The sequence below is a fragment of the Dysosmobacter sp. genome (assembly GCF_034093755.1).
GTDB lineage: Bacteria > Bacillota > Clostridia > Oscillospirales > Oscillospiraceae > Oscillibacter.
The window spans coordinates 1-56,667 of record NZ_JAXEBZ010000048.1 but is presented as its reverse complement, the minus strand read 5'-3'; the positions used below and the strand labels follow the sequence as shown (position 1 = coordinate 56,667).

Genomic DNA, 56,667 nt, shown 5'->3' with positions numbered 1-56,667 from the left:
CGTCATCACCAACACCTACGCGGCCCCTGCCAGGTACCTGTACGTTGTGGAGTGCCACTACACCCACACCGCCTATGACGGCACCCTGGTTTCCAGCTACGTGGTTACCAGCGACCTGAAGAGCGAGACGGAGAGCAGGACCGTCACTGCCAATCCCGGCGACTACAAAGTCTGCGGGAAGGACGGCCTGACCTACAGCTTCGACCCGAACGCCGCCAACCCGGAGAACGTCACCTCCGTGGCGCTGGCGGAGGAGAACCATCTCTACAAGCTGGTGCTGAGCTACGTCCTGGTGGACGATGAGCCTGCGCAGCCCGGAAATCCCGGCTCTGACGGCGACAAGACCACCGACGTCATCGTGAAGAAGGTCTGGAAGGGCGACACCGCCGAGGACCGTCCCGACAGCATCACCGTCCGCCTGCTGAAGGACGGCAAGGCCTACGCCGACCAGGAGCTGTCCGCGGACAACAACTGGAAGTGCATGTGGGTGGATCTCAGCGATTCCGCCAAGTGGACCGTGGAAGAGATCGACGTTCCCGACGGCTACACCTCCTCGGTGAGCGTCCGGAACAGCACCTGGACCATCACCAACACCTATGACGGCAGCCTGCCGGTGATCCCCGATGAGCCTGTTCCCGGCGGCGATCAGCCCGGCGGCGGCAGCTCCGGCGGCACCAATCCCGGTGACGGCGACGATGAGTTCATCATTCCCGATACCGAGGTTCCCACCGGCGACAAGACCGTCGATCCGCCCAAGACCGGCGACGCCATGGCCCTGTGGGCCGCGGCGGCTGCCCTGTCCGGCCTGGGCCTGGGCTGGATGACCATCAACGGCAGAAAGCGGAAGGAAGAGGAGACCTGATTTCCCCGGCCTGAAGCCATCCCGACAGCGCAAAAGCCCCCGGCCAACCGGCCGGGGGCTTTTGGCAGACGTTTCTTGTGTTCCGGGGCGAAGCGGAGTATAATGAATCCCGGAGAGCGATGCCGTATCACGGAAAGGAGCGGGCGGAAATGGGAAAAAACGTGCGCCGCGGAGTGCTGCTGGCGCTGGCCGTAGTGTTTCTGGGCAGCGGGGCCATGGTGGCCCGGTCCGCGCTGGATTACCAGGCAGGCGAGGCGGCCTACGCCGAAGCGGAGACCCTGGCGGAGCTGCCGGAGCTTCCGGAACTGCCGGAGAAGGCCGTTGAAGAGCCGGCGGCTCCGGAGGAGCCTGCGGCGCCGGAAACCCCCGCCCCGGCGGCGCCGGAGCCGGTGTACGTGGACCCCTACGCGGACGCCCTGCGGAATATGGACTTCACCGCCCTGCGGGAGGTGAACCGTGAGGTGCTGGGCTGGCTTCTGATTCCCAACACCCGGGTGTCCTATCCGCTGCTGCAGCACGGGGACAACGACTATTACCTGGAGCGTACCTGGAAGGGACAGCGGAGCGCCGTGGGCGCCATCTTCATGGAGTGCCGCAGCAGCGGCGACCTGTCGGACTTCCACACGGTGATCTACGGCCACAACATGAACAACGGCTCCATGTTCGGCACCCTGAAAAACTACAAATCCCAGTCCTACTGGGCGGCCCACCCCGGCATCTATGTGACCACCGACAGCGGCAGCCGCTGCTACGAGATTTTTGCCGCCTACGAAGCCGATACGGAGGGGCTGACCTACCAGATCGGCTTTGACAGCCAGGGGGAAAAGCAGGCGTTTCTGGATGACTGCCTCAGCCGGTCGGTGATCGACACCGGCGTGGTCCCCACCACAGCGGACTCCATTCTGACGCTGTCCACCTGCACGGGCCGGGGCCATGCCACCCGCTGGGTGGTGCAGGGGGTGCTGAAAAGCAGCCTGCCTCCGGCGGTGGAAGCGACTGCCCCGGCGGAGGTGCCGGACGCCCCTGCTCCGGAGCGGCAGACGCCGGAGGCTGTCACGCCCTCCGGAGAAGAACCGCCGGAAGTCCCGGAAGCGTCCCCTGACGCCGGCTGAGCCCAATCCCCCCGGCACGGATGCCGGGGGGATTTGAGCGGTTGGCCGGACAGCCCCGCCGAACTGTCACAGAAATTTCCCGGGGAGGTTTACAAGCGGGGGCAAAACGTGATAGACTACATTCTGCCATTGGAAAACAGCGGAAATGAGGTGCGATGATGAGTAAACAGACCATGCTGGCCATGCTGCGGGCCAGACCCGGCGCCTTTGTCTCCGGCGAGCAGGTCAGTGAACAGCTGGGCCTGTCCCGGACCGCCATCTGGAAGGCGGTGGACGCCCTGCGGAAGGAGGGCTATGTCATTGAGGCCCGCACCGGCCAGGGCTACCGGCTGGTGTCGGTGCCGGACCTGCTGACGGAGGAGGAGGTCCGCAGCCATCTGCCCGCCACGGAGACGGTGGGCCGGGAGCTGCGCTGCTTCGACGAGCTGGACTCCACCAACACCTATGCCAAGAAGCTGGCCCTCACCGGCGCGGCGGACGGCACGGTGGTCATTGCGGACAGCCAGACCGCCGGGCGGGGGCGGATGGAGCGGCGGTTCCAGTCCCCCAAGGGAAAGGGCATTTACCTGACGGCGCTGCTGCGGCCCGGCATGGCGCCGGAGCGGTTCCTGCCCATCACGGCGCTGGCCGGCGTGGCAGTGTGCGAGGCTGCGGAGCAGGTCTGCGGCATCCGGCCGCAGCTGAAGTGGCCCAATGACCCGGTGGTCAACGGAAAGAAAATCTGCGGCATCCTGACGGAGATGAGCATGGAGGGCGAGACCGGCCGCCTGCAGTATCTGGTGGTGGGCATCGGCATCAACGTGCTCCAGCAGCCGGAGGACTTCACGGAGGACGTGGCGGCCATGGCCACCTCGCTGCTGCAGGTGACGGGGAAGCCCGTCTCCCGGGCGGCGCTGTCGGCGGCCCTCATCGCCGCGCTGGACCGGCTGTACGCCGCATTGAAGCGGGGCGACCTGTCGGAGTATCTGGCGGTGTACCGGCGGGACTGCGTGAACGTGGGAAAGCAGGTGCAGCTGGTGCGGCCCGACGGCTCCCGGCAGGCGGTGACCGCCGTGGACGTGGACGATCAGTTCAGCCTGGTGGTCCGGGACGAAGAGGGCAAGACCTTTACCGTCCGCTCCGGCGAGGTATCCGTCCGGGGCATGTACGGCTATGTGGAGTAATCATCCGAGAGAAAAGAGGAGATTTCAATGAAAGAACTATGGATCCTGTTCTGGAGCTTTGCGAAAATGGGCGCCATCACCTTCGGCGGCGGCATGGCCATGCTGCCCATTCTCCAGCGTGAGGTGGTGGATCACCAGCACTGGGCCACGGAGGAGGAGCTGGTGGACTACTACGCCATCAGCCAGTGCACCCCCGGCATCATCGCCGTGAATGTGTCCACCTTCATCGGCCAGAAGCAAAAGGGCATCGTGGGCGGCATCGTGGCCACCCTGGGCGTGGTGTTCCCGTCCCTGGTGATCATTTCCATCCTGGCGGGCCTGATCACCAACTTTTCCCACCTCACCTGGGTGCAGAACGCCTTTGCCGGCATTCAGGTGTGCGTCTGCGTATTGATTTTCAACAGCGTGCGCAAGCTGCTGAAAAAGTCGGTGGTGGATAAGCGGACCGCCGTGATTTTCATCGTGGTGCTGCTGGGCAGCACGCTGCTGGACGTGTCGCCGGTGTGGTTTGTGGTGATTTCCGCCCTGGCGGGTATCGTGCTGAAAGAATTGGAGGCGAAGAAGAAATGACGCTGCTGCGGCTTTATTGGGAATTTTTCAAAACCGGCCTGTTCGCCATCGGCGGAGGCATGGCCACGCTGCCTTTCCTGAAGGACATCGGCGAGACCACCGGCTGGTACACCTACGGCGAACTGATGAACATGCTGGCGGTGTCTGAGTCCACCCCCGGCCCCATCGGCATCAACATGGCCACCTATGTGGGCTTTACGGTCAGCGGCATCCCCGGCGCGGTGATTGCCACCGTAGGCGAGATTACGCCCTCCATCATCGTCATTCTGCTGGTGGCCATGCTGCTCAAGAGCTTCAAGGACAACCGCTATGTGAGCATGGCGTTCTACGGCCTGCGCCCCGCCTCCACGGGCCTGATCGGCGCGGCCTGCATCAGCGTGATTTTCGAGGTGCTGCTGCACATTGCGACTTCCGGCGGCCAGCTGCTGAACAGCTTTTCCTTCGGCGGCAGCATCAACGGAAAGGGCTTTGTGCTGGCGGCGGTGCTGCTGGTGCTGACCAACAACGTGAAAAAAGTGAAGGACCTGCACCCCATCGTGTTCATTCTCGGCTCTGCCGTGGTGGGTGTGGTGTTCGGCTTCGCCGGCGTCTGAGCCGGCATTTCCGACGGAGAAGTGTGCATGGAGAGACTGGAACAGAACAGGACCTATACCGGCACGGTGGAGGGCTACTCCAGCGAGGGCCTGGGCATCGTGAAGCTCAGCGGCGCGGTGGTGTTCGTCCCCCGGGTTCTGCGGGGCGAGGTCATTGACCTGAAAATCACCAAGGTGATGAAAAACGCGGCGGTGGGGGAGGCCGTGAAGGTGCGGCAGGCGTCGCCGGAGCGGGCGAAGCCAGAGTGCCCCCATTTCGGCGTCTGCGGCGGCTGCGACCTCCAGCACATGAGCTATCAGGAGGAGCTGTGGGCCAAGCGCCGCCGGGTGCAGGACGCCCTGACCCGGCTGGGCGGCGCGGACGTGGAGGTGGAGGAGATTCTGGGCGCGAAAGACCCCCTCCACTACCGCAACAAGAGCCAGTACCCGGTGGGAGCCGACGGAACCGTGGGCTTTTACCGGGAGCGGAGCCACCAGGTGGTGGGCGTGGATCGCTGCCTCATCCAGACGGAGCAGAGTGACGCCACCGCCGGCGCGGTGCGGGACTGGATGCGCCGCTACAAGGTTCCTGCCTACGACGAGCGGACGGGCAAGGGCCTGGTGCGCCATGTCTACGTCCGCACCAACCGGAAGGGCGAGACGCTGTGCTGCCTGCTGGTAAACGGCAGGCAGGTACCCCGGGAGCCGGAGCTGGTGGCCTACGTCCGGGCGGCGGCGCCCAGAACCGTAGGCGTGGTGCTGGGCACCAACACTGCCCGGGGCAACGTGATCCTGGGGGACCGGTACCGCACGCTGTGGGGGGAGGACCACCTGATGGACACCCTCTGCGGCCTGAGCTTCAAGCTGTCGGTGCCGTCGTTTTACCAGGTGAACCGGGACCAGGCGGAGGTGCTGTACCGCAAGGCCCTGGAGTTTGCCGGCCTCACCGGGGAGGAGACGGTGCTGGATCTGTACTGCGGCGCCGGCACCATCACGCTGTGCATGGCCGGCCAGGCGAAGCGGGTCATCGGCGCGGAGATCGTGCCGGCGGCCATCCGGGACGCGGAGGAAAACGCCGCCCGGAACCGCATTGAAAACGCGGAGTTCTTCTGCGGCGACGCGGCGGACGTGGCGGCGAAGCTGGAGCGGGAGGGCCTGCGGCCCGATGTCATCACCGTGGACCCGCCCCGGAAGGGCCTGGCCCCGGAGGTCATCGCCTCCGTGGCAGGCATGGCGCCGGACCGGGTGGTGTACGTCTCCTGCGACCCGGCCACCCTGGGCCGGGACGTGAAGCGCTTCGCCCAGCTGGGGTATCAGGCGGTCCGGGCCGCGGCGGTGGACCTGTTCCCCGCCACCAAGCACGTGGAGACGGTGGTGCTTTTGTCCAGACTGAATTGTAACTCCGCGACATAGCGCATACGCAAGGCGGAGCGGACGGGAGGAACAACATGGGATTCAACGAAAAGGTTCACGCATACATCGCGGCGCGCTATTATATCCGCCTGACGGAGACCTTCGGGCGGCGGGGAAAGCTGGCCTTTATCCACGCCACGGAGTACTACGCCGAGCAGCGGGGACGGCGGATGGCCCAGCGAGCCATCCGGGACGGCCAGGAGCTGACGCTGGACACCTATCTCCGGTACGGAGAGTGGAAAAACACGGAGGAGTGTACCGCCCTGGGCTGCGCCAACAACGGCAGGGTGCTGGCCCATCATCCGGATTACATGAAGCAGGTGACCGTCTGCCCCTGGCACACCCAGTTTGCCGAGATGGGGGCGGAGGAAGCGGGGGAGACCTACTGCCTGCATCTGGACAACTCCATCTGCCGCGGATTCAACCCGGCGCTGGAATACCGGGTGCCCCAGAACCTGAACCAGGGGGTCTGCTGCATCCACCTGGTGCGGGACGCCGGGCTGGGCGAGGGCCCGTGGGAAAAGAAGCCGGAGTACATCCGGGACTTCTCCTTCCACTGCGCCCACTCCTACTGGGCTTACCGGGAGGTGTGCGGGGCCGTGTTCGGCGAGGCGGGAACCGCGCTGAGCGAGGCGGTCCTGGCGGATTTTGAAGCGGAGTACGGCCGGGAAGCGGCGGATGTGCTGCGCTCCTACGAGGGATATAACTTCAATGTCTGCGGGGATTGAGCAGGCGGAGGGCCGCAGGCCCGTAAGTTTTCAAGGAAAGAAGCTTTTGACATGACCCTGAAACGGCTGATCCGGCAGGAGACCGTGCTGACGGCGGCCGCCGCGCTGGCGGTGCTCTCCGCCTTCGCGGTGCGCCCGGACCCGCAATACATCGGCTATATTGACTTCCGCACCCTGGCCATCCTGTTCTCCCTGATGACCGTCATGGCGGGACTGGGGCGGCAGGGGGTGTTCGACCGGCTAGGCCGGGCGCTGCTGGCCCGGGCGGGGGGAATGCTCCGGCTGGTTTTCGTGCTGGTGGGGCTGTGCTTTTTCGGCAGCATGTTCATCACCAACGATGTGTCGCTGATGACCTTTGTCCCCTTCACCTTCGCGGTGCTCAGCGGCCTGGGGGAGGAGAGCCGCCGCACCCTTGCGCCGCCGGTGGTGTGCATGCAGACCGTGGCGGCCAACCTGGGCAGCATGCTGACGCCCATCGGCAACCCCCAGAACCTGTATCTGTACGGCAAAAGCGGCATGGGTATCGGGGCGTTTGTGGGGCTGATGCTGCCCTACACCCTGGTTTCCCTGGGGCTGCTGGCGCTCTGGGCGCTGCTGCTGTGCCGGGGCCGGAGGAAGTGCCTGCCGCCTCCTGCCGCCGCTGAAGAGACAGCCGCACCGGACCGCTGGATCGTGGCGCTCTACGGGGTGCTTTTCGCGGTCTGCCTGCTGGCGGTGGTGCGGGCGGTGCCGTATGGACTGGCGTTTGCGGCGGTGCTGGTGTGCACACTCTGTGCCGACCGGGTGACGCTGGGGCGGGTGGACTACTCCCTGCTGCTGACTTTTACGGCCTTCTTCATTTTTATCGGCAACCTGGGCCGCATCCCCGCCTTTTCCGCCTGGCTGCAGGCGGTGATCGCCGGCCGGGAGGTGCCGGTGGCGGTGCTGGCGTCCCAGATCACCAGCAACGTCCCGGCGGCGCTGCTGCTGTCCGGGTTTACGGACGACACACCGGCGCTGATCATCGGCACCAATCTGGGGGGCCTGGGCACGCTGATCGCCTCCATGGCCAGCCTCATCTCCTACCGGCAGATCGCCCGGGAGATGCCGGGGGACAAGGGCCGGTATTTCCGGCTGTTCACCGTGTCCAACGTGCTGTTCCTGGCGGTGCTGACGGCGGTGTGGGCCGTTCTGGCCGGATGAGCGCCCCGGGAAAAGATTCTCGGAAAACAGTTGTAAAATCCGGCAAAACGGTGTATGATAACGATTATCTGATAGACGGAAAACGTTCAGACCGAACAGGAGGTTACAGCATCATGAGTAAGACGGCACGTATGGTCATGAAGATCATTGGCGCCAGCCTGGGCTTTGCCGCGGTGGTTTGTCTGCTGATCGGCGGGTGGCACGACCTGTCCGTGGCGGGCAGCGGCATGAAGAAGTGCCTGGCCCGGAAATTCGGCTCCGAATATGACGACTATAACGACGAGGAGCTGTACAGCTGAAACAGATTTCCAGAAAGAGGACGGCAGAGGATTCTGCCGTCCTCTTTTGCTGTCCCCGGGGCAATAACTGGCCCGCCGGCGCATATCCTTTACCAAAGAAAGGAGGAATGCCCATGAGTCGGAGCAGACAGAAGCCGCCGGTCCGCTGCGTTTTCGCGGAAGAGGGGGAGCCGCTGCAGACGCTGATTCTGCAGTCGCTGCGGCTGTTTGTGCGGCGGGCGCTGCTGGCGGAGGGCCGGTGACGGGCGCGGGAATCGGGAACCCGGCGGATTACCGGGCGGCGCTGTACATCCGGCTGTCCCGGGAGGATGAGAACGAGGGGCCGTCGGAAAGCGTTACTAACCAGAAATCCCTCTTGGACGAATTTGTAAAGAGCCATCGCTTGTCTGTCTACGATGTCTATATCGATGACGGTTACAGCGGCACCAACTTTGACCGTCCGGCATTCCAACGGATGATCGCGGATATCGAGGCCAGGAAGGTCAACATGGTCATCACCAAGGACCTGTCCCGTCTGGGCCGCGACTACATCATGACCGGCCACTACATGGAGCGGTACTTCCCGGAAAAGCGGGTGCGGTACATTTCCCTGCTGGACGGCATCGACACCGGCGTGGAGTCCAGCGCTAACGATATCACGCCCTTCCGGGCCATCATGAACGACATGTATGCCAAGGATATCTCCAAGAAGATCAAGAGCGTCAAGCGGGATAAGCAGCGCAAGGGGCAGTTCATCGGCGGCAAGCCGGTTTACGGCTACAAAATGCACCCCACCGAGAAAAACAAAATCGTCATCGACGAGGAAGCGGCTCCCATGGTGCGGCGGATCTTCGGCATGGCGCTGGAGGGTATGAGCTGCCGTCAGATCGCAGCCCAACTGAACACAGAAGGCATCCCGACCCCTGCCACCTATGCGGGGCTGCCGGTGCCCAATCCCGGCCCTTACACCGGACTGTGGTCCAGCGAACGCATTTCCGATATGCTGCAAAACGAGACTTACATTGGCAACATGGTCCAGGGCCGCAGCGTGAAAATCAGCTACAAGTCCAAGAAGTGCCTGAAGCAGGATCGGGAGAATTGGGTCGTGGTGGAAGGAACGCACGAGCCTCTGATTGATCGGGAGACGTTCCAAAAGGTACGCATGTTGGTCAACAGCCGCAGGCACACCCGGAGCCGCACTTATGACTTTCTGCTCAAAGGGATGATCTTCTGCCATGAGTGCGGGTATCCACTGGCAGTGCTCAACCGCAAAAACGCCGCCGGGGAGGATGTGCTGTACTTCGTCTGCCGCACCTATCAGCGGTTTACCAGGGCCGGCGTCTGTACCTGCCATACCATCAAGGAAAAGACCGTCACAGACGCGGTCATTGCCAAGGTGCGGGAAGTCTGCGAAGCCTGGCTGCATCCCGATGAACTGCTTCCCATTGCGCGGCGGGCGGCGGAGCAGGCCCGGAAGGAAAACGCTCCGGAGGCGGAATCGCAGGCAATTCAGAGCAGGATCGACAGCCTGACGGCCAATCTGGATAAGATGTACATGGACCGGCTGTCGGGCCTGCTGGCCGAGCCGGACTTTGAGCGCATCTATCAGCGCATCAAAGCGGAGCGCGGCTCACTGGAGGAACGGCTGAAGGACCTGAAAGCGCAGAAAGAAAGCCCCGTCCCCGCAGAGGACAGGGCAAAAGAACTGGTGCGGCGCTTCATGGACTCGGCCTTTTCCAGCCGGGGGCTGCTGGTGAGCCTCATTGACCGGATCGAGCTGACAGAGGACAAACAGATCATCATCCACTTCCGCTTCCGGGAACCGGAGGCGGTTTCTCAGAGCCTGCCGCTTACAACAGCCGCGGCGGAATGTATCCCGCATTGAGAAAAAAGCCCTGGAAAAGCTGCGGGCCGCCATGGAGGCGCCGGAGTGAAAAAGGTCCTGACCGTGGTCAGGACCTCAGCTTGTCGAAAAACCTCTGTTCGGAAGTAAATAGGTTCGTTTTGCAGGGGAAGTACGAGGGGGCGGTAGTCTCCTCGTGTGGAATCAAATGCCTGCAAAAAGCTTGCGCGGCAAGTGTTTGCGCCGCATAGCGGCAGCTTTTTGGCCTGCGCAGCAGACAAAAAAGCGAGGCATTGTGCAGGCTATTGAAAAAGTCCAAAGGACTTTTTCAATAGCCTGAGGTCCTGACCGCGGTCAGGACCTGTTTTTTCACTCAATGCGGGCGGGAATGCCGTCCTCGTAAAGCCCCTTTTCCGTCACCACCCAGGGGATGGGCAGGTCGTGGGGCTCCACCGGCAGCTCCTCCCGGGTCAGCCGCTCCCGGCACACCAGCACGGCGGCGGAGCGGTATTTGCTGAGGAAGCGGTCATAGAAGCCGCCGCCCTGGCCCAGGCGCTTGCCGCCGTGGCTGCAGCTGAGACAGGGGATGACGGCGAAGTCCACGGCGTCGGCGTCCACCACCGGGGTGTCCGGCGACGGCTCCCGGATGCCGTAGGCGCCGGTGCGCAGCTGGTCCAGGGAGGTGATGTGGTGCAGGTCCATGAGACCGTCCCCCACGCACAGGGGCACGCACAGCCGCTTGCCCCGGCGGAGGACGTTCTCCAGAAAGGCGGTGGTGTCGATCTCCCTGCTGGTGCCCACAAAAGCGAACACCGTGTCCGCCGCCAGATACTCCGGCATGGCGGCCAGATGGGCGCAGATGGCGGCGCTGGCCTGGTCCTTGTAGCTCTGGGGCAGCTCCTGCTCCATGGCGCGGATGAGCTTGCGCAGCTGCTGTTTCTCTTCTTTTCTGGTCATGGGGGACTTCCTTTCTGTTGTCACAGCTCCGGCACGTCGTCGGTGGGGGCCGCGTCCGCGGCGGAGCCGAATTGAATGGCGCCTGCGCCGAATTTGCTCCGGATGGCGTCCATGGCGGTTTCGATGCGCTCCTGCTTCTGCTGATTCTGAATGGCCTGGGGCCGGAACAGGTCCACCTGCTCAAAGGCGGTGTCGCTGTCGGAGAGGTAGAGGGCGGTGACGGTCAGCATCCGGATGGGGGTGGGAGGCTGCCAGAAGGATTCCAGCAGCTCCATGGCCCCCTGGGTCAGATCCCGTATCAGGTGGGTGGGGGCGGCGAACTGCTTCTGGCGGCTGGAGGTTTTGAAATCCGGGGTCCGCATGGTCACCTGCACCCCGCCGGCATACAGCCCCGCCGCCCGCAGGCGGCTGGCCACACTGTCCGCCAGCAGGGCTACGCCGGTGCGGGCCTGGTCCCGGGTGGTCAGGTTCTTCCGGAAGGTGGTGCCGTTGCCCACGGACTTCACCGGCTCCCGGTCCTCTTTGGACCGCACCGGCTCGTGCTCCAGTCCGTTGGCGTATTCATACAGCTGGTAGCCCAGCTTGCCCATCAGCGTCTCCAGCATCTCCGGGCGGCAGGCGGCCAGCTGGCCGATGGTCTCCACGCCGTACTGGCCCAGGGTCCGCCGGGCGGCCTGCCCCACAAACAGCAGGTCCCCCACCGGCAGCGGCCAGACGATCTCCCGCCAGTTTTCCCGGGAGATGACGGTGGTGGCGTCCGGCTTTTTGTAGTCGCTGCCCAGCTTGGCAAACACCTTGTTGAAGCTGACGCCTACGGACAGCGTCAACCCCAGCTCCTCCCGGACCCGGCGGCGGATGTCATCGGCGATGGCCCGGGGGTCGCCGCCGAACAGATGGGCGGTGCCGGTGATGTCCAGCCAGCTTTCGTCGATGCCGAAGGGCTCCACCAGGTCGGTGTATTGCTCGTAGATGGCGTTGACCCGGCGGGAGTATTGGCGGTACAGATCGTGGTGGGGCGGCAGCAGCACCAGATCCGGACATTTTTTCTTGGCCTGCCAGATGGTCTCCGCCGTCTGGACGCCGAAGCGCTTGGCAGGTTCGTTCTTGGCCAGAATGATGCCGTGGCGGGAGGCGGGGTCGCCGCATACCGCCATGGGCACCTCCCGCAGGTCCGGGTGGCTCAGCAGCTCCACGGAGGCGAAAAAGCAGTTCAGATCACAGTGGAGAATGATGCGGTTTTTTGCGTCCATGGCAGGCCTCCTTTCGCCGGGCAGCGGTTCCTGATCACAGCATACCACGCCGGGCGGGAAAATACCAGCAAAAAGGCCGCGTTCTATTGAACGCGGTCTTTTATCAATTTATCAATCGTAGAACCCCTCCGGGTGCTCGTCCTCGTCAAACAGGTGGTTGTAGGCTATGACGCGGTAGTCGCTGTAGAGCCGGCGCAGGTCCTCCGGCAGCTCCGCCTCCGTCTCCGCAATTGTGCCGTCGGCGGTCATGAAGCCGATGGTGGTGGCCACGGGCAGCCGCTCCATCAGCTCCGAGAGGAGCTTCTGATAGCCTGTCAGAGGCAGGCCCGCCAGCTGGGCCGTCAGGGTTCCCAGATAGTTGGCGGAGATGGTCAGCCCCTCCTGCTCCGGAATGTCGTAGTTGGCCCAGATGAAAAACGGCACCTCGTACTCCTGAAAGACCTCCTCAATGGTGCGGCTGTCCAGGGGTTTTCCGTAGAGCCTTTCGTAAAACTCCCGGCTCAGGGGCGGCTGATGGTCGCCGAAAAACACCACCATGGTCCGCTCGTCACAGGCGGAGTAGTACTCCACCAGCTCCTGGATGGCCTTGTCGCTCTCCAGCATCAGGGAGAAAAACTGGGAGGTGACGCTGTCGGCGGTGCCGGGGGCTGCCACCTCCACCGTCCGCACCAGGTTTTTCCAGCCCTGGGCGTAGCCGCTGTGGTTCTGCATGGTGACGTTGAACAAAAACGTGGGGCCGGCCTGCTCCTCCGTCCAGCGGTAAAGCTGCCGGTAGTCGCTGGAGTCGCTGACGTACTTGCGGATGATCTCCGGGTCCCGCACATCGTCCCGGTAGTACTGTTGGTCGAAGCCCATCCAGGAATAGACGGAGGTGCGGTTCCAGCCGGAGGGTAAGTAGGGGTGGAAGGAGATGGTGTGGCAGCCCTGGGCCTTCACCTGGGACACCATGGAGGGCATTCCGTTATAGCAGTACAGCTGGTAGGCCACGGTGGAGGAGGGGAGAAAGGCCAGGGAGTCCCCGGTGAGGAACTCGAACTCCACGTTGGCGGTGCCGCCGCCGGTGACGGGGGAGACCAGGGTGCCCTTGACGGTGTTCTCCGTCAGGGAGTGGAAGAAGGGCAGGGGGTCCTCCGTCAGCTCCAAGTTGGGGAAGGCAGCGGTCATGTCCGCGAAGGACTCGTTCATGATGATGATGAGGTTTTCCGGCGGCTCCAGGCCGGAACCGCTGTCCGGCAGGCGGATTGCCCGGTCCGCGATGGCCTGGGCGGCCTCGGGAGAGTAGTCCTCCGGGGCGGAGACGAAGCTGTAGCGCAGGGCGGTCATGAAGTTCAGCAGAAAGCCGTTGGCCTGGGTTTTCCACTGCTGGGCGTAGATGCCGATGTCCGGCAGCAGGGGCGTGAAAAAGAACACGTAGAGGTACACCCCGATGGCGGCGCAGGAGCCGATGACGGTGATCCACCGCAGCTTCTGCCGTCCCCGGCGGCGGAAGATCCGGTGCGCCAGGGCGATGAGCAGCCAGTAGGCCGCCAGCAGCCCCACGGCGATCCACACGTTTTTGTCGGGAGTGTAGTCGAAGTCACCGGCCACGTTGGCGGCGGTGCCTAGGGTCAGCAGGTCGCAGGGGAAGATGATGCGGCCCCGGAAGGTCAGTACGTAGTGGTTGGCCAGTCCGAACAGAAAGCAGAAGCCGGAGGCCATGAGGGCGCCCAGCCCCTTGCGCCCCGCCAGCATCCGGACCACCCAGAAAATCAGGTAGTACCAGATCAGGTTCAGCGTCACCTGCAGGTTGGTGAGGGAGGCGAAGGGGTCGTTGTTGTTCAGATACTCCACCATCAGGTAGGACACCCACGGCCCCAGCAAAAACACGGCCCGGGCCGCGTTTTCCCGGTCCGTCAGCCACCGGGGCAAGCGAAAGCGCCGCCGGGGCGTTTTTTCGGCTTCACCGGCGGGGGCAGCGCCCTCCGGCGGGGCAATGGGTTCCACAGCAGAAGAAAGCTCTTCCGGCTCCATGGTTCAGACTCCTTTCGGACGTTGGAAAAAATAAAACTCCACGCGCAGTATCGCGTATTCAAAAACAAAAATACGGCAGACGCCTGAGCGCCTGCCGTATCGTCAGTTACTTGTGCAGCAGGGGGGACAGCGGCTTGTAGATCAGGAAGCACAGCACCACGTCCAGCATCCCCTTGAAGAAGGTGAAGGGGAGGTTGAAGATCACCAGGCACTTGATCAGGCTGTCCGCGGAGGGGAGAATGGCCTGGTACATGCCGATGATGGCCTCCAGAGGCAGTCCGTAGCACACCACGTAGGCGGGGTACACCAGGAAATAGTTCAGGGGCACGGACAGCACGGCCATCAGCACGGCGCCGGCCACGGCGCCCAGCAGGGCGGTGGCGCGGGTCTTCTTCCGCTGATAGATGACGCCGGCGGTGAAGGCGAACACAGAGCCCATCAGGAAGTTGAACAGCTCGCCCACGTAGGCGGAGGAAGTGCCCTTGATGAGAATGTGCAGCAGATTTTTCAGGAAGGTGACGGCCACGCCGTACACGGGGCCCAGGGAGAAGGCGGCCAGCAGCTCCGGCAGGTCCGAGATGTCCAGCTTCACGAAGGAGGGGATGAGCGCCGGAATGGGCATTTCAATGAACATCAGGGCAAAGGCTACGGCGGAGAGCATGGCGGTGACGGTGATGCTGTGGGTGCGGGAACGGGACATGGCGGTGGATGCGGTGTTGGTTGTGGACATAAAAAACACTCCTTTTGTTTGCTTGAAAACACCTGGAGGTCCGTGTCTTCTCCAAGGTGAACAAGCAACAAAGGAGCCGCCCTTTGCCGCCATAATCTTCTTCCATCCAGACTTGGGCCCAAAGGACCGTTACTGTCGGTCCCGGAGTTTCACCGGGTCAGCGGAACGCCAGAAGGCGCACCGGTCGCGGACTGTACCGCCGGTGGGGAATTGCACCCCGCCCTGAAGACATGTTATCCATTTGTTTTCTGCAGATAGTATACGCCGGATTGCCGGAAAATGCAACAGGAAATTTTCACGGAAAAAAGGTCCCTCTTTACAACTGAGAACAGATGTTCTACAATAGAGGGGAAATCCGGGCAAAGGGGGGATCATCGTGCGGGGAAGACAGTGGAGCTGCAGCTTCACCGGCCACCGTCCGGCCAAGCTGCCCTGGGGCTACCGGGAGGAGGACCCCCGGTGCCTGGTGCTGAAGCGGCGGATCCGGGATGCGGTGGAGGCCGCCTATCAGGAGGGCTACCGCCATTTTCTGTGCGGCATGGCCATGGGCTGCGATCTCTACTTCTGCGAGTGCGTGCTGGCCCTGCGCAGCCGCCACGGTGATGTGACGCTGGAGGCGGTGCTGCCCTGTCCGGAGCAGGCGGATACCTGGCCGGAGGCGGAGCGGCAGCGCTACCGGGCGCTGGTGAAGGCCTGCGACGATGAGACTATGGTGGCCCAGCGGTACACCGCCGGGTGCATGCAGCGGCGCAACCGCTATTTGGTGGACCATTCGTCGCTGCTGATTGCCGCCTATGACGGCTCGGCAGGCGGGACCCGCAACACCATCCAGTACGCCCTGAGCCAGGGGGTGCAGATCGCGGACCTGCCCATCCCGGCGGAATTTCCGGAAAGCAAATAAAAAATGGGGGATGCGGGAACTTTTCGCCGCCTGTGTCCGTCTCATTTTCTGTCAACACTTTGGATGATAAAGGAGAACAGAACACCATGAAAATGAGACTGATGACCCTGCTGCTGGCGCTGGCCATGACGGTATCCCTCACCGCCTGCGGCGGAAACGGGGCCTCCTCCGCCCAGGGCGGGACCTCTTCCGCCCAGACCTCCGCCGACACCTCCGCCGATCAGGCCGCCGGCAATGAGGAGGCGCTTCCGGAGGAGGAGCCGGAAGATCCGGAGGAGCCGGAAGAAACGCAGAACGCCGTGGAGGAGCCCTCCGGGGAGAACACGGAGGCGGCGCAGAAGCCGCCCGCCCCGGTGGAAAAGCCCGCGGAGAAGCCTGCGGAGAAGCCTGTCCAGAAGCCTGCGGAGGAGCCGGAGCCGGCGGAAAAGCCCGTCTCCGGCGGGGCCTCCGGCAGCAGCTCCGCCGATACCGGCAGCCAGGCCCCGGCGGCCCAGAGCGTGGATCTGACAGCCTTCTATGAGAGCCAGACCACCGCCTACGGCGAGGGCAACTTCCCTGCCATGATGGCCCTGGACGGCGAGGCGCTGGATGTGATGTATCCGGGATTGTCGGACCTGAGCCCGAAGCAGTGCCTGGTGTACATGCCCATGATCTCCGCCGTGGCGGCGGAGTACGCCCTGGTGGAGGTGTCCTCCGCCGACCAGGTGGAGACGGTGAAGACCATTTTCCAGAGCCGCATCGACTACCAGGTGGAGCAGGGAGCCTTCTATCCCGCCACCGTGGAGAAGTGGCAGAACAGCACCCGCATTGTCAGCAACGGCAACTATGTGATGCTGGTGTGCTTCGACCGCTGCGATGACGCGGTGAGCAGCTTCAACGCCCTGTTTTAAATCTTTCGAAAAAGTGGCAAAGCCACTTTTTCGAAAGAAAAAACCGCCCTTCCGGGCGGTTTTTTCAGCGCTTTTCGCCGGAGCGGAACAGCAGAGCCATCAGCGCGCCGAACACCACGGCGGCGGTGATGCCTCCGGCAGTGGCGGTGAGGCCGCCGGTGAACACCCCCAGCCAACCCTGCTCCGCCACGGCCTTTTTCACCCCCTTGGCCAGGGAGAAGCCGAAGCCGGTAAGAGGCACCGTGGCGCCGGCACCGCCCCAGTCGGCGATAGGCTGGTAGAGTCCCAGGGCCCCCAGCAGTACCCCGGCCACCACGTAGCCGGTGAGGATGCGGGCGGGGGTCAGCTGGGTGCGGTCAATGAGCACCTGGCCGATGGCGCACAGGATGCCGCCGCAGAGAAACGCGTTCAGATATTCCATGAAACGCCTCCTTTGAGGTTCGCTGGTGCTATCATCCCCAAAGAAGGGAAAAATATGCGGAAAAGAAGCGGGGAGGCCGGTCCTGACGGCCTCTCCGCTTCTCAGGAAGGGAGCGAAATTAACCTCTCTGATCCTGCAGGGCGTCGTAGTCCTTTTCGCCGGTGCGGACCTTCACAACGTTGTCCACGTTGTAGACGAAGATCTTGCCGTCGCCGGTCTTGCCGGTGTACAGCGCCTTCTGGGCGGCAGCCACCACCAGGCCGGGAGACACCTTGGAGACCACGATGTCCACCTGGATCTTGGGGAACAGGTTCATGCTCATCTCAACGCCGCGGTACTGGCCGGTTTTGCCCAGCTGCTCGCCGCAGCCCATGACGTTGGTGACGGTCATGCCGGTGACGCCGATGGCAGCCATGGTATCCCGCAGGATGCCGAAGCGCTCCTCGTTGCACACGATGGTGACCTTGGTGAGCTTGTGACCGCTTTCCGCGGCGGTGACGCTGGGAGCCAGCTCGGTGGGAACCAGGCCGGAGATGTCCACGGGACCGGAGACGGTCTCGCCGCCCAGGGTGCCGGGAGCGGAGGGCAGGAAGTCGGCGTAGGCGGAGGTCAGGCCGTGCTCGGTGATGTCCAGGCCGATGATCTCCTCCTCGGCGGAGGCCCGCAGGCCGATGGTGGCCTTGATGACCTTGAAGGTGATGGTCATGAGAATCACGGTGTACAGGGCGATGGCCGCGCAGCCCAGCACCTGGACGATCAGGTGGGAGACGCCGCCGCCGTAGAACAGGCCGGACTCGGTGTTGAACAGGCCGTCTGCCACGGTGCCCCAGATGCCGTTGGCACAGTGGACACCCACGGCGCCCACGGGATCGTCGATGTGGAAGCGGAAGTCCAGAACCTCCACCACCACAACCACCAGGATGCCGGCCACCAGGCCGATGATGACAGAGCCCAGGGCGTCCACGGTGGCGCAGGGAGCGGTGATGGCCACCAGACCGGCCAGGGAGGCGTTCAGGCACATGGAAACGTCAGGCTTGCCGTTCTTGGCCCAGGTGAAGACCATGCAGGCCACGGTGGCCACGGCGGGGGCGATGGTGGTGTTGCCCAGAATCCAGGCCATCTGCGCGGGGTCGGAGGCAGCGGCGCCGTTGAAGCCGTACCAGCAGAACCACAGGATGAAGCAGCCCAGAGCGCCCAGAGTCAGGGAGTGGCCGGGAATGGCGTGGACCTCCACGGTGCCGTCCTTCTTCTTGGTGTACTTGCCGATGCGGGGCCCCAGAATGATGGCGCCGATGAGAGCGGAGATGCCGCCAACCATGTGGATGACGCTGGAACCGGCGAAGTCCACAAAGCCCAGGCCCGCCAGCCAGCCCTGGCCGTTCCAGACCCAGCCGGCCTCAATGGGATACACCACCGCGCTGATGACGGCGGAGTAAACACAGTAGGAGAGGAACTTGGTGCGCTCCGCCATGGCACCGGAGACGATGGTGGCGGCGGTGGCGCAGAACACCAGCTGGAAGAAGAAGTTGGACCAGTTGAAACCGTAGAAATCAGTGAACAGCTGGTAATCCGGCATGCCGATCAGGCCGAAGAAATAGTTTTCGCTGTTCATAATGCCGTAGCCCAGGAACATAAAGACCACAGTGCCGATGCAGAAGTCCATCAGGTTTTTCATGATGATGTTGCCGGCGTTCTTGGCCCGGGTGAAGCCGGTCTCCACCATGGCGAAGCCGCATTGCATGAAGAACACCAATACTGCGCCGACCAGATACCATACAGACATATCCATTGTTTTTTCCTCCTCTGACACAAAATGGCAGAGGCGCCCGGGGTTTCCCCTCAGGCGTCTCTGCCTTTAACATGCTAAAACAGTAACACAGGAAATACGTTCCGTCAATCGTCACAATTCCTAAGAAACCTTGCGGTTTGCACAAAAATTTCTCTCTCGATTATATAGAACGCACAAGGTTGGTGTAGCCGATCAGGTACTCATCCACCTCGGCGGCGGCGGAGCGGCCCTCCGCGATGGCCCACACCACCAGGGACTGGCCCCGGCGCATGTCGCCGGCGGCAAAGACCTTCTCCACGTTGGTGCGGTAGCTACCCTCGCCGGTGCGGACGGTTCTGTCCATGTCCACGCCAAAGGCCCGGCACACGTCCGCCCGGCAGCCGGCAAAGCCGGTGGCGGCAATGAGAATGTCGCAGGGCAGGGTGTCGCCGTCGGTGGTGACCACGCCGGTGAGGGTACCCTTCTTGTCCTTTACCAGCTCCTTTACCTGCACGCCGAAGCGGCGGGGGTCCTTGCCCAGCACCGCCAGGGCCTCGTCGTGGGCGTAGTCGCTGGGCAGGGCGCCCCTGGCGTCCAGATAGTCCGATTCCTTCCGGCGCACCAGCTGCACCACGGAGGCGCAGCCCTCCCGCAGGGCGGTGGCCACGCAGTCACTGGCGGTGTCGCCGGTGCCCACAATGACCACGTTCTTCCCAGCGGCGGAGGGAATGGCCGGCTCCTTGCCGAACTGGTGGCGCTCCACGGCGGCCTTCAGGAACTCCGTGCCGTAGAACACGCCGGAGACGCCCTCCGTGTCCACCCCCAGGGGGCGGGGCTCCTCGGCGCCGCAGCACAGCACCACCGCGTCATATTCCGCCAGCATCCGCTGGGCGGTTTTGGGCACGGAGGCATCCACGCCGGTGACGAAGCTGACACCCTCGTCGGTCATCAGCTCCACCCGGCGGCGCACCACGCTCTTGGGCAGCTTCATGTTGGGGATGCCGTAGGTCAGCAGTCCGCCGGGCTGCTCCTCCCGTTCAATGACGGTGACGGAGTGGCCCCGGTGGTTCAGCTGGTCCGCCGCCGCAAGGCCTGCGGGGCCGGAGCCGATGACCGCCACCTTCTTCCCGGACCATTGGGGCGGGCGGCGGCGCTGCATGGTTTTGTCGGCGTAGCAGGACTCGATGATGCACAGCTCGTTGTCCCGGATGGTGATGGCGTCGCCGTACATGCCGCAGATGCAGGCCTGCTCGCAGGGGGCGGGACAGACCCGCCCGGTGAACTCCGGAAAGTTGTTGGCCTTCAGCAGCCGGGACAGGGCGTGGCCCCGGTTGCCGGCCATGATCATGTCATTCCACTCGGGAATCAGATTGTGGAGGGGACAGCCGAACGTCTTTCCCTCCCAGATCATTCCGCTCTGGCAGTAGGGTACGCCGCAGTTCATGCACCGGGCGCCCTGCTGCTCCCGCAGCTCAGCGGGCAGGGGAAGGTGGAACTCCTCCCAGTCCTGCACCCGTTGGGCAGGGTCTCTCACCGCGTCCTCGCGGCGGGCATATTCCATAAATCCAGTGGGTTTACCCATGATGTTCCCCTCCTTACGCTTTGGTACTGGCGTAGAACGCCTCGATCTCGGCCTGTTCGCGGCTCATGCCCTTGGCTTCCAGCTGGGCGATGGCCCGGATCATGCGGTCATAGTCCCGGGGCATGATCTTCTTGAAGCAGGGGATGTAGGACTTGAAGGCGGACAGAATCTGCTTGCCCTTGGGAGAGCCGGTGGCGGCCACGTGCTCTTCAATGAGGCTCCGCAGCTCCTGAATGTCGCAGTTCTCCGTCAGGGTGTCGATCATGACCTGGTCCTTGTTCAGCCGCATGTAGAGGTCATGGTTCTCGTCCAGCACGTAGGCGATGCCGCCGGACATGCCGGCCGCGAAGTTGCGGCCCGTGGGGCCAAGGATGACCACCCGGCCGCCGGTCATGTACTCGCAGCCGTGGTCGCCCACGCCCTCCACCACGGCCACCGCGCCGGAGTTGCGGACGCAGAACCGCTCACCGGCCATGCCGTTGATGAAGGCCCGGCCGGAGGTGGCGCCGTACAGGGCCACGTTGCCCAGAATGATGTTTTCACTGGCGTCGAACTTGCTCTCCTTGGGCGGGTAGAGCACCAGCTTGCCGCCGGAGAGGCCCTTGCCGAAGCCGTCGTTGCAGTCGCCCTCCAGCTTCAGCGTCAGGCCCTTGGGGATGAACGCGCCGAAGGACTGACCGCCGCCGCCGTGGCAGGTGATGACGTAGCTGTCGTCAGGCAGGGTGTTTCCGCAGGTGCGGGTGATCTCCGAGCCGAACAGGGTGCCGAAGGAGCGGTCGGTGGAGGAAACCTTCAGGTCCAGGGTGCCGGACTTTTTGCCCTTCAGGCTCTTGCCCAGCTTCTCCAGCAGGACGCTGACGTCCATGGTCTTTTCCAGGTGGAAGTCATAGGCCGCGTCGGCGTGGAAGTGGGGGACATGCTCGCCATAGGGGTTGTTGAGGATGAAGCTCAGGTCCAGGGTCTCCGCCCGGTGGGTCACCTGCTTTTCCCGGACCCGCAGCAGGTCGCTGCGGCCGATGAGCTGGTCCACGGTGGCGATGCCCAGCTTGGCCATGTACTCCCGCATCTCCTGGGCCACAAAGTGCATGAAGTTGATGACGTACTCCGGCTTGCCGGCGAAGCGCTTGCGCAGCTCCGGGTTCTGGGTGGCGATGCCGGCGGGGCAGGTGTCCAGGTTGCAGGCACGCATCATGCAGCAGCCCATGGTCACCAGCGGCGCGGTGGCAAAGCTGAATTCCTCGGCGCCCAGCATGCAGGCCATGGCCACGTCCCGGCCGGTCATCAGCTTGCTGTCCACCTCAATGGCGATCTGGTCCCGCAGGCCGTTTTCCACCAGGGTCCGGTGGGTCTCCGCCACGCCCAGCTCCCAGGGGAGGCCGGCGTTGTGGATGGAGTTCAGGGGGGCGGAGCCGGTGCCGCCGTCATAGCCGCAGATCAGCACCACCTGGGCGCCGGCCTTGGCCACGCCGGCGGCGCTGGTGCCCACGCCGGACTCGGAGCACAGCTTGACGCTGATGCTGGCGCGGCGGTTGGCGTTTTTCAGGTCATAGATCAGCTGGGCCAGGTCCTCAATGGAGTAGATGTCGTGGTGAGGCGGCGGGGAGATCAGGGCCACGCCGGGGGTGGAGAACCGGGCCTTGGCCACCCAGGGGTAGATCTTCTTGCCGGGCAGCTGGCCGCCCTCGCCGGGCTTGGCGCCCTGGGCCATCTTGATCTGAATCTCTTTGGCGCTGTTCAGATACTCGCTGGTGACGCCGAACCGGGCGGAGGCCACCTGCTTCACGGCGGAGTTGCGCTCCGTGCCGAAGCGGTCGGAGATTTCGCCGCCCTCGCCGGAGTTGGACTTGCCGCCGATGCGGTTCATGGCGATGGCCATGCACTCGTGGGCCTCCTGGGAGATGGAGCCGTAGCTCATGGCGCCGGTTTTGAAGCGCTTGACAATGGAATCCACGCTCTCCACCTGGTCGATGGGGATGCCGCCGTTGGGATCGTAGCGGAAGTCCAGCAGACCCCGGAGGGTGTGGGGCTTGTCGGCGAAATCCACCAGGGCGGTGTATTCCTTGAAGGTCTGGTAGTCCCCCTCCCGGGTGGCCTTCTGCAGCAGCAGAATGGTCCGGGGAGAGTACATGTGGTCCTCCTTGTCGGGGCCGGAGCGGAGCTTCTGGGCGCCGGTGGAGTCCAGGGTGGTGTCATAGCCCAGGCCCAGGGGGTCGAAGGCCTGGTTGTGGTTCCACTCCACGCCCTCCTCGATCTCCTTCAGGCCGATGCCCTCCACCCGGCTGACGGTGTTGGTGAAGTACTTGTCGATGACCTGGTGGTTGATGCCCACGCACTCGAAGATCTGGGCGGACTGGTAGGACTGGATGGTGGAGATTCCCATCTTGGAGGCGATCTTCACGATGCCGTGGAGGACGGCGTTGTCATAATCGTCGATGGCGGCGCCGGGGTCCTTGTCCAGCATCCCCAGGTCGATCATCTCCTCCACGCACTCCTGGGCCAGGTAGGGGTTGATGGCGGTGGCGCCGTAGCCCAGCAGGGTGGCGAAGTGGTGAACGTCTCTGGGCTCCGCACTCTCCAGAATCAGGGAGACGGCGGTGCGCTTCTTGGTGCGCACCAGGTACTTCTGCAGCGCCGAAACCGCCAGCAGGGAGGGGATGGCCACGTGGTTTTCGTCCACGCCCCGGTCCGACAGAATCAGGATGTTGGCGCCGTTGCGGTAGGCCTTGTCGCAGACCACAAACAGCCGCTCCACCGCGTTTTCCAGGGGCGAGCCCTTGTAGTACAGCAGGGAGATGGTCTCCACCTTGAAGCCGGGCTTGTTCATGTGGCGGATCTTCATCAGGTCCACGGAGGTGAGGATGGGGGAGGACAGCTGCAGCATCTTGCAGTTCTCCGCCTTCTCCTGCAGCAGATTGCCGCCGGCGCCCACGTACATGGTGGTGTCGGTGACGATCTCCTCACGGATGGCGTCGATGGGCGGGTTGGTGACCTGGGCGAACAGCTGCTTGAAATAGTCAAACAGGGGCTTGTGCACCTCGTTCAGCGCCGCCAGAGGCGTGTCGCTGCCCATGGCGAAGGCAGGCTCCGCGCCGGTGCGGGCCATGGGCAGGATGGAGTTTTTCACCTGCTCATAGGTGTAGCCGAAGGCCTTGTACAGCCGGTCCCGCATGTCCTGGGTGTGCTTTTCCACCCGGCGGTTGGGGATGGGCAGGTCCTTGAGGTAGATGAGCTGGGAGTCCAGCCACTCGCCGTAGGGCTGCTGGCGGGCGTATCTGCGCTTGATGGCCTCGTCATCCACCAGCTGCTGCTGTACGGTGTCCACCAGCAGCATTTTGCCGGGCCGCAGCCGGGACTTCTTCACGATGTGGGCGGGGTCAATGTCCAGCACGCCCACCTCGGAGGAGAGAATCAGGTTGTCATCGTCGGTGATGTACCACCGGCAGGGCCGCAGGCCGTTGCGGTCCAGCACGGCGCCCACGGTGTCGCCGTCGGAGAACACGATGGCGGCGGGGCCGTCCCAGGGCTCCATCATGGTGGCGTAGTAGTGGTAGAAGTCCCGCTTCTCCCGGCTGATCTTCCGGTCGTTGGCCCAGGGCTCCGGGATGCACATCATCACCGCCTGGGGCAGCTCGATGCCGTTCATCATCAGGAACTCCAGGGTGTTGTCCAGCATGGCGGAGTCGGAGCCGCTCTGGTCCACCACCGGCAGAATCTTGTCCATGTCCTCGTTCATCAGGGCGGAGGACATGCTCTCCTCCCGGGACAGCATCCGATCCACGTTGCCCCGGATGGTGTTGATCTCGCCGTTGTGGAGGATGTAGCGGTTGGGATGGGCCCGCTGCCAGCTGGGGGTGGTGTTGGTGGAGAACCGGGAGTGCACCAGCGCGATGGCGCTGCGGCAGTCCGGGTCTGTCAGGTCGGCGTAGAACTTCCGCAGCTGGCCCACCAGGAACATGCCCTTGTAGACGAGGGTCCGGCTGGAGAAGGAGACAATGTAGGTATTGTTGTTGGAGTGCTCAAACACCCGGCGGGCTACATACAGCTTCCGGTCAAAGTCCAGGCCGGGCGCGCAGTCCGCGGGGCGCTTCACGAAGCACTGGCAGATGCAGGGCATGCAGTCCAGCGCCTTTTTGCCCAGCACCTCCGGATGGGTGGGCACGTCCCGCCAGCCCAGGAATTCCATGCCCTCCTTGGCCACGATGATCTCCATCATCTTCTTGGCCTGGGCACGCTTCAGGGTGTCATTGGGGAAGAAGCACATGCCGACGCCGTAATCCCGCTCGCCGCCCAGCTCGATGCCCTCGGCCTCGGCGGCCTTGACCATCAGCGGATGGGGGACCTGAATCATCAGGCCCACGCCGTCGCCGGTCTCACCGGCGGCGTCCTTGCCGGCCCGGTGCTCCAGCTTTTCCACGATTTTCAGTGCGTCGTCCACGGTCTGGTACGTCTTGACGCCCCGGATGCTGACTACAGCACCGATGCCGCAGGCATCATGTTCGAAATTGGGACTGTACGGCCCGGACAGTTGTTGTTCCGACATAGGGTCCACTCCTTTTCCTCGCTAATTTGCTGAAATGCAGTCGATAAAAGACAAGACGCCCCTGAAAAAGAGGCGTCCTTGCTCTCTTTGTGCGATTATAGCGCTTTGCAAGTTAAAGTGTCAACTCTTGCAAAAACAACGGGAAGTGATTTTGTCGCACCGCCCAAATGCAGGAAAGCTCCGCCGAAAACCTTTGTGGGATTTACCGATTGATTTTACTGTGCGGACAACTATCTCTCGCGGGAAAGACAGACCACGTGGCAGATGGAGGGGATGCTCTCCCCCTGGAAGCTGGAGGTGGGGGACAGCAGCGCCCCGGTGGGAGCCATGACCACGCGGCTCCATTTGCCGCTGCGCATGCCGGAGAGCACGTAGCCGTTGAGAACCGAGGCGGAGCAGCCGCAGCCGGAGGCGCCGGCGTGCATGTCCTGGCGCTGCCGGTCATAGAGCAGCATGCCGCAGTCCTGGCAGTTGCCGGCCAGGTCCAGCCCGTCCAGGCGGAACAGGTCCAGCAGAAGCCGGTGGCCCAGGGCGCCCAGATCGCCGGTGAGAATCAGGTCATAGTCCCGGGGGGCGGTGTTGGTCTCCCGGAAGAAGGCGGTGAGGGCGGAGTGGGCCGCCGGGGCCATGGCGGCGCCCATGTTGTTGACATCGCTGATGCCGTAGTCCTCGATGACACCGCAGGTGACATGGGTCACGTAGGGCCCCGGGCCGTCCTTGGCCAGAATGGTGCATCCGGCGGCGGTGGCGGTCCACTGGGCGGTGGGGGTCCGCTGGTTGCCGTAGGGTACCGGCATCCGGTACTGCCGCTCGGCGGTGCAGAAGTGGGAGGAGGTCATGGCGGCGCAGCGCCGGGCGAAGCCGCCGTCAATGAGCATGGAGGCCAGGGCCAGGGACTCCCCCATGGTGGAGCAGGCGCCGTACAGCCCGTAAAAGGGGACCCGGAAGTCCCGCAGGGCGAAGGAGGAGCCGATGCACTGGTTCAGCAGGTCACCGGCCAGAATATAGTCCAGCTGTTCCTCCTTCAGCCCGCCCTTGTGCAGCGCCAGCTCCAGCGCCCGCTTCTGCATGACGGACTCCCCCTGCTCCCAGGTCTTCTGGCCGAAGTAGGAGTCCTGCTCCAGCTGGTCAAAGTACTCCGCCAGGGGGCCTTTCCCCTCCTGCTTTCCGCCGATGCAGGCGAAAGACTCCACGGAGGGCGGGTGCTCCAGCGCCACGGTCTGGCGGCCCATTCGTTTGCTTGCCAATTCGCATCACCTCATGGTCAGTTTTTCCGGTCCTGTCCACAGCATTCCCCGGACGGGGAAAAGTATGCCGGAGGGGGAGAAAAAGCGGCGCGGCCGGGGACTGTACAAGAAAAAAACGGTATGCTATAATCAGAAATCAAGAACTTGACAACAGCGAGGTGCCCTATGAACGAGGAAATGCGAACATTCGGATATATCTGCCCCCAGTGCGGCAAGCCGGTGATGGCCAGCCGCAGCGTATTTGCCCTGGAGGCCTCCAACGCAGAGGTGGAGTGCGAGGGCGGCGACTCCGCCCTGCGGGTGGAGTTTGACGGCCAGCACTACCGGGTCTACGTTCCCTGCGGCATCTGTGGGGAGACCCATGTGGCCACCTGCCGGCCGGAGCAGCTGCTGGAGGGGCCGGGCATCGGCCTGACCTGCTCCAAAACGAAGCAGTTCTGCTGCTACGTGGGGCCGGAGGGCACGGTGGAAAAGCACCTGCGGGAGCTGCAGGTGCTGACGGAGAAGGAGAAGCAGCAGGAGGACTCCGAGGCGGACCCGGAGGCCTTCGCCGACAGCGTCATCATGTACGAGGTGCTGTCGGAGCTGAAGGAGATCGCTGCCCGGGAAAAGGGCATCACCTGCGGCTGCGGCTCCGGACGCTACGGCATGGAGATCCGCCGCAGCGCCGTGGACCTGGTGTGCAGGGACTGCGGGGCCAAGCTGCGGATTCCCGCCGTTACGGACCGGGATCTGGACGATTTGTGCTGCCACATGAAGCTGGTGATCCCCGGCTCCAGGTGATGGTGCTGTCCGGAAGAAAAGAAACATGAAAAGGCACAGCCTGCGTTTTCTGCAGGCTGTGCCTTTTGGCATTCGGATCAATCCAGCGCCACGTCCACGGCGAACAGGCCGCCGGCGCCGCCGGAGTAGAGGAAGAGCACGTTGTCCTCCGGCCGGAAGGCCCCCTCCCGGGCCAGCTTAATGAGGCCGGCGAAGGCCTTGCCGGTGTAGACCGGGTCCAGGAACAGACCCTCGTTTTCCGCCATCATGCGGATGGCGGCGTTGCCCTCGGCGGAGGCGATGGCGTAGCCGGGGCCGCACATGTCCACCAGGTGTACGTCCTCCGGGCCGATGGCCACGTCGGCCTCCAGCAGTCTGGCGGTGCCCCGCATGATCTCCGGCGTGATCTGGTCGAAGGGGTCGGAGTCCACCATCATGCCGATGGTGCGGGTCTCCGGCAGGAGCAGCTTCGTGCCCAGGGCCACGCCGGCGTGGGTGCCGCCGCTGCCCTCGGCGCAGACCAGATAGTCAAAGTGCATCCCGCTCTCGGCAATCTCCTGGACGCAGGCCACGTAGCCCAGGGCGCCCAGGGCGTTGGAGCCGCCGCAGGGAATCTTGTAGTAGGGGCGGCCCAGCTCCATGCCCACCCGGTCCATCTCGGCGTAAATGTCATCGTAGCTGTCGGTGTCCATGAAGCGCACGTCGGTGTCCATCAGGTATTCCAGCAGCTGGTTGCCCTTGCGCTCCGTGACGCCCCGCTTTTTCAGAATCAGAATGGGGGTCATCCCCAGCTTTTTGGCGCAGGCGGCGGTGAGCATGGCGTGATTGGACTGGGCGCCGCCGGTGGTGAACACAATCTCCGCCCCCTGCTGCTTCGCCTCCGCCAGCAGGAACTCCAGCTTCCGGACCTTGTTGCCGCCCAGGCCGATGCCGGTCATGTCGTCCCGCTTGATCCAGACATTGGTGCCCAGAATGCGGCTGATGTTTTCCAGCTTCTGAATGGGGGTGGGCAGTACGGCGAGAGATACCCGCGGGAAATCGTTCAGACTTTTCATAGAGAACTCCTTTATAAATATAGTTTTACTGTCATATGGGTTTCCGGACCGGCGGCTGTTCCGGCCCGGGGGCGCTTATTCCCAGGTCTCCCAGACCTCCGGATGGTAGCCCACGGTGGCCTGTCTGCCGTTGCGGACAATGGGGGCTTGGAACAGCTCCGGGTGCTCCAGCAGCTTTTCCTCCCGGGCGTCGGGGGTGGTGTAGGCCATGTAGAGATCCTCGTAGGCCCGGCACTTGGTGTCCACCAGCGCCTCAAAGCCCACGCATTTCCGCACCGCCTGATACTCCCGGGGGGAGAGACCCTTGGTTTTCAGGTCGATGTACTGGTATTTGATGCGCCGCTCCTTGAACCAGCGCTCGGCCTTCTTGGAATCGAAGGATTTGGAGGAGCCGAAAATTTGAATGTTCATTTGCATTTCTCCTTGCCGTGTATTAAAATAGCCACAGAAAAAAAGGGGGGAGCTGCATGAAAGAAACCATCGCCAGACTCAAAGAGCTGGTGGACGGCTCTGACAACATCGTGTTTTTCGGCGGCGCCGGCGTGTCCACGGAATCGGGCATTCCGGATTTCCGCAGCACCGACGGACTGTACCACCAGAAGTGGAAGTACCCGCCTGAGACAATTTTAAGCCATACGTTCTACGAATGCAATACCGAGGAATTTTTCCGTTTCTACCGGGCCAAGCTGCTGATTCCCGGCGTGCAGCCCAACGCCGCCCACCGGAAGCTGGCGGAGCTGGAGCAGGCGGGGAAGCTGAAGGGCGTCATCACCCAGAACATCGACGGGCTGCATCAGGCTGCCGGTAGCAAGGTGGTGCTGGAGCTTCACGGCAGCGTCCACCGGAACTACTGCGAGAAGTGCGGAAAGTTCCATGACTTCGACTTCATGTACCGCTCCGAGGGGGTGCCCCGCTGCGATTGCGGCGGCCGGGTGAAGCCGGACGTGGTGCTGTATGAGGAGGGGCTGGACCAGGAGACCATCCAGCGGTCCGTGCAGCTGATCCGGAACGCGGATATGCTGATCATCGGCGGCACGTCGCTGAATGTGTACCCGGCGGCGGGCCTCATCAACTACTACCGGGGCCACAAGCTGGTGCTGATCAACAAGTCCGCCGTGGCCCGGGATCTGGCCGCCGATCTGGTGATCACCGACCCCATCGGCGAGGCCCTGAGCCGGATCTGACTGCCTGTTCTGCCTGCCGGAGGACCGGCGCGGTCCTCCGGCAGGTTGCGGAATCCGGCCAAAAGCAAACGTTTTCGGCAGGTTTGCGGCTGGAAAATGCAGGATAAATTTTTTCGAGAAAAAAGTAGAATTAATGGTTGACAAAAGCGCTGGTTCTGGCTATAATAATCAAGCAGTCTTTCCTAAGGAACAGAGATTTGCGGCTGTGCTGGAACTGGTAGACAGGCCAGCTTGAGGTGCTGGTGTCAAATCGACGTGTGGGTTCAAATCCCGTCAGCCGCACCATTGATCCTCTTTTGTTCCGTTATATGCGCGCGAGTGGTGGAATTGGCAGACTCGCTAGATTCAGGTTCTAGTGTCCATTACGGACGTGCGGGTTCAAGTCCCGCCTCGCGCACCAGACTCCCACCGGAGATTCCGGTCTCCGGTGGGTCCCTTATGGGATTGCAAATTACATATGGATACGCGCGAGTGGTGGAATTGGCAGACTCGCTAGATTCAGGTTCTAGTGTCCATTACGGACGTGCGGGTTCAAGTCCCGCCTCGCGCACCACGTCGGAGCAAGCTGCATATCGCTTGCTCCGACTTTTTTCAGAAGTCGGAGCGCACTCATTCCGCTGCTCCTCCTTTCCGAATCGAACCCGCTGCGCTGGGCTTCGATTCGGTTTTTTGGTACAGGCGGTCATGTTTTGAAAGCGTTCGGGAGTTTTTATACATTTTTTTGCGGGAGGACAGACACTATGGAACGGTGGCTGGAATGGATCGTGGAGCTGCAGAGCCTGGCCCAGGCGGGGCTGACCTACGGCCGTGACCGGTTCGACCTGGAGCGCTATCAGCGCATCCGGGACATCACCGCGGAGATGCTGGCCTGTCAGGCGGAGCTGCCGGTGGAGAAGGTGCGGGACCTCTTCTGCAGTGAGGTTGGCTACCAGACCCCCAAGCTGGACACCCGGGCCGCCGTGTTCCGGGAGGGAAACATCCTGCTGGTGCGGGAGAGCGACGGCCGCTGGGCATTGCCCGGCGGCTGGGTGGATGTGAACGTCACCGTGGCGGAAAACGCCGTTAAGGAGGTGTGGGAGGAGGCGGGGCTTACCGTCACCGCCGACCGCCTGCTGGCCGTGCTGGACTGGGGAAAGCGGAACCCGGCGCCCCATCGGCCCTACGGCATCTGCAAGGTGTTTTTCCAGTGCGGCTATGTGGGCGGCAGCTTCCGGCCCAACAGCGAGACCACAGAGAGCGGCTGGTTCCCGGAGGACGATCTGCCGGAGCTGGCAGAGGAGAAAACCACGGCGGAGCAGGTACGGATGTGCTTCGCGGCCTGCCGGGACGAGAACTGGAAGGTCCTGTTTGACTGAAGCGGAAAATCCTCCGAAGCAGACGCTTCGGAGGATTTCCTGTAACCCTGAAGGAGAAGACAGGGTTACCCAAAGTCAAACAGCAGGGGCTTTTTTACCGCCTGAATATCGCTCTCGTACCGGGTGATGGCGGCGGTCAGATCGTTGTAGCTGCCGGTTACGTCCTCAAAATATGCCGCGTAGGCCGCCACTTCCGTATAGTAATCTTTCAGGCTCCGGGAGTTGAGATCATCCGCGGGAAGCTCCCGGATCAGCTCCTGGGCGGTATTCATGGCCTGGTCCAGAGCATCGTATGTCCCGTAGGCGGCCAGGCAATTCTCCGCTGCCGTGACGCAGTATTCCCAGCCGTCAAAGGTTTCGTCCCCGTTTGCCAGTTCGTCGGCGGTACAGCCGCCGTTTTGCTCCAGAAAGGACACATCAAAGCCGGTCTGCCGGGACAGCTGCTCCATCACGGCGTCCGCTCCGCACTCCGGCGCGTCCCAGATGCCGAAGTGCCAGGCCGCGTCAATGATGATCATCCCGGATTTGCAGAGGGTCTCGGCGCTTTCAATGCAGTCGTATGCCTGCCGCGCGATTTCGGCGGCAGTGGGTTCTTCTTCGCGGGGTTCCGCCGGCGGAGGACTTTGGGGCGCGGCGCAGGCGGCGCACCCCAGCACAAGCGCCGAGGCCAGCAGGGCGGCAGTCAGTCGCTTCATTTCAATCGTTCACCCCTTCAAATCTGGGCGTGATGGCATGGATCGCGTCATACAGCTCGTTCAGCCTGGCGATCTGGCGGCTGATGGCATCGTCCGCGGATCTGGTATTTACCCGGATGATGTTGGACCGCAGCCCTTTCTTCATCTTGGGAAGCAGCGGGAAATAGCTGACCAGGTCACCGTTGTCATAGAAAACAAGATCCCGCAGGATCCCTTTCACCAGAGATTCCTTGATGGCGGCATTTGACAGGTCATACTCCAATCCTTTGTAGAAGCCGACTGTGCCGGCTAGCAGGGCGTCCAGCCGGTCATAGACAGACTGGTTGTGCCGGATGGCGGCCTCCAGCAGAGATTCCGAAAAGGTATTCTTGCTTTGCAGCAGCCGCTCAATCAACTCGCCGGTAAAGGGGAAGAGAAACCGGTTATCAAAACCGCCTCGGTCAGAAATCACGAACTCTTCGGAAAAATATTGCAGAACCGGCTTGCCCGCACAGACAAGGGCGTCCATCAACGCCGGATTATAGTACTGTTCGCACGGAGTCGGCGTCATTGAAAAAGCGCTGAGCTGGTAGAGAGAAGGGATTTCCCTTGCGTGGAGCTGCTCCAGCAGATCGAGGTCTTCATGCTGGATCGCCAGCGCCACCATCTGCGTTCTCAGCTCATCCCGCATGCTCATCCGTGTGTCCAGAACGTTTAAATTTTCGGGATACGGAAAAGTTTTCTTTTCGATGCTGGTCCCGGCACCGAACCCTATGAAATAGTTCTGGCTCTCCGGACCGACGAACCAGATGACCCCCTGATCCATCAGATATTTCAAAAGGCCGTAATTCTTTGCCTCCAGAGCATAATCAATGAAGGTTTTTCCGAACTCATCGGCATTCAGAATCGGGGAATCCTCCCGGTTCACATGATCCTCCCACTCCCGCGGGTCTTGCGAGAAAGCAACGGTGTAATTTGTCATGCGGACCGGCGCGGGCGCGCAGTCCCGCCCCGCACTGAGAATATCCTCACAGGACAGCTCCAGCAGCCGGCAGAACAGGGGAAGATCGTAGAGCTGAATCCCCTTTTCGCCTTTCAGAATTTTTGACAGGCGGTTGGACATATTGGTGATCTCTGTGGAGTCCGCCGGTCTGCCTGTGTCGGTTTCGATGTACTTCGCGCAGAACTTCCGGTGGCTCTCAAACCGCTGGTCAATGTGTTGCGTCAGGTATTGCCCGATTTCTTCGTTGCTTGCCAATGCGAATGGTAAATACATCGTTTTTCGCCTTCTTTCTGTTTGCTGCGTCCAGCATACCATACAATTTTACGGAGGACTATCGTGTTTTTGCGTACACACAGGCTTTGGAGCGGAGACCGGTTTGATTTTCTGTATGCCTGGGGCATACAGAAAGCACCTCCCCGGAGCGAGTGCTCCGGGGAGGTGAATCGTGTAGGCTGAAACGCGCCTTCGAAAAGGTCATTCCTCCTCCACCAGCCGCAGTCCGGCGGTGCTGGTGACAGGCAGGGAGAACACAATGGACTGGGCGGGGGTCTCCATGCCCGCATTCTCCATCACTGCCTGCATAATGGCGTTTTTCAGAGGCGTCCGGGCCACAATCAGCAGCAGCTCCTTTTCCGCCGCCAGAGAGATGCCCAGAAACCGCTCCGCCCGCTCCATGCCGGTGCCCTTGGCGTGAAGGACGGTGCCGCCTGCCGCACCGGCCTCCCGGGCGGCGTCCATGATGAGATCGGTGTAGCCGTGGTTGGCGATGATCACCAACAGCTGATGGGTGGTGTCCTGCAAGGTGGATTCCTCTCCTTTCACATAGTTCTGGCCCTCCGTCAGAAACTGCAGCTCCCGCTTGCCGCCGATGCTGCTGAGGGGGACGGTAAAGGCAATGCCGATGCCCGGCACGTCGATGCGCATTCTGGACTGCAGGTCCCGCTTCAGGGCCTGCCAGGTCCCATCCGTCACCAGACTGAGGGTGACGGCCTTGTCGGACCGGTCCAGACCGAGGCAGTCCAGCGTTTCGCTGGCGGCGGTGCCCACTCCCAGGGTCACAAAGCTGGCGGTCACATGGTGCTGGCGGTACAGGGCCACGAAGCCTGCCAGCCGGCTGCGCTGGAGGATGCCGATCATCAGATACAATTTGCTCATGGGAACCCTCCTTTACAGCTCAATGATGTCGTAATTCCCCAGCAGGGCGAAATCGTCCGCGCTGGCGGCGGGGCCTTCCTTCACCGACCGGTTCCGGAAGCGGTAGACCAGGCCCAGAGCCTGAATGGTGATCAGGGGCGTCATGGCCACCATGGCCACCACGCCGAAAGCATCGGTGACGATGTCGCCTCCCACGGCGCCGCAGGCGCCCATGGCGAAGGGCAGCAGGAAGGTGGCGGTCATGGGGCCGGAGGCCACGCCGCCGGAGTCGAAGGCGATGGCGGTGAACATTTTCGGCACGAACCGGGACAGCAGCAGCGCCGCGGCATAGCCGGGGAGGAGCAGCCAGAAGATGGACAGCCCCGTCAGCACCCGCACCATGGAGAGGCCCACGGAGACGGAGACGCCGGCGGACAGGCTGCAGCGCATGGCCCTGCCGGAGATGGCGCCGTCGGTCAGCTCCTCCACCTGGTGCATCAGCACCGCCACCGCCGGCTCCGCCATGACGATGAACCATCCGATAACCATGCCCACCGGGACGATGATCCACCGGAGGGGCAGGGCGGCGATGGTCTGTCCCAGATAGCTGCCGGCGGGCATGAAGCCTACGTTGACGCCGGTGAGAAACAGGGTCAGGCCGATGTAGGTATAGAGGAGGCCCACGGCGATCTTTTTCAGCTTCCGGCGGCTCAGCTTCAGCCAGAACACCTGGAACACGGCGAAAAAGGCGGCGATGGGCAGCAGCGACCGGGCGATCTCCCCCATGTAGTGAGGAAAGGAGCCGGAGAACAGCTGCCATAGGGCCACGGTGTCATCGGCATCGGGGATGGCGGAGGCGGTGTAGCTGCCGCCGTCAGGCTGGAAGACCAGTCCCAGCAGCAGCACCGACAGAATGGGGCCGATGGAGCACAGCGCCACCAGGCCGAAGCTGTCGTCAGCGGCGTGAGCGTCGCTGCGGATGGCGGAGACACCCACGCCCAGCGCCATGATGAAGGGGACGGTCATGGGGCCGGTGGTGACGCCGCCGGAGTCAAAGGCCACCGCCCAGAAATCCCGGGGGACCAGCAGCGACAGGGCGAACACCAGCAGATAGGCGCCCATCAGCATGGTGGACAGGGAAACGGAGAACAGCATCCGCAAAAAGGCGATGCACAGAAACACGCCCACCCCCGCGGCCACGGTGAAAAGCAGAACCTGGTTGGGCACGGAGGGCACCTGGTCCGCCAGCACCTGCAGGTCCGGCTCGGAAACGGTGATGAGAAAGCCCAGCAGAAAGCTTAGAAACAGCATCAGGGGCAGATTCCTGCTGCGGGTGATGCAGGCGCCCACCCGCTCGCCCATGGGGCTCATGGCCAGCTCCGCCCCCAGAGAAAAGAACATGGTGCCCACCACCAGCAGCACCGCTCCCACCAGAAAGGAGAGCAGAATGCCGGAGGGCATGGGCGCCACGGTAAAACACAGGGCCAGTACCACCGCCAGAATGGGCAGCACGGAGCTCAGGGCCTCATGGAGTTTTTCCCGCAGCTTGGTCTGGTACAATCGCATCCCGCCTTTCCGGGAGCGAAGAGCGCTCCCTATTAATTAATATCAGTATAGCAGAAAAAACCGCTACGATTCCGTTAAGAGGCCGTTTCGGTCCCGTTAAGGAAACCGTCGGAAAAAAGGACTTGACTCTCCCACAGTGGGATGGTCTATCATGGGATTGCGCGCGGAAGAAATCACATATGTGAGGGAAGTATCATGCTGAAAATCGGAGATTTTTCAAAACTGTCCAGAGTGAGCATCCGGATGCTGCGGCATTATGACGAGCTGGGTCTGCTGATCCCCGCCATGACCGACAGCGCCACCGGCTACCGCTACTACGCCGAGGAGCAGCTGCGGGCGGCGGGGAAGATCGCCGCCCTGCGGGACATGGGCGTCGGCCTGGCCGCCATCGGCGAAATCCTGCGCAGCGGGGAGGACCCGGCCTGCCTGGAGCTGCACCTCCGGCAGCACCGGCAGGCGCTGGAGCGGGAGGCGGAGGCGGTGGCCTACCGGATGCGGCAGCTGGATACAGTCCTGAAAGGGCTGGGAAAGGGAACTGCCATGAAATATGATGTTGTGCTGAAAACGCTGCCGGAGCGGTACGCCGCCTGCGTCCGGATGACCATCCCCGCCTATGAGCAGGAGGGGCTGCTGTGGGAGGTGCTGACGGGAGAGACCGCGCCGCTGCACCTGCATCCGGATGACCCCTGTTACTGCGCCGTCACCTTCTATGACGGGGAGTACCGGGAGCGGGACGTGGACGTGGAGGCGTGGAAAACGGTGAAGGGCACCTATCCCGACACGGAGCACGTCCGCTTCCGGACGCTTCCCGCCGTCACCTTCGCCTCCGCCGTCTACCGTGGCCCCTACGGCGGCATCGGCGCCGCCAACGAGGCGGTGGCCGCCTGGGTGCGGGACAACGGCTATGCCTTTGACGGTCCGTCCTTCAATATCTACCACGTCAGCCCCCATGAGACGCAGAACCCGGAGGAGTTCGTGACGGAGGTGTGCTATCCGGTGCGGCAGGTGGAACATGGCGTTTGATTTCAAGAAGGCGGAAAAGCAGCTGTACCGGCCGGGGGATACGCCGGTTCTGGTGGAGGTGCCGCGGATGCGCTATCTGGCGGTCCGGGGAACAGGCGACCCCAACGAGCCGGGCGGCGCCTATCAGCAGGCGGTGAGCGCCCTGTATGCCGTGGCCTACACGCTGAAGATGGGCGGCAAGCGAAACCGCCCCATGGAGGGCTGGTTCGACTATGTGGTTCCGCCGCTGGAGGGCTTCTGGCGGCAGACGGACGCTGCCGGCTGCGATTACAGCCGGAAAGCGGACTTTCGGTGGACGTCGGTGCTGCGCCTGCCGGAGTTTGTGACGGCGGCGGACGTGGCCTGGGCCGTGGAAGAGGCGGGCTGCAAAAAGAAAACCGACTGCTCCGCCGTGGAGGTCCTGACGGTGGAGGAGGGACTCTGCGTGCAGGTAATGCACACGGGAAGCTTTGACAGCGAACCGGAAACCGTGGCCCGGATGGATGATTGGCTGGCGGAAAACGGCTTTGAAAATGACTTTTCGGAGCGGCGGCAGCACCATGAGATTTACCTGTCGGACCCCCGGAAGGTGCTGCCGGAGCTGCGGAAAACCGTGCTGCGCCATCCGGTGCGGCGGCGCTGACCTTGCGCCGGGGGCGGCTGTGTGGTACAATACGGGTATCACAGAGCAGAGGTGAAGAATATGTTTTCATTCAACCACTTTAATTTTAATGTCACGGACCTGGACAAATCCCTGGCGTTCTACAAGGAGGCCCTGGGCCTGGAGCCGGTGGGCCAGCGGAAGGAGGCCGCCGACGGCAGCTTCATCATCGTCTATCTGGGCGACGGAAAGACGGACTTCCGTCTGGAGCTGACGTGGCTGCGGGACCATCCCCAGAAGTATGACCTGGGGGAGTGCGAGTTCCATCTGGCCCTGCGGGCGGAGGACTACGAGGCCGCCCACCGCAGGCACCTGGACATGGGCTGCATCTGCTATGAGAACCCGGCCATGGGCATCTACTTCATTACCGACCCCGACGGCTACTGGGTGGAGATTATCCCCACCCGGGCGTAACGGCAAAAAAACACCGCCCCACGGAAGTGGGGCGGTGTTTTTTCGGTTTGGGCGGGGATCAGAAGCTGGGCAGCACGTTGTTGTTGTAGGTGCTGTTGATGTAGTCCCGGACGGTGTCGGACTGCAGGGCCTCCACCAGGGCCAGCACGGCGGGGTTGTTCTCGTTGCCCTCCTTCACCACGATGATGTTGGCGAAGGTCTTGGCAGCCTCGGAGTCGGGGTCCTCCAGGGCGATGGCGTCAGCGGCGGAGGAGAAGCCGGCCTGCAGGGCGTAGTTGCCGTTGATGGCGGCGATGTCCACTTCAGTGGTCACCTGGGGCACCATGGCGGCCTCCAGCTCTACGAACTTCAGGTTCCTGGGGTTGCTGGTGATGTCGTTGGGAGTGGCCTTCAGACCGGCGTTGGCGTCGATCTCAATGAGGCCCTGGGCGGCCAGCAGCTGCAGGGCGCGGGCCTCGTTGGTGGCGTCATTGGGCACGGCCACGGTGGCACCGTTGGGCAGCTCCTCCAGAGAGGCGCTCTTGCAGGGATAGATGCCGAAGGGCTCGTAGTGGATGGGGGCCACGCTCACCAGATGGGTGCCGTTCTCAGCGTTGAACTGGTCCAGGTAGGGCTGGTGCTGGAAATAGTTGACGTCCTCGTCGCCCTCTTCCACGGCAGTGTTGGGGATAACGTAGTCGCCGTACTCGTGAATCTGCAGATCGATGCCCTGCTCCGCCAGGATGGGCTTCACCTGCTCCAGAATCTCAGCGTGGGGGGTGGGAGAGGCGGCCACGTTCAGCACCACGGTCTCCGCGGGGGCGGAGGAGGCGGCGGAAGAGGCGGCAGGGGCGGCGGGAGCGGAAGCAGCGGGGGCGGAATTGCCGCCGCAGGCGGTGAGGGACAGACCCAGCGCCAGGGTCAGGGACAGGGCAAGAATTTTCTTTTTCATACAAATTACCTCCAGTGAATCAAAAATACGCGGTTTGCGGTTTATCTCAGACGCTTGTCCACTTTTGTGGCGAGCCAACTGAAAACGGATTGAATGACCTGCACCAGCACAATGATGAGAATGACGGTGACCCACATCATGGAGGGCACCTTGCGCTGGTAGCCGTAGCGGATGGCCAGATCGCCCAGGCCGCCGGCGCCCACGGCGCCCGCGATGGCGGTATAGGCCAGAATGGTGATGATGGAAATGGACGCGCCCAGAATCAGGGAGGGCTTGGCCTCCGGCAGGTAGACCTTCCACACGATCTGGGGCACGGAGGCGCCCATGGACTGGGCGGCCTCCACCACGCCGGCGTCCACCTCCGAGAGGGAGGTCTCCACCATGCGGGCGATAAAGGGAGCGGCGGACACCACCAGCGGGACGATGGCGCCCTTGACGCCGATCTTGGTGCCCACAATGAGCTTGGTGAAGTCCATGATGGCGATCATCAGGATGATGAAGGGCAGGGACCGGCCGATGTTGATGATCCAGCCCAGAACGCGGTTGATCCACTTCCGGGGCCAGATGCCGTGGGGCTGGGTGATGATCAGCAGCACGCCCATGGGCAGGCCCAGCAGGTAGGCGAAAACGGTGGACACGATCACCATGACAAAGGTGTCCACGGTGCCGTCGGTCAGCAGCTGGCCGTATTGGTTCCAGAAGGCGGAAATGGTCTCAGTCATGGGCGGGCACCTCCTCCACGGTGATGTTGGGCTGGGAGCGGATGTAGTTCAGGGCTCTGGCGGCGTCGTTGGGGTCCTCCGGCAGGCCCAGCAGCATGGTGCCGAAGGCCTTGCCGTCAATGTTGCGGGTGTCGGCGCCCAGAATGTTCACCTTCACGCCGCAGTCAATGGCCAGGGTGGCGATGAGGGGCTCGTAGGAGGAGCCGCCGTTGAAGGCGATGCGCACCACCCGGGAGGCGGGCAGATCGTCGATGCGGACGCCGCCGGGATATACCAGCTTCCGGCCAATGTCGGTCTGGGGGTTAGAGAAGATGTCCTGCACCCGGCCCTGCTCCACGATGACGCCTCCGTCCAGAATGGCCACCCGGGAGCAGATCTCCTCGATGACGCTCATCTGGTGGGTGATCACCACCACGGTGACGCCCAGGGAGCGGTTCAGCTCCTTCAGCAGCTCCAGAATGGACACGGTGGTGGTGGGGTCCAGGGCCGAGGTGGCCTCGTCGCACAGCAGCACCTTGGGGTTGGTGGCCAATGCCCGGGCGATGGCCACCCGCTGCTTCTGGCCGCCGGAGAGCTGGGCGGGATAGGCGTTTTCCCGGTCCTCCAGCCCCACCAGTTTCAGAAGCTCCCTGGCCCGGGCCACGGCATCGGCCCGGTTCCAGCCGGCCAGCTCCAACGGGAAACAGATGTTGTTCAGGGCCGTCCGCTGCATCAGCAGGTTGAAGCTCTGGAAAATCATGCTGATGGACTGCCGGGCCTTCCGCAGCTCCTTACCGCCCAGGGCGGTGATCTCCTGGCCGTCCACCACCAAGCTGCCGTCGGTGGGCCGCTCCAGCAGGTTCATGCACCGCACCAGGGTGCTCTTTCCGGCGCCGGACAGGCCGATGATGCCGAAAATCTCTCCGGCCTCCACCGTCAGGCTGATGTCCTCCAGGGCGTGGACGGCGCCTTCGCCGGTGCCGAAGGTCTTGTTCAGATGCCGGATCTCAATAATGGGATGACTCACGGCTGAATCTCCTTTTCCTGCCCCGGAAGGGGCGGTATTTTGCGGGGACAAAAGAAAAAGCCCTTGACGCTTCCGCATCAAGGACGAACATACGCTCGTGGTACCACCTTGCTTCACCGGCTCCTCACGAAACCGGCCTTTGAGAGTGCCGACACACTCCTGCGCGATGACGGGCGCTCCCGTCGCAGCCTGTGCGGTGACCCGCAGTCGGTGCGCAACTCCAAGACCATGTTCGGCGCGGCCTTCCGTACCCGTTTTCACCGGACCGGGCTCTCTTTGCCGTATCTCCGCGCTTACTCTTCTTTTCATCGTCTTTGCGGTGTTCAGTTGTCGGGATACAGTTTACCTGCAATCGGAGCGGTTGTCAAGAAAAAAATTTATAATTCAGTGAAAAATGCCGCATACAGCCTTGTGGGTTTTTCACAAAAATGCGGAATGAGATAGGCCGGGACGGCGGAATTTTCCGGGTCTGGATTGAAAGTGAAGGGGAAAGCTGATATGATACAAGGAAAATTTTTGCCGGGGGGCGAGAGCGTGAAAAAGCGGAAGGGGCTGCGGCTGCTGGTGTGCGGCGCCCTGATCGGCGCGGGGGCCATTCTGCCCGGCGTCTCCGGCGGCGTGCTGGCGGTGGTGTTCGGCATTTACCGGCCCTTTATGGAGGTGCTGAACGATCCCCGGCAGGCGCTGCCCCGGTACTGGCGGGGCATTCTGCCCCTGTCACTGGGGTGGGTGATTGGCTTTCTGGGCTTTGCGAAGGGCATCTCCGCGGCGCTGGATCTGTCCGCCACGGTGACCACGTGGCTGTTCATCGGCCTCATTGCCGGGTCCCTGCCCGCATTGTTCCGGGAGGCGGGGAAAGAGGGCAGGGGCGCTTGCGCCTGGTGGAGCTTTTTCCTCTGCGGCGCGGCGGTGTTTGCCGGCCTCTATTATGTGGACCGGGTGCTGGCGGTGACGGTGACCCCCAACTTCTGGTGGTACAATTTCTGCGGCGTGCTGTGGGGCATGGGTGTGGTGATTCCCGGCATGACCTCCTCGTCGGTGATGATGGCCCTGGGGCTGTACCAGCCCATGCTGGAGGGGCTGGCCCGGCTGGACCTGCTGGTGCTGTCGGCGGCCCTGCCGGGGATGCTGCTGACCATTGTGCTGCTGGCCCGGACGGTGAGCTGGCTGTTCCGCCATTTTCACTCCGCCGCCTACCACGGCATTCTGGGCATTGTGGCGGCCTCCACGGTGATCATCATTCCCGCGGCCTACGCCGGCGCGGGGGAGGCGGTTCTCTCCGCCCTTGTGTTCGCCGCCGGCTTTCTGCTGGCGGAGCGGTTCGGCCACATGTGACGCCCCGGAAAAGCGGAATTTACGGAAAGGAACCCACAGAGATGGAAATCAGAAAAGCGACCGGACGGGATATTGACGCGGTGGAACGGCTCTATGACGAGATTCACGCCGCGGAGGAGGCAAAGAAGCAGACCATCGGATGGATCCGGGGGGTCTACCCTGTGCGGGCTACGGCGGAGGCGGCACTGGAACGGGCGGATTTGTTCGTGCTGGAGGATGCCGGAAGCATCTGCGGAGCCGGCATCATCAACCGCACGCAGGTTGACTCCTATGGCCGGGGCCGCTGGAAGCATCCGGTGCCGGAGGACAAGGTGTGCGTCCTGCACACCCTGGTGATTTCTCCGGCCAGAGCGGGGAAAGGGTATGGAAGAAGGTTCCTCGAATTCTATGAGACATACGCGCTGGAACATGGCTGCGTGGAACTCCGGATTGACACCAACGTGAAAAACGCGGTGGCCCGTGAGATGTACAGAAAGCACGGATATTCGGAGGTGGGGATTGTTCCCACGGATTTCAACGGGATTCCGGGGGTCGATCTGGTGCTGCTTGAGAAGTATCTGGGGCAGTGAGGGAAATCCCCGGGGAACGCGGAAAAAAACCTCCGTATGGCTGCGGCCATACGGAGGTTTTTTGTTTTCTAAGGCCCGGGACACCCCGGACGGGGGCTTTTCTCAGGCCTCCGGCAGGGTCACCAGCCCGGCGTCCGCCAGCTTCTGCAGGCTCATGAGAATGCCCAGCTTGGCGTGGTACCAGGTGAGACCGCCCTGGAAATACACGGCGTAGGGCGGGCGGATGGGGCCGTCGGCGGACAGCTCGATGGAGCTGCCCTGAACGAAGGCACCGGCGGCCATGATGACCTCGGAGTCATAGCCGGGCATGGCCCAGGGCTCCGGCGTCACGTAGCTGTCCACCGGGGCGGCGGCCTGAATGCCCAGGCAGAAGGCCTTCATGGCCTCCGGGCTGCCCAGGGTCACCGCCTGGATGATGTCATGGCGGTCCCCCGCGGCGCCGGGCACGCAGGGGAAGCCCAGTTTTTCATAGATGTTGGCGGCGAAGATGGCGCCCTTCAGCGCGCCGGACACCACCGTGGGGGCCAGGAACAGCCCCTGGTAGAACGAGGGCATCAGTCCCAGATTGGCGCCCACCTCCTGGCCCAGGCCGGGGGCGGAGAGCCGGTAGGCGCACCGCTCCACGCACTCTTTCGTGCCGCAGATGTAGCCGCCGATGGGGGCCAGACCGCCGCCGGGGTTTTTGATGAGGCTGCCCACCACCATGTCGGCCCCCAGGTCGGAGGGCTCCACGGTCTCCACAAACTCGCCGTAGCAGTTGTCCACCATCACCTTCACGTCCGGCTTCACGGTCTTGCAGAAGGCGATCAGCTCCCCGATCTGCTCCACGGAGAAGGTGGGGCGGGTGGCGTAGCCCTTGGAGCGCTGGATGGTGATGAGTTTGGTGCGCTCATTGATGGCGGCGCGGATGGCGTCGTAGTCGAAGCTGCCGTCGGCCTTCAGGTCCGCCTGGGCGTAGGTGACGCCGTACTCCTTCAGGGAGCACTTGCTCTCCCGGATGCCGATGACCTCCTCCAGGGTGTCATAGGGGGCGCCCACGGGGGAGAGCAGCTCGTCCCCCGGCAGCAGGTTGGCGGACAGGGCCACCGTCAGGGCGTGGGTTCCGCAGGTGATCTGGGGCCGCACCAGCGCCGCCTCCGTGTGGAACACGTCGGCGTAGACCCGCTCCAGATTGTCCCGGCCGATGTCGTCATAGCCGTAGCCGGTGGTGGCGGCGAAGTGGGTGGCGTTCACCCGGTTTTTCTGCATGGCGTGAATCACCTTGCACTGGTTGTACTCCGCCGTTTGGTCAATGGCGGCGAAGCGGTCCTTCAGACCCTCCAGCACGGCCTCGCCGTATTGGTACACCGCCGGGGAAAGGCCCAGCCGGCCGTACATTTCCAAAAGCTCCATGGGAAAATCCTCTTTTCCTTCAAAATATCACAGCATCCGCAACCATACCACAATTCGCGGAAAATGGCAAGGGCGTTATTCCCGCAGCAGACGGGCCATGTCCTCCGGCAGGGGGGCGGTCTGGTCCAGCAGTTCCCCTGTCACCGGATGGCGCAGCCGCAGGCGGTAAGAGTGGAGGGCGGGCCGGGGAATCAGATCCGGGTCCTCTGTGCCGTAGAGCCAGTCCCCCGCCAGGGGGTGGCCCATGGCGGCCATGTGGACGCGCAGCTGGTGGGTGCGCCCCGTCTCCGGCCGCAGGGCCAGGAGGCTGTAAAGGGCATTTCCCTGCAGGACCTGATAGTGGGAGCGGGAGGGGGCGCCGTCGGGGCGGACGCACCGGGCCACGGCGGAGCCGTCCTTCCGGCCGATGGGCAGGTCAATGACGCCGCTTTCGGGGCAGGGCCGGCCCAGACAGACGGCCCGGTACTCCCGGTAAAAGTCATCGCTGTGGAGCATCCGCCGCAGCAGGTTGTGCACATAGCCGCACTTGGCCACCGCCATCAGCCCGGTGGTGCCCTTGTCCAGCCGGTTCACCACGTGGAACACGGCGGACGCCCCCTTCTGGTACGCCAGCGCCCCCGCCACGGTGGGGGTCTCCGGCAGAAAGCTGGAGGCCAGGGCCACCATGCCCGCCGGCTTGTTCACCACCAGCAGATACTCGTCCTCGTAGACGATGGGCAGGGGCCGGTCACAGGGGATGATCTTTTCGTCCGGAGGCCGCACGTCGCCGATCTCCACCGTCAGCACGTCCCCCTCCCGGAGCACGGCGGTGGAAAAGGCCCGCTGCCCGTTCACCAGAATGCCGGTTTCCCGGCGGGTCAGGCTGGCGATGGCGTGGGAGGAGAACCCCAGCCGCCCCTTCATGACGCCGCGGACCTTCCGCCCGGCCTCTTCCGCTGTGATGGTGACGCTGATGGTCTGCATGCTCTGCCTCCTACGCTGCTTTTTTGCCCAGCATACCACAAAATCCGGGTTTTGCATAGAAAAGCGGGGGAAGTTGTGGTAAAATCAAAAAATACGCAAAATCATTTCATGGCCAAGGGCCTTTGGCTGTTTTCAAAAATCCAACGGACGCCGTATCCTTTTCGGCACCGGAAACGTTATGGAACTGAGGGAGTTGCTATGCTGTTATCCGCGGAACATCTATCCATCAACTTCGGCAGCCGCCAGCTGCTGTCGGACGTGAATCTCTATCTCAACGACGGCGACAAGGTGGGCATCATCGGCATCAACGGCACCGGGAAATCCACCTTTCTGAAGGTGCTGGCGGGGCGGCAGGAGCCGGACGAGGGCACCGTCAGCCGGGACCCCAACGTGCAGGTCAGCTACCTGCCCCAGAACCCGGAGATGGAGGACGGCGCCACCGTGCTGGAGCAGGTGTTCCGCAGCTTTCCGCCGGAGTTCCGGGCGCTGAACGAGTATGAGGCCAAGGCCATGCTGAACAGGCTGGGCATCTCCGACTTTGAACAGAAGGTGGGCACCCTCTCCGGCGGCCAGCGGAAGCGGGTGGCCCTGGCGGCGGCGCTGATTCATCCGGCGGACGTGCTGATTCTGGACGAGCCCACCAACCACCTGGACACGGAGATGGTCACCTGGCTGGAGGACTGGCTGCGGCGGTTCCGGGGCGGGCTGCTGATGGTGACCCATGACCGGTACTTCCTGGAGCGGGTGGTGAACCACATCACCGAGCTGTCCCGGGGAAAGCTGTATCACTACGAGGCCAACTACTCCAGATACCTGGAGCTGAAGGAGCAGCGGGCGGAGATGGCGGAGGCCAGCGAGCGCAAGCGCCAGTCCATTCTGCGGGTGGAGCGGGTGTGGATCATGCGGGGCTGCAGGGCCCGCACCACCAAGTCCAAAGAGCGCGTCCAGCGCTATGAGGAGCTGCTGAACCGGGACGCCCCGGAGACGGACGAGACGGTGGCGCTGGCGGCGGCCTCCAGCCGCCTGGGCCGCAAGACCATTGAGCTGCAGCACGTCAGCAAGCGCTTCGGGGAACTGTGCGTGCTGAAGGACTTTTCCTACAGCATCCTGCGGAATGACCGCATCGGCATTGTGGGCCACAACGGCGTGGGCAAGTCCACGTTGCTCCACATCATCGCCGGAGAACTGCAGCCGGACACCGGCGCTGTGGACATGGGCGCCACGGTGAAGGTGGGCCATTTCTCCCAGGAGGGCCGGGAGCTGGACCTGCACCAGCGGGCCTATGACTTTATCCACGAGGTGGCCGACGAGGTCCGCACCGACGAGGGCACCTTCACCGCCAACCAGATGATGGAGCGGTTCCTGTTCCCGGGAGACCTGCAGTCCCAGCCCATCGGGCGGCTGTCCGGCGGCGAGCGGCGGCGGCTGTACCTGCTGTCCATTCTGATGGCGGCCCCCAACATTCTGCTGCTGGACGAGCCTACCAACGATCTGGACGTCACCACCCTGGCCATTCTGGAGGACTACCTCCAGACCTTCCCCGGCCCCATTCTCACGGTGTCCCATGACCGCTTCTTCCTGGACAAGCTGGCCACCTCCATCTTTGAGGTGCGCTCCGGCGGCCAGGTGCTGCGCTATACCGGCAACTGGTCCGACTGGGCGGAGAAGCGGCAGGAGGAAGAGCGGCCCCGGCCGGCGGAAAGGGCAAAGGCGGCGGAGGAGAAGCCCCGGGAGAAGCGGCCGAAATTCACCTATAAGGAGCAGCTGGAGTTCCAGACCATCGACGATGACATGGCGGCGCTGGAGCAGCAGCTGAAGGACTGCGAAGCGGCCATGAATGGCTGCGGCAGCGACTATGTTAAGCTGCAGGAGCTGACGCAGAAGCAGGAGCAGCTGCAAGCGGCGCTGGAGGAAAAAACGGAGCGCTGGCTCTACCTCACCGAGCTGCAGGAGCAAATTGACGCCTGGGAGCAGGCCCAGAGAAAATAAAGAGAGCTGGAGAGAGAATATGGACGAGAACCGGAGACAGAAATGCGTGAAGCTGTTCGCGGCTGTGGTGGCGCTGAGCGCCCTGGCCGCCGGACTCAGCGCCAGTATTTACAACAACTACTTCAACGATGTGTACCACATTACGGCCTTTCAGCGGGGCCTGCTGGAAACGCCCCGGGAGAGCGGCGGCTTCCTGTGCGCACTGCTGTTTCTGCTGTTCGGCGCGCTGGGAGACGTGACGCTGGGCATCGGCGCGCAGCTGCTGATGGTGGTGGGCCTGCTGGTGATGGCCTTCTGTTCCCCGTCCTACGGGATGATGATTCCCTTCCTGTTTCTCTACTCCCTGGGCGACCACCTGTTTATGCCCATCAATGACTCGGTGAGCATGTCCCTGGCGAAAAACGCCCAGGGCGGCACCTCCCTGGGCTATTTCAAGAAATACAACTACTTCTTCTCCATGCTGTCCGGCGCGGCGGTGTTCATCGGCTTCCGCGCGAAAATCTTCAGCTTCAACGCGCCGGTGATTCTGCCCTTTGCCATTGCCATGGTGCTGTACCTGATGACGGCGGTTCTGCTGGTGCTGCTGCGGCGGGAGCTGCCCTACAAAAAGGTGAAGGGCAATCCGGTGAAGATCCGGCGGGAGTACCTGCCCTATTACCTGACCACTCTGGCCTTCGGCTGCCAGAAGCGCATCCGCATTGTCTTTGCCCCCTGGATTCTCATTGAGCTGCTGCACAAGGGTTCCGATGTGACGGCGATGCTGCTGATTCTCTCCAAGCTGGTGAGCAGCCTGGTGTCGCCCCGCATCGGCAAACTGCTGGACCGCTTCGGCGTAAAGCTCTCCATGCGGATGGAGGCCATTTTCATGATGGTGGTATTCACCGGGGAGGGGCTGTTTGCCGGCGCGGTGGCGGCCGGGAAGCTGGACGGCGTCCTCTGCGTGGCCGTCGCCTGTGTGTTCTACATCCTCAGCTACCTGACAGACCAGTTCCAGATGGTCCACTCCCTGCTGATGCGCCAGCTGGCGGGGGACCGGAAGGAGGAAGTGACGGCCAGCCTCTCCATGGGCGTGACGGCGGACCACCTGACGGCGGTTGTCATCAGCCCGCTGCTGGGCTATTTCTGGACCTCTGTCAGCCCCGCGCTGGTGTTCTTCGCGGCGGCGCTGTCGGCGCTGGTTCAGCTGGCGGTGTCCAAATGGATGATCCCGGAAAAACAGACGGTGTGACGGCGCCGGAAAGGAAGGCGGAATGAAGGGAAAAAAGACTCTGGCGGTGCTGCTGTCCGCGGCGGCGCTGCTGGCGGCAGGCAAATGGGGCCTGGGCAAGCTGGGAGAGAAGCGCATCCTGTTTCCGCCCCAAATCACCTGTCAGGTGCTGCTGGAGCGGGAGCCGGTGTCCGCCGGACTGCTGGTGAACCAGGCCAACACCGGGGTGTATCAGTTCACCTGCCGGTACGGGCTGGCAGACGGGGCCGTGACGCTGGCGGAGCGGGACTGCTGGCAGTCCTACGAGGACACGGTGTCCCGGGCGGAGTACCGGAAGTTCCGGAGCCTTTCGGACAAAACGCTGACCCGGGTGCAGCGGACAGGCAGCGGATATCTGCTGATTTTCCACGGAAACCCCGCTGAGCCGGTGACGGTGATGGAGACGGACGGGGCCGGGAATGTGACGTTTTCATATGACTTCGACGGTGTGGGGACCAATGCGGTTTTCCAGTCGGCAATCTCCGGTGATGACGGCGTGTACGCACTTGCCTATCTCAAGGACACAGACACTCTGACTGTGACCGGAGTGGACCGAAGCGGTGTTGAACTGCTGTCGGTGGGGTTTACTTACGATCAGCTCAGCGGAGAGGAAAGTGCGGAAAAACGCATGGGTGGGTTTCTGTTCGACGGGGATAATGTGCTGATCCGGAACGGCGTGCTGTACTTCGGGGCTGCCTGCTACAGCGAATCCCCGGGAGCGGTGATCGGGGCTTATGACCTGTCCGGGGACGCGTCGCTGTACTATCAGAAGCTGGATGGCGCCCAGATGGCGGCTGTCCGGTGGGAGGAGGACCGGTTTTCCGTTCTGGTGAACCGGAAGCGCTTCACACCCCTGGAGGTCCATACCTTTTCCATGGCGGATTTTTCGGAGCAGGTGACGCTGCTGCCTCTGCCGGAGGAGTTTACGGCCTGCCCCTGGTACAGTGAGGGCTACTACCTGTTCCCCTCCGCTATGACCTCCCACCGGGCGGCGGTGGTGCTGGATGATCCGGCCGGCGCGCCGGACGGGCTGCGGCGGGTGCTGCTGGCCGTGTGGGACACGGAAAGCGGAGAGATGGTATACCGCTGCCGGCTGACGTTGGACGCGGACTATGACATCTACGGACTTGAACTGGCATCATAAAGAAACATCCGCCGGCAATACCGGCGGATGTGCTTTTTTCAGCCTTTGTGCTCCACGTCCAGCCGGTCGGCCTTGGTGGCGGCGAACCAGAAGTTGTACATCTGGCGGTAGATGCGGGCGGTTTCCTCCCGGTGGCACACCATCCGTACCTGATGCATCTCCGGGTGGTCCTCCAGAAAGGCCAGAATGGCCCGCTCCGCCACGGTGGCGGCCTGCATCACCGGGTAGCCGAACACCCCGGTGGAGATGGAGGGGAAGTCCACGGTGGTGATGCCGTGAGCGGCGGCCAGCTCCAGACAGGAGCGGTAGGCGGAGGCCAGCAGCGCCGGCTCCCCCTGCTGTCCGCCGTGCCACACGGGGCCTACGGTGTGGATGATGTATTTTGCCCGCAGGCGGCAGCCCGTCGTCAGCCGGGCCTCCCCGGTGGGGCAGCCGCCGATGGCGCGGCACTCCTCCAGCAGCTCCGGCCCTGCCGCCCGGTGGATGGCGCCGTCCACTCCGCCGCCGCCCAGCAGTGTCTCGTTGGCGGCGTTGACGATGGCCTGGGCATCGGATTGGGTAATGTCCCCCACAATGACGTCAAACCGTTTCATGGCATCTCCTCCTTCACCGGGCCAGGTATTCCCGGCACTTGCGGTTGGCATCTTCGCTGAGCCGCTCCTCGTCCAGCGCGGCCAGCCGGCCGTCCCGCACCACCACCCGGCCGTGGACGATGGTGCAGTCCACCGGTCCACGGAGGCCCACGGTGCCGAACAGGGATTTGGGATCGTCCAGAGCGCCTGCCAGCTCCAGCCGGCGGCTGTCCACCAGAAACAGGTCCGCGCACTTGCCCACCGCCAGAGAGCCGATGTCCTCCCGGCCCAGAAGCCTTGCGCCGCCCCGGGAGGCCACCTTCAGCAGATCATAGCCGGTGGGGGCGCCTTTGCTGGACTGGAGCCGGTGGAGCAGGAAGCACACCCGCAGCTCCTCCAGCAGGGAGGAGCCGTCGTTGGAGGCGGAGCCGTCCACCGCCAGGCCCACCGGGACCCCCAGCCGCAGCATCTCCGGAATGCGGGCCACGCCGGAGGACAGCTTCATGTTGGAAACGGGGCAGTGGGCCACGCCGGTGCCGGTCCGGGCCAGCACCCGCAGCTCCTCGTCATTGAAATGGATGCCGTGGGCGAACCACACGTCGGGGCCGGTCCAGCCCACGGAGGCCATGTACTCCAGCGGCCGCATCCCGTAGTGGGACAGGGTGTAGTTTTCCTCGTCTTTCGTCTCCGCCACGTGGGTGTGGAGCCGGACGCCGTACTGCCGGGCCAGCAGCGCGCTCTGGCGCAGCAGCTCCCGGGACACGGAGAAGGGGGAGCAAGGGGCCAGGGCCACCTGACGCATGGAGCCGAAGGACGGGTCATGGTAAGTCTCCACCGCCTTCCGGCAGTCGTCCATAATGGCGTCCACCGTCTGCACCACGCTGTCCGGCGGCAGTCCGCCGTCCTTTTGGGACAGGTCCATGCTGCCCCGGGAGGCGTGGAACCGGATGCCGATCTCCTCCGCGGCGGCGAACTGGGCGCCCAGCAGGTCGCCGGAGCCCTCCGGGAACACGTAGTGGTGGTCGAAGCAGGTGGTGCAGCCGTGCTTCAGCAGCTCGCCGCAGCCCACCACGGTGGACAGGCGGATGACCTCCGGGTCCAGGTTTTTCCAGATGCCGTACAGGGCGGTGAGCCAATCAAACAGCTCCATGTTCTGCACCTGAGCCAGGTTCCGGGAGAAGATCTGATACAGGTGGTGGTGGGTGTTCACCAGACCGGGATAGGCCAGATAATGGGTGCCGTCGAGGACGGTATCGGCGTCGGCGGGCAGGTGAGGCCCGATGGCCTGAATGACGCCGTCCCGGGCCAGCAGGTCAACGCCCTCCAGCACCCGGTCGCCGTCATCGCAGGTGACAACGGTGCGGAGATTTCGGATCAGCAGAGAGGACATGGAAATTCTCCTTTCAGCAGTGGTTTCACTGGTATTCAGTATATCCGGTTTTCCCGGGAAAAGCAATGCGGAAAAGGACCGTTGCGCCGCGGCGGGAACCATGATACACTGAGATAAGAAAGAGGGTGACACGCCATGCTGGATATTTTTGATATTTTGGGACCGGTGATGGTGGGGCCGTCCAGCTCCCACACCGCCGGCGCGGTGCGCATCGGCAACATGGCCCGGACGCTGCTGGGCGGGGAGCCGCGGACGGCCTCCATCGGGCTGTACGGCTCCTTCGCGGAGACCGGCCGGGGCCACGGCACGGACCGGGCGCTGGTGGCGGGACTGCTGGGCATGAAGCCCGACGATCTCCGCATCCCCGACAGCTTCGCCCTGGCGGCGGAGCGGGGGCTGGAATTCACCTTTTCCGTCGCCCGGCTGCGGGATGCCCATCCCAATACGGCGGTGCTGGAGCTGGCGGACGGGGAGGGACACACCCTGCGGATGCAGGCGGCGTCCATCGGCGGCGGCCGCATCCGGGTGGACCGGCTCAACGGCGTGGACGTGGCGTTCACCGGGGCCTTCAACACCCTGATCATCCACAGCATCGACATCTCCGGCAAGCTGGCGGACGTGACCCGGGAGCTGTCCAAGGGAAAGATCAACATCGCCAACATGAGCCTGTGCCGCAGCCGCCGGGGCGGCGCGGTGCTGATGGTCATCGAGACGGACCAGCGGGTGCCGCCGGTGGTGCGGCATCTCATCGGGGAGATGCCCGGCGTGGTGGGCCTGACCTATTACGAGAAGGAGGGGGACTGACGTGCTGGATTCCATGCAGGAGATCTTTGACAAGGCGGAGCAGGGCGGCATCCCCTTCTGGGAAGTGGTGCTGCGGACGGACATGGAGGAGCGGCAGGTGACCCGGGAGGAATCCCTGGAGAAGATGCGCGCCACCTGGCGGGCCATGGTGGAGGCCGACAGTACCTATCAGGCGGAGCAGCGGAGCCTCAGCGGTCTGGTGGGCGGCGACGGCGGAAAGATGCGGGCCTACGCGGCCGGCGGAAAGACCGTCTGCGGCGGCTATCTGGGACAGGTCATCGCCGCCGCCCTGTGCACCGGGGAGGCCAACGCCTGCATGCGCAAAATCGTGGCGGCGCCCACGGCAGGCGCCTGCGGCGTGCTGCCGGCGGTGCTGCTGCCCCTGTGGCGGCAGGGAGAGGCCACGGAGGAGGAAATCATCCGGGCGCTGTATGTGTCGGCGGGCATCGGGGCCGTCATCGGCTACCGGGCCTGCATCGCCGGCGCCGCCGGCGGCTGTCAGGCGGAGATCGGCACCGCTTCCGCCATGGCGGCGGGGGCCGTCACCGCCCTCCGGGGCGGCTCGGCGTCGCAGATCGGCCACGCGGTGGCCATGGCGCTGAAAAACCTGATGGGCCTGGTGTGCGACCCGGTGGCGGGCCTGGTGGAGGTGCCCTGCGTCAAGCGGAACGTGGTGGGGGCGGTGAACGCCGTCAGCTGCGCGGACATGGCCCTGGCGGGCATTGAGAGCCGGGTGCCGGTGGACCAGGTCATCGAGTGCATGGGTGACGTGGGCCGCCGCCTGCCGGTGGAGTTCCGGGAGACGGCCCTGGGCGGACTGGCGGCAACGCCCTTCGGCCAGGAGGTCAGGCACCGGCTGGAGCGCCGGGAGGAACCGTAAAGCTTGAAAAAAGCAAGGAGTGTACAGTGGAAGCACTGTACACTCCTTGTTTGCTTTACCGGTTTTCCGACAGGTGGATGACGCAGCCGGTGAACCCGTGAAAGGGGTTGGCAGCGGTGGGGGTCAGCCCCTCCGCCACGCCGGACTGGGTCAGCACCGATGTGCGCTTGAAGCACACCGGCAGGATGGGGGCTTGCTGCCGGAAGCGGGTGCAGAGGGTCTTCACGGCGGCGGAGCGGTCGGCGGCGGTGAGACAGTCGGCCAGCAGCTGGTCCGTCAGGAGGTCGCTGTACCCGCCGTGGTTCAGGGTGCCGCCGCTGCCCAGCAGGGCGGTCAGGTCCCAGTCGGCGGTGAGGCGGACCTCGCCGTAAAAGAGGTCGTAGTCCCCCTGGGCGATGGCGGCCAGGTATTCCTCCCAGGGGAGAACCCGCACCGTGATTTTCAGGTCACACACCGACAGGGCGGCGGCCAGATACCGGGCCACGGACACCTTGAAGCTGTTCTCGCTGTTCACCAGCAGCGTCAGGGACCGTTCGGCGCCGCTGTTCAGCCCTGCCTTTTCCATGGCGTCGGTGAAGGCTGTCAGGGAACTGTTGCGTTCCAGTTCGGAGGGGTAGAGGGGAGAGACGGGGGACAGGGGGAACTGGGCGGGGAGGGCATGGCCGGAGAGGTAGGCGCCGGTGACGGCCTCCCGGTCAATGCCCAGGCTCAGTGCCCGGCGGACCTCCGGGCGCTGCAGCAGGGGGTTCTGAAAATTGATGCCCACATACTGCAGGATGGTGGTGTCCGTGTCCTGGACGGTGAAGCTGCCGGCGGCGCTGAGGGGCGCCGTGCCGGTGAGGTCGGCGGTGATGAGCTGCACGGTGTGGGAGGTGAACTGATACCGGGCGGCGTCAGAGCCGGAGCAGTCCACCAGCTCAATCCGGCGGATGGGCTGCGTTCCGCCCCACCAGTTCTCTGAGGCGCTGAGGCAGCGTTCTTCCTCGCTTTGCAGCAGGAAGTAGGGGCCGGTGCCCATTGGCACCGCCAGCTGCTCTGTGCCGGCTTTGACGATGGGAATGTCCAGCAGCGCCGGGAGGGCGGCGTTGGGCCGGTTCAGGGTGACGCGCAGGGTGCTTCCGTCGCCGGAGACGGACTGCACGCAGCTGAGCCGGGCGCGGTAGCGGTCGGAGTCCATGGCCCGCCGCAGGGTGTTCACCGCGTCTTTGGCGGTGAGGGCGGTGCCGTCGCTGAACACCGCGTCGGTCCGGAGCTGAAAGGTCCAGACCAGGGCGGCGTCATCGTACTCCGCGGCGGCACACAGCCGCTTTTGCGGCTCCAGCGATTCGTCCAGTTCAAACAGCCCCTCGTACAGCAGAGCGCCGATGGTCTGCTGAATGCCGTCGGGGCAGGTGATGGGGTCCAGGGTGGCGTCCGGGTCCCAGGGCAGGGAAAAGGCGGCGGGCAGAGGGGTCTCCTGCCGCGTCTCCTCCTGGGAGGAGGCGATGCCCTCCGTCATGCCCGCCTCCGGGGGTTCCTCCGCGCAGCCGCTCAGCAGCAGGGCGGGCAGCAGCACCGAGAGCAGGGCCAGCTTTCGGAATTTCATGGTCAGCAGCCCTCCGTCAGCGCGATGAGGGCCACCTGGGCGCCCCGGGCATTGCCCATTTTCCGGTGGGACCAGAACAGGTCCGGGCGGCAGCCGGTGCAGAGGCCGGCGGTGCCGATGTGCTCCGGCTGCAAACCGCAGCGCAGCAGCCACTGGCGGTTCAGCCCCGCCAGGTCCACGTGCCACTTGGCGCCCCGCCGCTCCAGATACGGCGCGGCGTCATCGCCCAGAGCGCCGGTCATGGCCTCCGGCACGTCGCCGTCGGTCTCGAAGCAGCACTGGCCGATACAGGGGCCGATGGCGGCCAGCAGGTCCCGGGGCCGGGAGCCGAACGCCCGGACCATGGATTCCACCGTGTTCCGCAGAATGCCGCCGGCGCAGCCCCGCCAGCCGGCGTGGGCGGCGCCCACGGCCCGGCGCACCGGGTCATACAGTAGAATGATGCCGCAGTCGGCGGAAAAGACCACCAGGGGCAGGTCCGGCTCGTCGGTGATCAGGGCGTCGGCGGTATAGTCCCGCTCCCGCAGCAGACCCTTTCCGGCGTCGCCGGCGGTGCAGCGGCGGACGGTGGTTTCGTGAATCTGCTTGCTCAGCACTGCCCGCCGGGCATCGACGCCCAGCGCGCCGCAGAACCGGCGGTAGTTTTCCGCCACGGCACCGGGATCGTCGCCCCGGCCTACTCCCAGATTCAGGGTATCGAACGGCGGCGCGGAGACGCAGCCCCGGCGGGTGGAAAAGCCGTGAGTCAGGCCGGGCCGGCCCTCCAGCTGGGGGGCGGTGAGCCAGGTGAGACCGTTTTGTTCATGAAAATCAAAGGGCATAGTCGGCTCCTTACTTGGAAAGAACACCCCCTGCCCTCCGGCAGGAGAACAGGGGGTGTGATTCAACAGCAATCGGGGAAAGGGGTCAGGGGAAACCCTGCGGGTTTCCCCGATTCGTCCGTGAAAAAAGCGGACGAAGAAAATGAAATCATTTTCGCCGCGGCGTGTACGTTAGTTGTCGTGGTACTCCTTGCAGGTGCACTTCTTCCACTTCAGGCCGCTGCCGCAGGGGCAGGGATCGTTGCGGCCCACCTTGATGGTGATCTTCCTGGGCTGCTTCTTGAGGGCGGTGCCGTCGCCGCCCACGTTCTCCGTCATGCCCTTGGCCACCCGCTCCCGCTTGACATCCTCGTCCTTCTTCAGACGGACGGAGAACAGGCGGCGGACGGTCTCGGCCTGGATGGCGGCGATCATCTCTTCAAACATGGTGAGAGACTCCTGCTTGTAGGCCACCACGGGATCGGTGTTGGCGTAGGCCCGCAGGCGGATGCCCTGCTTCAGGTCATCCATGGCGTCGATGTGGTCCATCCAGTACTCATCCACCACACGGAGCATGACAACCCGCTCCAGCTCCCGCATAATGGGCGTGGTGATCTCCGCCTCCTTGGCCTCGTAGGTCTTCTGGGCGGCCCCGAAGAACATCTCCGTAAAGTCCTCCTGGGTCTTTTCCGCCACGGAGTCCTCGTCCATGGGGAACAGGCCCTTGGGGAAGTACAGGCCCTCCAGGCTGCGGAGCATGGTGCGGAAGCCCGCCAGATCCAGCGCCTGCTTCTCGCCGAAGGACAACGCCACGTCGTTGGCGATGACGGTGTGCATCATGTTCTGGATGGTTTCCTTCATGTCCATGCCGTCCAGCACTTCCCGGCGCTGCTTGTAGATGATCTCCCGCTGCTTGTTCATGACGTCGTCGTATTCCAGCACGGATTTCCGGGCCTGGAAGTTCCGGGACTCCACGGTGGTCTGGGAGTTCTCAATGGCCTTGGTGAGCATCTTGGCCTCGATGGGGGTGTCCTCGTCCAGGTCCACCTTCTCCATCAGGTGCTGGATGCGGTCGCCGCCGAACAGGCGCATCAGATCGTCCTCCAGGGAGATATAGACCCGGGTCTCGCCGGGGTCGCCCTGACGGCCGGCACGGCCGCGGAGCTGGTTGTCAATCCGGCGGGAGTCATGGCGCTCGGTGCCGATGATGAACAGGCCGCCGGCCTCCCGGACCTGCTGGGCCTCATCCTTGATTTTGGCCTTGTGGAAGGCCAGACGGTCGGCGAACAGCTTCCGGGCGTCCAGAATCTCCTGGTTGTCGGTCTCGGCGTAGCCGGTGGCCTCGGCGATCAGCTCATCGGACATGCCGGACTTGCGCAGGTCGGCGGTGGCCAGATACTCGGCGTTGCCGCCCAGCATAATGTCGGTGCCGCGGCCCGCCATGTTGGTGGCCACGGTGACGGCGCCCAGCTTGCCGGCCTGGGCCACGATCTCGGCTTCCTTCTCGTGGTTCTTGGCGTTCAGCAGGTTGTGGCGGATGCCCTCCCGGGCCAGCAGACCGGAGAGAATCTCGTTTTTCTCAATGGAGACGGTGCCCACCAGCACGGGCTGGCCCTTTTCATGGCACTCCTTGATCTGGCGGATGACGGCCCGGTACTTGCCGGCCTCGGTCTTGTACACCACGTCCTGGTGATCCACACGGGCGATGGGCTTGTTGGTGGGGATCTCGATGATGTCCAGGTTGTAGATGGTGGCGAACTCCTCCTGCTCGGTCATGGCGGTACCGGTCATGCCGGAGAGCTTGTCGTACAGGCGGAAGTAGTTCTGGAAGGTGATGGTGGCCAGGGTCTTGTTCTCGCTGTTGACGCTGACGTGCTCCTTGGCCTCGATGGCCTGATGCAGGCCGTCGGAGTAGCGGCGGCCGAACATGAGACGGCCGGTGAACTCGTCGACGATGATGACCTCGCCGTCCTTCACCACGTAGTCGATGTCCCGCTTCATGGTGCCATGGGCGCGGATGGCCTGGTTGATGTGGTGGGACAACGTGGAGTTCTCGGGGTCCGCCAGGTTCTCAATGTGGAAGAAGGCCTCCGCCTTGGCAATGCCGTTGGCGGTGAGGGTGGCGGTCTTGGCCTTTTCGTCCACGATATAGTCGGCGGTCTCGTTGACGTCCTCTTCCTCCTTGGCGTCCACCTCCGTGACCACCTTCTTCTTCATCCGGGCCACCAGCATCTCCGCCATGTCATAGAGCTGGGTGGACTTGTCGCCCTGGCCGGAGATGATCAGGGGGGTACGGGCCTCGTCGATCAGGATGGAGTCCACCTCGTCCACGATGGCGAAGGCGTGGCCCCGCTGCACCAGCTCGCTGGAGTAGATGCACATGTTGTCGCGGAGGTAGTCGAAACCCATCTCGTTGTTGGTGCCGTAGGTGATGTCCGACTGGTAAGCCTTCTGCCGCTCCTCCTTGGTCATGTCGTGGATGATGAGGCCCACGGTGAGGCCCATGAAGC

The 56,667-nt window shown here is 63.6% G+C and carries 51 protein-coding genes, 3 tRNA genes and 1 riboswitch (1 of these 55 only partly in view); of the genes, 29 read left to right on the top strand and 25 right to left on the bottom strand.

Annotated features, from left to right (window positions below):
• The 11 genes from SOX55_RS06525 to SOX55_RS06475 form a co-directional block, all read left to right on the top strand.
• Positions 1-862 carry the end of a Cna B-type domain-containing protein gene (locus SOX55_RS06525; protein WP_325286632.1) on the top strand. 4,775 nt of this gene lie to the left of the window's left edge, so only the last 862 of its 5,637 coding nucleotides appear in the window; its start codon lies off the left edge, out of view; its stop codon occupies positions 860-862.
• A 149-nt stretch (positions 863-1,011) separates the two neighbouring features.
• On the top strand, positions 1,012-1,974 hold the full coding sequence (gene srtB / locus SOX55_RS06520; protein WP_325286631.1) for a class B sortase: 963 nt from the start codon (positions 1,012-1,014) through the stop codon (positions 1,972-1,974).
• Between the two features lie 155 nt (positions 1,975-2,129).
• Positions 2,130-3,137 (top strand): biotin--[acetyl-CoA-carboxylase] ligase, encoded by a 1,008-nt coding sequence (locus SOX55_RS06515; RefSeq protein ID WP_325286630.1) that lies wholly within the window; start codon positions 2,130-2,132, stop codon positions 3,135-3,137.
• A 27-nt stretch (positions 3,138-3,164) separates the two neighbouring features.
• Positions 3,165-3,707: a chromate transporter gene (locus SOX55_RS06510; RefSeq protein ID WP_325286629.1), complete on the top strand. Its 543-nt coding sequence runs from the start codon at positions 3,165-3,167 to the stop codon at positions 3,705-3,707.
• The gene (locus SOX55_RS06505; RefSeq protein ID WP_325286628.1) at positions 3,704-4,300 is read left to right on the top strand and encodes a chromate transporter; all 597 of its coding nucleotides are present in this window, start codon (positions 3,704-3,706) and stop codon (positions 4,298-4,300) included. The genes SOX55_RS06510 and SOX55_RS06505 overlap by 4 nt, the downstream gene beginning before the upstream one ends.
• Before the next feature lie 27 nt (positions 4,301-4,327).
• Positions 4,328-5,692, top strand: a complete 1,365-nt coding sequence (gene rlmD, locus SOX55_RS06500; RefSeq protein WP_325286627.1) for a 23S rRNA (uracil(1939)-C(5))-methyltransferase RlmD — start codon at positions 4,328-4,330, stop codon at positions 5,690-5,692.
• A 35-nt stretch (positions 5,693-5,727) separates the two neighbouring features.
• Entirely contained in the window at positions 5,728-6,420 is a 693-nt protein-coding gene (locus SOX55_RS06495; protein ID WP_325286626.1) for an L-2-amino-thiazoline-4-carboxylic acid hydrolase, read from the top strand.
• A 51-nt stretch (positions 6,421-6,471) separates the two neighbouring features.
• Complete coding sequence (locus tag SOX55_RS06490) at positions 6,472-7,602, top strand: SLC13 family permease (RefSeq protein WP_325286625.1); 1,131 nt, start codon at positions 6,472-6,474, stop codon at positions 7,600-7,602.
• 113 nt (positions 7,603-7,715) lie between these two features.
• A complete protein-coding gene (locus SOX55_RS06485) occupies positions 7,716-7,901 on the top strand; it encodes a hypothetical protein (RefSeq protein WP_325286624.1) in 186 nt (61 codons plus the stop codon).
• A 113-nt stretch (positions 7,902-8,014) separates the two neighbouring features.
• Positions 8,015-8,143 (top strand): hypothetical protein, encoded by a 129-nt coding sequence (locus SOX55_RS06480; protein ID WP_325286623.1) that lies wholly within the window; start codon positions 8,015-8,017, stop codon positions 8,141-8,143.
• A complete protein-coding gene (locus SOX55_RS06475; protein ID WP_325286622.1) occupies positions 8,140-9,765 on the top strand; it encodes a recombinase family protein in 1,626 nt (541 codons plus the stop codon). Before SOX55_RS06480 ends, SOX55_RS06475 begins: the two co-directional genes overlap by 4 nt.
• Before the next feature lie 327 nt (positions 9,766-10,092).
• On the opposite strand, the gene SOX55_RS06470 is transcribed toward SOX55_RS06475, so the two are convergent.
• From SOX55_RS06470 to SOX55_RS06455, 4 genes are all read right to left on the bottom strand, one after another.
• Positions 10,093-10,680 (bottom strand): 5-formyltetrahydrofolate cyclo-ligase, encoded by a 588-nt coding sequence (locus SOX55_RS06470; RefSeq protein ID WP_325286621.1) that lies wholly within the window; start codon positions 10,678-10,680, stop codon positions 10,093-10,095.
• A 20-nt stretch (positions 10,681-10,700) separates the two neighbouring features.
• A complete protein-coding gene (gene dinB, locus SOX55_RS06465) occupies positions 10,701-11,930 on the bottom strand; it encodes a DNA polymerase IV (RefSeq protein ID WP_325286620.1) in 1,230 nt (409 codons plus the stop codon).
• A 111-nt stretch (positions 11,931-12,041) separates the two neighbouring features.
• Complete coding sequence (locus tag SOX55_RS06460) at positions 12,042-13,940, bottom strand: LTA synthase family protein (RefSeq protein WP_325286619.1); 1,899 nt, start codon at positions 13,938-13,940, stop codon at positions 12,042-12,044.
• Between the two features lie 106 nt (positions 13,941-14,046).
• Positions 14,047-14,670, bottom strand: a complete 624-nt coding sequence (locus SOX55_RS06455) for an ECF transporter S component (RefSeq protein ID WP_442873615.1) — start codon at positions 14,668-14,670, stop codon at positions 14,047-14,049.
• Between the two features lie 90 nt (positions 14,671-14,760).
• Positions 14,761-14,904: riboswitch (FMN riboswitch) on the bottom strand.
• A gap of 142 nt (positions 14,905-15,046) precedes the next feature.
• Here SOX55_RS06455 and SOX55_RS06450 point away from each other — a divergent pair.
• Together SOX55_RS06450 and SOX55_RS06445 are read left to right on the top strand one after the other, a co-directional pair.
• Positions 15,047-15,571, top strand: a complete 525-nt coding sequence (locus SOX55_RS06450) for an SLOG family protein (protein ID WP_325286618.1) — start codon at positions 15,047-15,049, stop codon at positions 15,569-15,571.
• Between the two features lie 86 nt (positions 15,572-15,657).
• Positions 15,658-16,461, top strand: coding sequence for a DUF4358 domain-containing protein (locus tag SOX55_RS06445; RefSeq protein WP_325286617.1), 804 nt, complete (start codon positions 15,658-15,660; stop codon positions 16,459-16,461).
• A 64-nt stretch (positions 16,462-16,525) separates the two neighbouring features.
• On the opposite strand, the gene spoVAE is transcribed toward SOX55_RS06445, so the two are convergent.
• From spoVAE to SOX55_RS06420, 5 genes are all read right to left on the bottom strand, one after another.
• Positions 16,526-16,882 (bottom strand): stage V sporulation protein AE, encoded by a 357-nt coding sequence (gene spoVAE, locus SOX55_RS06440; protein ID WP_325286616.1) that lies wholly within the window; start codon positions 16,880-16,882, stop codon positions 16,526-16,528.
• Between the two features lie 118 nt (positions 16,883-17,000).
• Complete coding sequence (locus SOX55_RS06435) at positions 17,001-18,671, bottom strand: ammonium transporter (protein WP_325286615.1); 1,671 nt, start codon at positions 18,669-18,671, stop codon at positions 17,001-17,003.
• A 160-nt stretch (positions 18,672-18,831) separates the two neighbouring features.
• Positions 18,832-20,232 (bottom strand): glutamate synthase subunit beta, encoded by a 1,401-nt coding sequence (locus SOX55_RS06430; protein WP_325286614.1) that lies wholly within the window; start codon positions 20,230-20,232, stop codon positions 18,832-18,834.
• A 13-nt stretch (positions 20,233-20,245) separates the two neighbouring features.
• Positions 20,246-24,772: a glutamate synthase large subunit gene (gene gltB, locus SOX55_RS06425; protein WP_325286613.1), complete on the bottom strand. Its 4,527-nt coding sequence runs from the start codon at positions 24,770-24,772 to the stop codon at positions 20,246-20,248.
• Between the two features lie 230 nt (positions 24,773-25,002).
• Entirely contained in the window at positions 25,003-26,019 is a 1,017-nt protein-coding gene (locus tag SOX55_RS06420) for a stage V sporulation protein AD (protein WP_325286612.1), read from the bottom strand.
• Positions 26,020-26,196: 177 nt separating this feature from the next.
• On the opposite strand from SOX55_RS06420, the gene SOX55_RS06415 reads away from it, so the two are divergent.
• Positions 26,197-26,802, top strand: coding sequence for a hypothetical protein (locus tag SOX55_RS06415; protein ID WP_325286611.1), 606 nt, complete (start codon positions 26,197-26,199; stop codon positions 26,800-26,802).
• 77 nt (positions 26,803-26,879) lie between these two features.
• Here the strand turns inward: SOX55_RS06415 and SOX55_RS06410 are convergent, their stop codons facing one another.
• Together SOX55_RS06410 and SOX55_RS06405 are read right to left on the bottom strand one after the other, a co-directional pair.
• Positions 26,880-27,836: a 1-aminocyclopropane-1-carboxylate deaminase/D-cysteine desulfhydrase gene (locus SOX55_RS06410; RefSeq protein ID WP_325286610.1), complete on the bottom strand. Its 957-nt coding sequence runs from the start codon at positions 27,834-27,836 to the stop codon at positions 26,880-26,882.
• Between the two features lie 75 nt (positions 27,837-27,911).
• Positions 27,912-28,247 carry an arsenate reductase family protein gene (locus SOX55_RS06405; protein WP_325286609.1) on the bottom strand — a complete coding sequence of 112 codons (336 nt, stop codon included), beginning with the start codon at positions 28,245-28,247 and terminating at the stop codon, positions 27,912-27,914.
• Positions 28,248-28,303: 56 nt separating this feature from the next.
• Between SOX55_RS06405 and SOX55_RS06400 the strand changes: the two genes are divergently transcribed.
• The 5 genes from SOX55_RS06400 (at position 28,304) to SOX55_RS06380 (ending at position 30,375) form a co-directional block, all read left to right on the top strand.
• Positions 28,304-29,020, top strand: a complete 717-nt coding sequence (locus SOX55_RS06400; protein WP_325286608.1) for an NAD-dependent protein deacylase — start codon at positions 28,304-28,306, stop codon at positions 29,018-29,020.
• A 199-nt stretch (positions 29,021-29,219) separates the two neighbouring features.
• Positions 29,220-29,305: transfer RNA gene (locus SOX55_RS06395), tRNA-Leu, on the top strand.
• A gap of 27 nt (positions 29,306-29,332) precedes the next feature.
• Positions 29,333-29,420 (top strand) — tRNA-Leu (locus SOX55_RS06390).
• A gap of 65 nt (positions 29,421-29,485) precedes the next feature.
• Positions 29,486-29,573, top strand: a tRNA-Leu gene (locus SOX55_RS06385).
• Positions 29,574-29,760: 187 nt separating this feature from the next.
• Positions 29,761-30,375: an NUDIX hydrolase gene (locus SOX55_RS06380; protein ID WP_325286607.1), complete on the top strand. Its 615-nt coding sequence runs from the start codon at positions 29,761-29,763 to the stop codon at positions 30,373-30,375.
• Between the two features lie 65 nt (positions 30,376-30,440).
• Here SOX55_RS06380 and SOX55_RS06375 read toward each other — a convergent pair whose 3' ends face one another.
• The 4 genes from SOX55_RS06375 to SOX55_RS06360 all read right to left on the bottom strand — a co-directional run bounded on the left by SOX55_RS06375 (position 30,441) and on the right by SOX55_RS06360 (position 34,746).
• The gene (locus tag SOX55_RS06375; protein WP_325286606.1) at positions 30,441-31,070 is read right to left on the bottom strand and encodes a hypothetical protein; all 630 of its coding nucleotides are present in this window, start codon (positions 31,068-31,070) and stop codon (positions 30,441-30,443) included.
• A gap of 1 nt (position 31,071) precedes the next feature.
• On the bottom strand, positions 31,072-32,307 hold the full coding sequence (locus tag SOX55_RS06370) for a hypothetical protein (RefSeq protein ID WP_325286605.1): 1,236 nt from the start codon (positions 32,305-32,307) through the stop codon (positions 31,072-31,074).
• 219 nt (positions 32,308-32,526) lie between these two features.
• The gene (locus tag SOX55_RS06365) at positions 32,527-33,207 is read right to left on the bottom strand and encodes a P-II family nitrogen regulator (protein ID WP_325286604.1); all 681 of its coding nucleotides are present in this window, start codon (positions 33,205-33,207) and stop codon (positions 32,527-32,529) included.
• Positions 33,208-33,219: 12 nt separating this feature from the next.
• Positions 33,220-34,746 (bottom strand): DUF1538 domain-containing protein, encoded by a 1,527-nt coding sequence (locus SOX55_RS06360; protein ID WP_442873614.1) that lies wholly within the window; start codon positions 34,744-34,746, stop codon positions 33,220-33,222.
• Positions 34,747-34,947: 201 nt separating this feature from the next.
• Here SOX55_RS06360 and SOX55_RS06355 point away from each other — a divergent pair, with 201 nt between their 5' ends.
• Genes SOX55_RS06355 through SOX55_RS06345 form a run of 3 tightly spaced genes read left to right on the top strand, consistent with a single transcriptional unit; the run spans position 34,948 to position 36,829 of the window.
• Positions 34,948-35,775 (top strand): MerR family transcriptional regulator, encoded by an 828-nt coding sequence (locus SOX55_RS06355; RefSeq protein WP_325286602.1) that lies wholly within the window; start codon positions 34,948-34,950, stop codon positions 35,773-35,775.
• Positions 35,765-36,397, top strand: coding sequence for a GyrI-like domain-containing protein (locus SOX55_RS06350; RefSeq protein WP_325286601.1), 633 nt, complete (start codon positions 35,765-35,767; stop codon positions 36,395-36,397). The genes SOX55_RS06355 and SOX55_RS06350 overlap by 11 nt, the downstream gene beginning before the upstream one ends.
• A 60-nt stretch (positions 36,398-36,457) precedes the next feature.
• Positions 36,458-36,829 (top strand): VOC family protein, encoded by a 372-nt coding sequence (locus SOX55_RS06345; RefSeq protein WP_325286600.1) that lies wholly within the window; start codon positions 36,458-36,460, stop codon positions 36,827-36,829.
• Positions 36,830-36,887: 58 nt separating this feature from the next.
• Here SOX55_RS06345 and SOX55_RS06340 read toward each other — a convergent pair whose 3' ends face one another.
• From SOX55_RS06340 to SOX55_RS06330, 3 genes are read right to left on the bottom strand one after another with little or no spacing between them, the layout of a single operon-like run.
• Positions 36,888-37,760: a MetQ/NlpA family ABC transporter substrate-binding protein gene (locus tag SOX55_RS06340; RefSeq protein WP_325286599.1), complete on the bottom strand. Its 873-nt coding sequence runs from the start codon at positions 37,758-37,760 to the stop codon at positions 36,888-36,890.
• A 41-nt stretch (positions 37,761-37,801) separates the two neighbouring features.
• Entirely contained in the window at positions 37,802-38,482 is a 681-nt protein-coding gene (locus tag SOX55_RS06335) for a methionine ABC transporter permease (RefSeq protein WP_325286598.1), read from the bottom strand.
• Positions 38,475-39,476 (bottom strand): methionine ABC transporter ATP-binding protein, encoded by a 1,002-nt coding sequence (locus tag SOX55_RS06330; RefSeq protein ID WP_325286645.1) that lies wholly within the window; start codon positions 39,474-39,476, stop codon positions 38,475-38,477. Before SOX55_RS06330 ends, SOX55_RS06335 begins: the two co-directional genes overlap by 8 nt.
• Before the next feature lie 546 nt (positions 39,477-40,022).
• Between SOX55_RS06330 and SOX55_RS06325 the strand changes: the two genes are divergently transcribed.
• Positions 40,023-40,823, top strand: coding sequence for a DUF368 domain-containing protein (locus tag SOX55_RS06325; RefSeq protein WP_325286597.1), 801 nt, complete (start codon positions 40,023-40,025; stop codon positions 40,821-40,823).
• Between the two features lie 41 nt (positions 40,824-40,864).
• A complete protein-coding gene (locus SOX55_RS06320; RefSeq protein ID WP_325286596.1) occupies positions 40,865-41,392 on the top strand; it encodes a GNAT family N-acetyltransferase in 528 nt (175 codons plus the stop codon).
• A gap of 102 nt (positions 41,393-41,494) precedes the next feature.
• On the opposite strand, the gene SOX55_RS06315 is transcribed toward SOX55_RS06320, so the two are convergent.
• Both SOX55_RS06315 and SOX55_RS06310 read right to left on the bottom strand, forming a co-directional pair.
• The gene (locus tag SOX55_RS06315) at positions 41,495-42,784 is read right to left on the bottom strand and encodes a methionine gamma-lyase family protein (RefSeq protein ID WP_325286595.1); all 1,290 of its coding nucleotides are present in this window, start codon (positions 42,782-42,784) and stop codon (positions 41,495-41,497) included.
• 75 nt (positions 42,785-42,859) lie between these two features.
• A complete protein-coding gene (locus tag SOX55_RS06310; protein ID WP_325286594.1) occupies positions 42,860-43,747 on the bottom strand; it encodes an RluA family pseudouridine synthase in 888 nt (295 codons plus the stop codon).
• A gap of 198 nt (positions 43,748-43,945) precedes the next feature.
• Here SOX55_RS06310 and SOX55_RS06305 point away from each other — a divergent pair, with 198 nt between their 5' ends.
• The 3 genes from SOX55_RS06305 to SOX55_RS06295 are packed head-to-tail and all read left to right on the top strand — an operon-like array spanning position 43,946 to position 48,126.
• Complete coding sequence (locus tag SOX55_RS06305) at positions 43,946-45,736, top strand: ABC-F family ATP-binding cassette domain-containing protein (protein ID WP_325286593.1); 1,791 nt, start codon at positions 43,946-43,948, stop codon at positions 45,734-45,736.
• 19 nt (positions 45,737-45,755) lie between these two features.
• Positions 45,756-46,964 carry a hypothetical protein gene (locus tag SOX55_RS06300; RefSeq protein ID WP_325286592.1) on the top strand — a complete coding sequence of 403 codons (1,209 nt, stop codon included), beginning with the start codon at positions 45,756-45,758 and terminating at the stop codon, positions 46,962-46,964.
• Positions 46,965-46,986: 22 nt separating this feature from the next.
• Positions 46,987-48,126, top strand: a complete 1,140-nt coding sequence (locus SOX55_RS06295) for a hypothetical protein (RefSeq protein ID WP_325286591.1) — start codon at positions 46,987-46,989, stop codon at positions 48,124-48,126.
• 38 nt (positions 48,127-48,164) lie between these two features.
• Here SOX55_RS06295 and SOX55_RS06290 read toward each other — a convergent pair whose 3' ends face one another.
• Both SOX55_RS06290 and SOX55_RS06285 read right to left on the bottom strand, forming a co-directional pair.
• A complete protein-coding gene (locus tag SOX55_RS06290; RefSeq protein WP_325286590.1) occupies positions 48,165-48,719 on the bottom strand; it encodes an O-acetyl-ADP-ribose deacetylase in 555 nt (184 codons plus the stop codon).
• 13 nt (positions 48,720-48,732) lie between these two features.
• A complete protein-coding gene (locus SOX55_RS06285) occupies positions 48,733-50,088 on the bottom strand; it encodes an 8-oxoguanine deaminase (protein ID WP_325286589.1) in 1,356 nt (451 codons plus the stop codon).
• Between the two features lie 135 nt (positions 50,089-50,223).
• On the opposite strand from SOX55_RS06285, the gene sdaAB reads away from it, so the two are divergent.
• Positions 50,224-50,892 carry an L-serine ammonia-lyase, iron-sulfur-dependent subunit beta gene (gene sdaAB, locus SOX55_RS06280; RefSeq protein ID WP_442873613.1) on the top strand — a complete coding sequence of 223 codons (669 nt, stop codon included), beginning with the start codon at positions 50,224-50,226 and terminating at the stop codon, positions 50,890-50,892.
• Between the two features lie 13 nt (positions 50,893-50,905).
• Positions 50,906-51,772 carry an L-serine ammonia-lyase, iron-sulfur-dependent, subunit alpha gene (gene sdaAA / locus SOX55_RS06275; RefSeq protein ID WP_325286643.1) on the top strand — a complete coding sequence of 289 codons (867 nt, stop codon included), beginning with the start codon at positions 50,906-50,908 and terminating at the stop codon, positions 51,770-51,772.
• A 55-nt stretch (positions 51,773-51,827) separates the two neighbouring features.
• On the opposite strand, the gene SOX55_RS06270 is transcribed toward sdaAA, so the two are convergent.
• From SOX55_RS06270 to secA, 3 genes are all read right to left on the bottom strand, one after another.
• Positions 51,828-53,357 (bottom strand): ABC transporter substrate-binding protein, encoded by a 1,530-nt coding sequence (locus tag SOX55_RS06270; protein ID WP_325286588.1) that lies wholly within the window; start codon positions 53,355-53,357, stop codon positions 51,828-51,830.
• Positions 53,358-53,359: 2 nt separating this feature from the next.
• Positions 53,360-54,178, bottom strand: a complete 819-nt coding sequence (gene pgeF / locus SOX55_RS06265) for a peptidoglycan editing factor PgeF (protein ID WP_325286587.1) — start codon at positions 54,176-54,178, stop codon at positions 53,360-53,362.
• Between the two features lie 171 nt (positions 54,179-54,349).
• Positions 54,350-56,667: preprotein translocase subunit SecA (gene secA, locus SOX55_RS06260; RefSeq protein WP_325286586.1), on the bottom strand; the 2,318-nt coding region annotated here is incomplete at its 5' end.

Bases quoted from the DNA above. Each gene is read 5' to 3' on its own strand.
- SOX55_RS06320 (WP_325286596.1), top strand. From the start codon at position 40,865: ATGGAAATCAGAAAAGCGACCGGACGGGATATTGACGCGGTGGAACGG.
- SOX55_RS06290 (WP_325286590.1), bottom strand. From the start codon at position 48,719: ATGAAACGGTTTGACGTCATTGTGGGGGACATTACCCAATCCGATGCC.
- SOX55_RS06400 (WP_325286608.1), top strand. From the start codon at position 28,304: ATGAAAGAAACCATCGCCAGACTCAAAGAGCTGGTGGACGGCTCTGAC.
- SOX55_RS06300 (WP_325286592.1), top strand. From the start codon at position 45,756: ATGGACGAGAACCGGAGACAGAAATGCGTGAAGCTGTTCGCGGCTGTG.
- SOX55_RS06460 (WP_325286619.1), bottom strand. From the start codon at position 13,940: ATGGAGCCGGAAGAGCTTTCTTCTGCTGTGGAACCCATTGCCCCGCCG.
- SOX55_RS06310 (WP_325286594.1), bottom strand. From the start codon at position 43,747: ATGCAGACCATCAGCGTCACCATCACAGCGGAAGAGGCCGGGCGGAAG.
- rlmD (WP_325286627.1), top strand. From the start codon at position 4,328: ATGGAGAGACTGGAACAGAACAGGACCTATACCGGCACGGTGGAGGGC.
- pgeF (WP_325286587.1), bottom strand. From the start codon at position 54,178: ATGCCCTTTGATTTTCATGAACAAAACGGTCTCACCTGGCTCACCGCC.
- SOX55_RS06380 (WP_325286607.1), top strand. From the start codon at position 29,761: ATGGAACGGTGGCTGGAATGGATCGTGGAGCTGCAGAGCCTGGCCCAG.
- SOX55_RS06490 (WP_325286625.1), top strand. From the start codon at position 6,472: ATGACCCTGAAACGGCTGATCCGGCAGGAGACCGTGCTGACGGCGGCC.
- SOX55_RS06350 (WP_325286601.1), top strand. From the start codon at position 35,765: ATGGCGTTTGATTTCAAGAAGGCGGAAAAGCAGCTGTACCGGCCGGGG.
- dinB (WP_325286620.1), bottom strand. From the start codon at position 11,930: ATGGACGCAAAAAACCGCATCATTCTCCACTGTGATCTGAACTGCTTT.
- SOX55_RS06345 (WP_325286600.1), top strand. From the start codon at position 36,458: ATGTTTTCATTCAACCACTTTAATTTTAATGTCACGGACCTGGACAAA.
- SOX55_RS06295 (WP_325286591.1), top strand. From the start codon at position 46,987: ATGAAGGGAAAAAAGACTCTGGCGGTGCTGCTGTCCGCGGCGGCGCTG.
- SOX55_RS06495 (WP_325286626.1), top strand. From the start codon at position 5,728: ATGGGATTCAACGAAAAGGTTCACGCATACATCGCGGCGCGCTATTAT.
- srtB (WP_325286631.1), top strand. From the start codon at position 1,012: ATGGGAAAAAACGTGCGCCGCGGAGTGCTGCTGGCGCTGGCCGTAGTG.
- SOX55_RS06340 (WP_325286599.1), bottom strand. From the start codon at position 37,760: ATGAAAAAGAAAATTCTTGCCCTGTCCCTGACCCTGGCGCTGGGTCTG.
- SOX55_RS06270 (WP_325286588.1), bottom strand. From the start codon at position 53,357: ATGAAATTCCGAAAGCTGGCCCTGCTCTCGGTGCTGCTGCCCGCCCTG.
- spoVAE (WP_325286616.1), bottom strand. From the start codon at position 16,882: ATGGAATATCTGAACGCGTTTCTCTGCGGCGGCATCCTGTGCGCCATC.
- SOX55_RS06445 (WP_325286617.1), top strand. From the start codon at position 15,658: ATGAAAATGAGACTGATGACCCTGCTGCTGGCGCTGGCCATGACGGTA.
- SOX55_RS06365 (WP_325286604.1), bottom strand. From the start codon at position 33,207: ATGAGCAAATTGTATCTGATGATCGGCATCCTCCAGCGCAGCCGGCTG.
- SOX55_RS06505 (WP_325286628.1), top strand. From the start codon at position 3,704: ATGACGCTGCTGCGGCTTTATTGGGAATTTTTCAAAACCGGCCTGTTC.
- SOX55_RS06455 (WP_442873615.1), bottom strand. From the start codon at position 14,670: ATGTCCACAACCAACACCGCATCCACCGCCATGTCCCGTTCCCGCACC.
- SOX55_RS06470 (WP_325286621.1), bottom strand. From the start codon at position 10,680: ATGACCAGAAAAGAAGAGAAACAGCAGCTGCGCAAGCTCATCCGCGCC.
- SOX55_RS06430 (WP_325286614.1), bottom strand. From the start codon at position 20,232: ATGGGTAAACCCACTGGATTTATGGAATATGCCCGCCGCGAGGACGCG.
- SOX55_RS06510 (WP_325286629.1), top strand. From the start codon at position 3,165: ATGAAAGAACTATGGATCCTGTTCTGGAGCTTTGCGAAAATGGGCGCC.
- SOX55_RS06415 (WP_325286611.1), top strand. From the start codon at position 26,197: ATGCGAACATTCGGATATATCTGCCCCCAGTGCGGCAAGCCGGTGATG.
- SOX55_RS06305 (WP_325286593.1), top strand. From the start codon at position 43,946: ATGCTGTTATCCGCGGAACATCTATCCATCAACTTCGGCAGCCGCCAG.
- SOX55_RS06480 (WP_325286623.1), top strand. From the start codon at position 8,015: ATGAGTCGGAGCAGACAGAAGCCGCCGGTCCGCTGCGTTTTCGCGGAA.
- SOX55_RS06285 (WP_325286589.1), bottom strand. From the start codon at position 50,088: ATGTCCTCTCTGCTGATCCGAAATCTCCGCACCGTTGTCACCTGCGAT.
- SOX55_RS06375 (WP_325286606.1), bottom strand. From the start codon at position 31,070: ATGAAGCGACTGACTGCCGCCCTGCTGGCCTCGGCGCTTGTGCTGGGG.
- SOX55_RS06485 (WP_325286624.1), top strand. From the start codon at position 7,716: ATGAGTAAGACGGCACGTATGGTCATGAAGATCATTGGCGCCAGCCTG.
- SOX55_RS06515 (WP_325286630.1), top strand. From the start codon at position 2,130: ATGATGAGTAAACAGACCATGCTGGCCATGCTGCGGGCCAGACCCGGC.
- sdaAA (WP_325286643.1), top strand. From the start codon at position 50,906: ATGCAGGAGATCTTTGACAAGGCGGAGCAGGGCGGCATCCCCTTCTGG.
- sdaAB (WP_442873613.1), top strand. From the start codon at position 50,224: ATGCTGGATATTTTTGATATTTTGGGACCGGTGATGGTGGGGCCGTCC.
- SOX55_RS06405 (WP_325286609.1), bottom strand. From the start codon at position 28,247: ATGAACATTCAAATTTTCGGCTCCTCCAAATCCTTCGATTCCAAGAAG.
- SOX55_RS06335 (WP_325286598.1), bottom strand. From the start codon at position 38,482: ATGACTGAGACCATTTCCGCCTTCTGGAACCAATACGGCCAGCTGCTG.
- SOX55_RS06315 (WP_325286595.1), bottom strand. From the start codon at position 42,784: ATGGAGCTTTTGGAAATGTACGGCCGGCTGGGCCTTTCCCCGGCGGTG.
- gltB (WP_325286613.1), bottom strand. From the start codon at position 24,772: ATGTCGGAACAACAACTGTCCGGGCCGTACAGTCCCAATTTCGAACAT.
- SOX55_RS06355 (WP_325286602.1), top strand. From the start codon at position 34,948: ATGCTGAAAATCGGAGATTTTTCAAAACTGTCCAGAGTGAGCATCCGG.
- SOX55_RS06435 (WP_325286615.1), bottom strand. From the start codon at position 18,671: ATGGATATGTCTGTATGGTATCTGGTCGGCGCAGTATTGGTGTTCTTC.
- SOX55_RS06410 (WP_325286610.1), bottom strand. From the start codon at position 27,836: ATGAAAAGTCTGAACGATTTCCCGCGGGTATCTCTCGCCGTACTGCCC.